Annotated in this window: 55 protein-coding genes, 2 tRNA genes and 1 other RNA gene (1 of these 58 cut by a window edge); 18 read left to right on the plus strand and 40 right to left on the minus strand. The window is 69.2% G+C overall.

Going from position 1 to position 55,083, the window contains the following annotated elements; genetic code table 11:
* The 4 genes from AC3WLZ_RS09560 to AC3WLZ_RS09575 form a co-directional block, all read right to left on the minus strand.
* Window positions 1-631, minus strand: partial view of a fumarylacetoacetate hydrolase family protein gene (locus AC3WLZ_RS09560; RefSeq protein WP_412924740.1) — the 5' portion only. 137 nt of this gene lie to the left of the window's left edge; 631 of the gene's 768 nt are visible here — the first part of the coding sequence; it begins with the start codon at window positions 629-631; its stop codon lies beyond the left edge, outside the window.
* Between the two features lie 149 nt (window positions 632-780).
* Window positions 781-1,887 carry a branched-chain amino acid aminotransferase gene (locus tag AC3WLZ_RS09565; protein ID WP_492469862.1) on the minus strand — a complete coding sequence of 369 codons (1,107 nt, stop codon included), beginning with the start codon at window positions 1,885-1,887 and terminating at the stop codon, window positions 781-783.
* 57 nt (window positions 1,888-1,944) lie between these two features.
* The gene (locus tag AC3WLZ_RS09570; RefSeq protein WP_492469863.1) at window positions 1,945-2,994 is read right to left on the minus strand and encodes a 3-isopropylmalate dehydrogenase; all 1,050 of its coding nucleotides are present in this window, start codon (window positions 2,992-2,994) and stop codon (window positions 1,945-1,947) included.
* 25 nt (window positions 2,995-3,019) lie between these two features.
* Window positions 3,020-4,558, minus strand: coding sequence for an MFS transporter (locus tag AC3WLZ_RS09575; protein WP_492469864.1), 1,539 nt, complete (start codon window positions 4,556-4,558; stop codon window positions 3,020-3,022).
* Between the two features lie 81 nt (window positions 4,559-4,639).
* Between AC3WLZ_RS09575 and AC3WLZ_RS09580 the strand changes: the two genes are divergently transcribed.
* Window positions 4,640-5,182: a TetR family transcriptional regulator gene (locus AC3WLZ_RS09580; protein WP_492469865.1), complete on the plus strand. Its 543-nt coding sequence runs from the start codon at window positions 4,640-4,642 to the stop codon at window positions 5,180-5,182.
* A 327-nt stretch (window positions 5,183-5,509) separates the two neighbouring features.
* Here the strand turns inward: AC3WLZ_RS09580 and serA are convergent, their stop codons facing one another.
* From serA to otsA, 9 genes are all read right to left on the minus strand, one after another.
* Entirely contained in the window at window positions 5,510-7,114 is a 1,605-nt protein-coding gene (gene serA, locus AC3WLZ_RS09585; RefSeq protein ID WP_492469866.1) for a phosphoglycerate dehydrogenase, read from the minus strand.
* 273 nt (window positions 7,115-7,387) lie between these two features.
* Window positions 7,388-7,732, minus strand: coding sequence for a bacitracin resistance protein (locus tag AC3WLZ_RS09590; protein WP_412924746.1), 345 nt, complete (start codon window positions 7,730-7,732; stop codon window positions 7,388-7,390).
* Window positions 7,729-8,271 (minus strand): DNA polymerase III subunit gamma/tau, encoded by a 543-nt coding sequence (locus AC3WLZ_RS09595; RefSeq protein ID WP_492469867.1) that lies wholly within the window; start codon window positions 8,269-8,271, stop codon window positions 7,729-7,731. The genes AC3WLZ_RS09590 and AC3WLZ_RS09595 overlap by 4 nt, the downstream gene beginning before the upstream one ends.
* 98 nt (window positions 8,272-8,369) lie before the next feature.
* Complete coding sequence (gene ilvC / locus AC3WLZ_RS09600) at window positions 8,370-9,395, minus strand: ketol-acid reductoisomerase (RefSeq protein ID WP_412924748.1); 1,026 nt, start codon at window positions 9,393-9,395, stop codon at window positions 8,370-8,372.
* Between the two features lie 67 nt (window positions 9,396-9,462).
* Window positions 9,463-9,972 carry an acetolactate synthase small subunit gene (ilvN, locus tag AC3WLZ_RS09605; RefSeq protein WP_412924749.1) on the minus strand — a complete coding sequence of 170 codons (510 nt, stop codon included), beginning with the start codon at window positions 9,970-9,972 and terminating at the stop codon, window positions 9,463-9,465.
* Between the two features lies 1 nt (window position 9,973).
* Window positions 9,974-11,779 (minus strand): acetolactate synthase large subunit, encoded by a 1,806-nt coding sequence (locus AC3WLZ_RS09610; RefSeq protein ID WP_492469868.1) that lies wholly within the window; start codon window positions 11,777-11,779, stop codon window positions 9,974-9,976.
* A gap of 43 nt (window positions 11,780-11,822) precedes the next feature.
* Window positions 11,823-13,544: a dihydroxy-acid dehydratase gene (gene ilvD, locus AC3WLZ_RS09615; protein WP_412924751.1), complete on the minus strand. Its 1,722-nt coding sequence runs from the start codon at window positions 13,542-13,544 to the stop codon at window positions 11,823-11,825.
* Window positions 13,545-13,553: 9 nt separating this feature from the next.
* A complete protein-coding gene (otsB, locus tag AC3WLZ_RS09620) occupies window positions 13,554-14,333 on the minus strand; it encodes a trehalose-phosphatase (protein WP_492469869.1) in 780 nt (259 codons plus the stop codon).
* Window positions 14,330-15,793 (minus strand): alpha,alpha-trehalose-phosphate synthase (UDP-forming), encoded by a 1,464-nt coding sequence (gene otsA / locus AC3WLZ_RS09625; protein ID WP_492469870.1) that lies wholly within the window; start codon window positions 15,791-15,793, stop codon window positions 14,330-14,332. The genes otsB and otsA overlap by 4 nt, the downstream gene beginning before the upstream one ends.
* Window positions 15,794-16,001: 208 nt before the next feature.
* Here otsA and AC3WLZ_RS09630 point away from each other — a divergent pair, with 208 nt between their 5' ends.
* Complete coding sequence (locus tag AC3WLZ_RS09630; RefSeq protein WP_412924754.1) at window positions 16,002-16,256, plus strand: cytochrome c-type biogenesis protein; 255 nt, start codon at window positions 16,002-16,004, stop codon at window positions 16,254-16,256.
* A 39-nt stretch (window positions 16,257-16,295) separates the two neighbouring features.
* Here the strand turns inward: AC3WLZ_RS09630 and AC3WLZ_RS09635 are convergent, their stop codons facing one another.
* The 3 genes from AC3WLZ_RS09635 to AC3WLZ_RS09645 are packed head-to-tail and all read right to left on the minus strand — an operon-like array spanning window position 16,296 to window position 18,908.
* A complete protein-coding gene (locus tag AC3WLZ_RS09635) occupies window positions 16,296-17,483 on the minus strand; it encodes an acetyl-CoA C-acetyltransferase (protein ID WP_492469871.1) in 1,188 nt (395 codons plus the stop codon).
* Entirely contained in the window at window positions 17,480-18,133 is a 654-nt protein-coding gene (locus tag AC3WLZ_RS09640; protein ID WP_492469872.1) for a 3-oxoacid CoA-transferase subunit B, read from the minus strand. The genes AC3WLZ_RS09635 and AC3WLZ_RS09640 overlap by 4 nt, the downstream gene beginning before the upstream one ends.
* 1 nt (window position 18,134) lies before the next feature.
* Window positions 18,135-18,908 (minus strand): CoA transferase subunit A, encoded by a 774-nt coding sequence (locus AC3WLZ_RS09645; RefSeq protein ID WP_492469873.1) that lies wholly within the window; start codon window positions 18,906-18,908, stop codon window positions 18,135-18,137.
* Window positions 18,909-19,016: 108 nt separating this feature from the next.
* On the opposite strand from AC3WLZ_RS09645, the gene AC3WLZ_RS09650 reads away from it, so the two are divergent.
* The 3 genes from AC3WLZ_RS09650 to AC3WLZ_RS09660 are packed head-to-tail and all read left to right on the plus strand — an operon-like array spanning window position 19,017 to window position 21,505.
* Window positions 19,017-19,814, plus strand: coding sequence for an IclR family transcriptional regulator (locus tag AC3WLZ_RS09650; protein WP_492469874.1), 798 nt, complete (start codon window positions 19,017-19,019; stop codon window positions 19,812-19,814).
* A gap of 39 nt (window positions 19,815-19,853) precedes the next feature.
* Window positions 19,854-20,288 carry a MarR family winged helix-turn-helix transcriptional regulator gene (locus AC3WLZ_RS09655; protein ID WP_412924759.1) on the plus strand — a complete coding sequence of 145 codons (435 nt, stop codon included), beginning with the start codon at window positions 19,854-19,856 and terminating at the stop codon, window positions 20,286-20,288.
* Complete coding sequence (locus AC3WLZ_RS09660; RefSeq protein ID WP_492469875.1) at window positions 20,285-21,505, plus strand: MFS transporter; 1,221 nt, start codon at window positions 20,285-20,287, stop codon at window positions 21,503-21,505. Before AC3WLZ_RS09655 ends, AC3WLZ_RS09660 begins: the two co-directional genes overlap by 4 nt.
* A 41-nt stretch (window positions 21,506-21,546) precedes the next feature.
* Here AC3WLZ_RS09660 and AC3WLZ_RS09665 read toward each other — a convergent pair whose 3' ends face one another.
* From AC3WLZ_RS09665 to AC3WLZ_RS09700, 8 genes are all read right to left on the minus strand, one after another.
* Window positions 21,547-22,125 (minus strand): TIGR00725 family protein, encoded by a 579-nt coding sequence (locus AC3WLZ_RS09665; protein ID WP_492469876.1) that lies wholly within the window; start codon window positions 22,123-22,125, stop codon window positions 21,547-21,549.
* On the minus strand, window positions 22,122-23,090 hold the full coding sequence (locus tag AC3WLZ_RS09670; protein ID WP_492469877.1) for a carbohydrate kinase family protein: 969 nt from the start codon (window positions 23,088-23,090) through the stop codon (window positions 22,122-22,124). Before AC3WLZ_RS09670 ends, AC3WLZ_RS09665 begins: the two co-directional genes overlap by 4 nt.
* A complete protein-coding gene (locus tag AC3WLZ_RS09675; protein WP_492469878.1) occupies window positions 23,087-24,046 on the minus strand; it encodes a nucleoside hydrolase in 960 nt (319 codons plus the stop codon). The genes AC3WLZ_RS09670 and AC3WLZ_RS09675 overlap by 4 nt, the downstream gene beginning before the upstream one ends.
* A gap of 92 nt (window positions 24,047-24,138) precedes the next feature.
* Window positions 24,139-25,323: a hypothetical protein gene (locus AC3WLZ_RS09680; RefSeq protein WP_492469879.1), complete on the minus strand. Its 1,185-nt coding sequence runs from the start codon at window positions 25,321-25,323 to the stop codon at window positions 24,139-24,141.
* Window positions 25,324-25,537: 214 nt separating this feature from the next.
* Window positions 25,538-26,290 carry a GntR family transcriptional regulator gene (locus AC3WLZ_RS09685; RefSeq protein WP_492469880.1) on the minus strand — a complete coding sequence of 251 codons (753 nt, stop codon included), beginning with the start codon at window positions 26,288-26,290 and terminating at the stop codon, window positions 25,538-25,540.
* A gap of 87 nt (window positions 26,291-26,377) precedes the next feature.
* Window positions 26,378-27,247, minus strand: a complete 870-nt coding sequence (locus AC3WLZ_RS09690; RefSeq protein ID WP_492469881.1) for an alpha/beta fold hydrolase — start codon at window positions 27,245-27,247, stop codon at window positions 26,378-26,380.
* On the minus strand, window positions 27,244-27,765 hold the full coding sequence (locus AC3WLZ_RS09695; RefSeq protein ID WP_412924767.1) for an NUDIX hydrolase: 522 nt from the start codon (window positions 27,763-27,765) through the stop codon (window positions 27,244-27,246). The genes AC3WLZ_RS09690 and AC3WLZ_RS09695 overlap by 4 nt, the downstream gene beginning before the upstream one ends.
* Window positions 27,766-27,839: 74 nt before the next feature.
* Window positions 27,840-28,901 (minus strand): YihY/virulence factor BrkB family protein, encoded by a 1,062-nt coding sequence (locus AC3WLZ_RS09700; RefSeq protein ID WP_492469882.1) that lies wholly within the window; start codon window positions 28,899-28,901, stop codon window positions 27,840-27,842.
* A gap of 339 nt (window positions 28,902-29,240) precedes the next feature.
* Here AC3WLZ_RS09700 and AC3WLZ_RS09705 point away from each other — a divergent pair, with 339 nt between their 5' ends.
* Entirely contained in the window at window positions 29,241-29,657 is a 417-nt protein-coding gene (locus AC3WLZ_RS09705; RefSeq protein ID WP_492469883.1) for a hypothetical protein, read from the plus strand.
* 182 nt (window positions 29,658-29,839) lie between these two features.
* Here AC3WLZ_RS09705 and AC3WLZ_RS09710 read toward each other — a convergent pair.
* Window positions 29,840-29,915: transfer RNA gene (locus AC3WLZ_RS09710), tRNA-Lys, on the minus strand.
* Between the two features lie 102 nt (window positions 29,916-30,017).
* Here AC3WLZ_RS09710 and AC3WLZ_RS09715 point away from each other — a divergent pair.
* The gene (locus AC3WLZ_RS09715) at window positions 30,018-30,848 is read left to right on the plus strand and encodes an inositol monophosphatase family protein (RefSeq protein WP_492469884.1); all 831 of its coding nucleotides are present in this window, start codon (window positions 30,018-30,020) and stop codon (window positions 30,846-30,848) included.
* Complete coding sequence (locus AC3WLZ_RS09720; protein ID WP_492469885.1) at window positions 30,845-31,423, plus strand: hypothetical protein; 579 nt, start codon at window positions 30,845-30,847, stop codon at window positions 31,421-31,423. The genes AC3WLZ_RS09715 and AC3WLZ_RS09720 overlap by 4 nt, the downstream gene beginning before the upstream one ends.
* Here AC3WLZ_RS09720 and AC3WLZ_RS09725 read toward each other — a convergent pair.
* Window positions 31,414-31,668: a hypothetical protein gene (locus AC3WLZ_RS09725; protein WP_492469886.1), complete on the minus strand. Its 255-nt coding sequence runs from the start codon at window positions 31,666-31,668 to the stop codon at window positions 31,414-31,416. The two genes, AC3WLZ_RS09720 and AC3WLZ_RS09725, sit on opposite strands and share 10 nt — an antisense overlap.
* Window positions 31,669-31,728: 60 nt before the next feature.
* On the opposite strand from AC3WLZ_RS09725, the gene AC3WLZ_RS09730 reads away from it, so the two are divergent.
* Entirely contained in the window at window positions 31,729-32,268 is a 540-nt protein-coding gene (locus tag AC3WLZ_RS09730) for a YaeQ family protein (protein ID WP_492469887.1), read from the plus strand.
* A gap of 51 nt (window positions 32,269-32,319) precedes the next feature.
* On the opposite strand, the gene ssrA is transcribed toward AC3WLZ_RS09730, so the two are convergent.
* Window positions 32,320-32,690, minus strand: a transfer-messenger RNA (tmRNA) gene (ssrA, locus tag AC3WLZ_RS09735).
* A 130-nt stretch (window positions 32,691-32,820) separates the two neighbouring features.
* Between ssrA and AC3WLZ_RS09740 the strand changes: the two genes are divergently transcribed.
* A complete protein-coding gene (locus AC3WLZ_RS09740; RefSeq protein WP_492469888.1) occupies window positions 32,821-33,468 on the plus strand; it encodes an SIMPL domain-containing protein in 648 nt (215 codons plus the stop codon).
* Window positions 33,469-33,471: 3 nt separating this feature from the next.
* Here AC3WLZ_RS09740 and smpB read toward each other — a convergent pair whose 3' ends face one another.
* From smpB to prfB, 4 genes are all read right to left on the minus strand, one after another.
* Entirely contained in the window at window positions 33,472-33,948 is a 477-nt protein-coding gene (gene smpB / locus AC3WLZ_RS09745; RefSeq protein WP_412924774.1) for an SsrA-binding protein SmpB, read from the minus strand.
* 51 nt (window positions 33,949-33,999) lie between these two features.
* The gene (gene ftsX / locus AC3WLZ_RS09750; RefSeq protein WP_412924775.1) at window positions 34,000-34,917 is read right to left on the minus strand and encodes a permease-like cell division protein FtsX; all 918 of its coding nucleotides are present in this window, start codon (window positions 34,915-34,917) and stop codon (window positions 34,000-34,002) included.
* Window positions 34,914-35,924, minus strand: a complete 1,011-nt coding sequence (ftsE, locus tag AC3WLZ_RS09755) for a cell division ATP-binding protein FtsE (protein ID WP_492469889.1) — start codon at window positions 35,922-35,924, stop codon at window positions 34,914-34,916. The genes ftsX and ftsE overlap by 4 nt, the downstream gene beginning before the upstream one ends.
* A 103-nt stretch (window positions 35,925-36,027) precedes the next feature.
* Window positions 36,028-37,140: a peptide chain release factor 2 gene (gene prfB / locus AC3WLZ_RS09760; RefSeq protein WP_412924777.1), complete on the minus strand. Its 1,113-nt coding sequence runs from the start codon at window positions 37,138-37,140 to the stop codon at window positions 36,028-36,030.
* Window positions 37,141-37,211: 71 nt separating this feature from the next.
* On the opposite strand from prfB, the gene AC3WLZ_RS09765 reads away from it, so the two are divergent.
* Together AC3WLZ_RS09765 and AC3WLZ_RS09770 are read left to right on the plus strand one after the other, a co-directional pair.
* Window positions 37,212-38,435 (plus strand): MFS transporter, encoded by a 1,224-nt coding sequence (locus AC3WLZ_RS09765; protein WP_492470963.1) that lies wholly within the window; start codon window positions 37,212-37,214, stop codon window positions 38,433-38,435.
* Between the two features lie 82 nt (window positions 38,436-38,517).
* The gene (locus AC3WLZ_RS09770; protein ID WP_492469890.1) at window positions 38,518-39,165 is read left to right on the plus strand and encodes a DUF1275 family protein; all 648 of its coding nucleotides are present in this window, start codon (window positions 38,518-38,520) and stop codon (window positions 39,163-39,165) included.
* A 19-nt stretch (window positions 39,166-39,184) separates the two neighbouring features.
* On the opposite strand, the gene AC3WLZ_RS09775 is transcribed toward AC3WLZ_RS09770, so the two are convergent.
* Window positions 39,185-40,198 (minus strand): NADPH:quinone reductase, encoded by a 1,014-nt coding sequence (locus tag AC3WLZ_RS09775; protein ID WP_492470964.1) that lies wholly within the window; start codon window positions 40,196-40,198, stop codon window positions 39,185-39,187.
* A 73-nt stretch (window positions 40,199-40,271) separates the two neighbouring features.
* Between AC3WLZ_RS09775 and AC3WLZ_RS09780 the strand changes: the two genes are divergently transcribed.
* From AC3WLZ_RS09780 to AC3WLZ_RS09790, 3 genes are all read left to right on the plus strand, one after another.
* Window positions 40,272-41,888: an amidohydrolase gene (locus AC3WLZ_RS09780; RefSeq protein WP_492469891.1), complete on the plus strand. Its 1,617-nt coding sequence runs from the start codon at window positions 40,272-40,274 to the stop codon at window positions 41,886-41,888.
* A gap of 51 nt (window positions 41,889-41,939) precedes the next feature.
* A tRNA-Leu gene (locus AC3WLZ_RS09785) sits at window positions 41,940-42,021 on the plus strand.
* 48 nt (window positions 42,022-42,069) lie between these two features.
* Window positions 42,070-42,831 carry a DedA family protein gene (locus tag AC3WLZ_RS09790; RefSeq protein WP_412924780.1) on the plus strand — a complete coding sequence of 254 codons (762 nt, stop codon included), beginning with the start codon at window positions 42,070-42,072 and terminating at the stop codon, window positions 42,829-42,831.
* A gap of 6 nt (window positions 42,832-42,837) precedes the next feature.
* Here the strand turns inward: AC3WLZ_RS09790 and ku are convergent, their stop codons facing one another.
* Window positions 42,838-43,698 (minus strand): non-homologous end joining protein Ku, encoded by an 861-nt coding sequence (gene ku, locus AC3WLZ_RS09795; protein ID WP_412924781.1) that lies wholly within the window; start codon window positions 43,696-43,698, stop codon window positions 42,838-42,840.
* Between the two features lie 233 nt (window positions 43,699-43,931).
* On the opposite strand from ku, the gene AC3WLZ_RS09800 reads away from it, so the two are divergent.
* Window positions 43,932-46,358 carry an ATP-dependent DNA ligase gene (locus AC3WLZ_RS09800; RefSeq protein ID WP_492469892.1) on the plus strand — a complete coding sequence of 809 codons (2,427 nt, stop codon included), beginning with the start codon at window positions 43,932-43,934 and terminating at the stop codon, window positions 46,356-46,358.
* A gap of 3 nt (window positions 46,359-46,361) precedes the next feature.
* Here the strand turns inward: AC3WLZ_RS09800 and AC3WLZ_RS09805 are convergent, their stop codons facing one another.
* The 4 genes from AC3WLZ_RS09805 to murI all read right to left on the minus strand — a co-directional run bounded on the left by AC3WLZ_RS09805 (window position 46,362) and on the right by murI (window position 49,540).
* Window positions 46,362-47,279: a cation diffusion facilitator family transporter gene (locus tag AC3WLZ_RS09805; RefSeq protein WP_492469893.1), complete on the minus strand. Its 918-nt coding sequence runs from the start codon at window positions 47,277-47,279 to the stop codon at window positions 46,362-46,364.
* 83 nt (window positions 47,280-47,362) lie between these two features.
* Entirely contained in the window at window positions 47,363-47,959 is a 597-nt protein-coding gene (rdgB, locus tag AC3WLZ_RS09810) for an RdgB/HAM1 family non-canonical purine NTP pyrophosphatase (protein WP_492469894.1), read from the minus strand.
* 1 nt (window position 47,960) lies between these two features.
* The gene (gene rph, locus AC3WLZ_RS09815) at window positions 47,961-48,686 is read right to left on the minus strand and encodes a ribonuclease PH (RefSeq protein WP_492469895.1); all 726 of its coding nucleotides are present in this window, start codon (window positions 48,684-48,686) and stop codon (window positions 47,961-47,963) included.
* 35 nt (window positions 48,687-48,721) lie between these two features.
* A complete protein-coding gene (gene murI / locus AC3WLZ_RS09820; protein ID WP_492469896.1) occupies window positions 48,722-49,540 on the minus strand; it encodes a glutamate racemase in 819 nt (272 codons plus the stop codon).
* A gap of 188 nt (window positions 49,541-49,728) precedes the next feature.
* On the opposite strand from murI, the gene AC3WLZ_RS09825 reads away from it, so the two are divergent.
* Window positions 49,729-51,051 (plus strand): nicotinate phosphoribosyltransferase, encoded by a 1,323-nt coding sequence (locus tag AC3WLZ_RS09825; RefSeq protein ID WP_412924787.1) that lies wholly within the window; start codon window positions 49,729-49,731, stop codon window positions 51,049-51,051.
* 187 nt (window positions 51,052-51,238) lie between these two features.
* Window positions 51,239-51,742: a hypothetical protein gene (locus tag AC3WLZ_RS09830; protein ID WP_492469897.1), complete on the plus strand. Its 504-nt coding sequence runs from the start codon at window positions 51,239-51,241 to the stop codon at window positions 51,740-51,742.
* 12 nt (window positions 51,743-51,754) lie between these two features.
* On the opposite strand, the gene AC3WLZ_RS09835 is transcribed toward AC3WLZ_RS09830, so the two are convergent.
* The 3 genes from AC3WLZ_RS09835 to AC3WLZ_RS09845 form a co-directional block, all read right to left on the minus strand.
* A complete protein-coding gene (locus AC3WLZ_RS09835) occupies window positions 51,755-52,021 on the minus strand; it encodes a DUF3039 domain-containing protein (protein ID WP_077051737.1) in 267 nt (88 codons plus the stop codon).
* A gap of 72 nt (window positions 52,022-52,093) precedes the next feature.
* Window positions 52,094-53,620, minus strand: coding sequence for a hypothetical protein (locus AC3WLZ_RS09840; RefSeq protein ID WP_492469898.1), 1,527 nt, complete (start codon window positions 53,618-53,620; stop codon window positions 52,094-52,096).
* Between the two features lie 11 nt (window positions 53,621-53,631).
* Window positions 53,632-54,987 carry an ABC transporter ATP-binding protein gene (locus AC3WLZ_RS09845; RefSeq protein ID WP_492469899.1) on the minus strand — a complete coding sequence of 452 codons (1,356 nt, stop codon included), beginning with the start codon at window positions 54,985-54,987 and terminating at the stop codon, window positions 53,632-53,634.
* Window positions 54,988-55,083: the final 96 nt, after the last annotated feature.

A 55,083-nucleotide genomic window follows, 5' to 3' on the forward strand; every position in this document is an offset into this window, starting at 1 on the left:
CGGAGGCGTAGGCGATGAGGTCGGGCACCGAGTGGATCATGTCGGACATCGGGCCGTTCTGCCGAACCTCGCCGTTGACCCGCGTCGTGATGACGGCGGCATCCGTGTCGAGCTCGGTCTCGATGACCGGACCCAGCGGGCAGAACGTGTCGAAGCCCTTCGCGCGGGTCCACTGGCCGTCGCGGCTCTGCAGGTCGCGCGCCGTGACGTCGTTGGCCACGGTGTAACCGAACACGTAATCCATGGCACGCTCGGCCGGCACGTTCTTGGCGACGCGGCCGATCACGACGGCCACCTCACCCTCGTAGTCGGTGCGGTCGCTGAGGGCCGTCGGCCGGACGATGACGTCGTCGGGTCCGATGACCGAGGTGTTGGGCTTGAGGAACATCAAGGGCTCGGCCGGGGCCTCACCGCCCATCTCGGCGGCATGGTCGCGGTAGTTCTTCCCGATGCACACGACCTTCGAGCGCGGAATGACCGGTGCCAGCAACGTGACGTCGGCGAGCGGAATGCGCTCCCCCGTCGTACCGAAGCCCGCGAAGAGCGGATCGCCCTCGAGGACGACCAGCTCTGCGTCGTCGATGATCCCGTAGCGGAGCGTTTCCTGGTAGCTGAACCGAGCGATCTTCACGCCTCCAGCCTATCGGGGGCCTCCGACGCTGCATCCGGTCCTCCGCAGCCCACGCCGCGTCCCGGCACCGACAAACGCCGTTCGTCGCGAAACACGCTGCAACACAGCGTGTTTGGAAACGAACGGCGTTTATCGGTGGGGCGGAGCGCTCAGGCGTCGAGGCGGTACAGCCAGCCGTGCTTGTCTTCGGCACGGCCGTACTGGATGTCGGTCAGCTCCTGGCGCAACTCCAGCGCCAGCGTTCCCGCGGGCTGCTCGTCGATGAAGTCCTTGCCCTTCAACGTGCCGATCGGCGTGACGACAGCTGCGGTCCCGCACGCGAACACCTCGACGATGTCTCCGGATGCCACGCCCTCACGCCACTCGGCGAGGGACACGTTGCGTCCGACCACGTGGTGGCCGCGGTCGCGGGCGAGCTGGAGGAGCGAGTCGCGCGTGATGCCCTCGAGGATCGAGTCGGACTGCGGCGTCACGATCGTGCCGTCCTTGTAGACGAACACGATGTTCATACCGCCGAGCTCCTCGATGTTGCGGTCCTGGTCGAGGAACACGACCTGGTCGCACTCGTTCTCGTACGCCTCGGACTGCGGAAGCAGGCTCGCCGCGTAGTTGCCACCGGTCTTCGCCGCGCCCGTACCCCCCTTGCCGGCGCGGGAATAGTCCTCGCTCAGCCAGATCGACACCGGCTGAACGCCGCCCTTGAAGTACGCACCCGCGGGGCTGGCGATCAGGTAGTACGCGACCTTGTGGGCGGGGCGGACACCGAGGAACGCCTCCTTCGCGAACATGAAGGGCCGCAGATACAGGCTCTGGTCCGCACCGGAGGGAACCCAGGCACCGTCGACGGCGATGAGTTCACGCAGGGACTGAAGGAAGTACGGGACGGGCAGTTCCGGCAGCGCCAGGCGGCGCGCTGAACGCTGCAGGCGTCGACCGTTCTGATCGGGACGGAAGGTGTGGATCGATCCGTCGGCGTGACGGTACGCCTTGATGCCTTCGAAGATCTCCTGGCCGTAGTGCAGCACGGCCGCCGCGGGGTCCAGCGAAATCGGACCGTAGGGCGAGACGCGGGGCCGGTGCCAACCGCCGCGGACCGACCAGCAGATGTCGACCATGTGGTCGGTGAAGGCCCGGCCGAAGCCCGGGTTGGCGAGGACCTCGTCGCGCTGAGCGGGGCTCTTCGCGGCGAGATTGCGGGTGACGGCGAACTCGAGCGGGTCGAGTCCGGTGTCGGGGTCGGTATCGATGGTCGTCATGGTCTCTTTCGCACGGTGTCGGGGGCGCGGGTGGCGGCGCGGGCCGATCGGTCCAGGTTACGCCCGGACTCGTTCAGCGATGGCGTCGCCGATCTGCGCGGTGGTTCGCGTGGCATCCCGGGTCGCGATGTCGTCTTCCACCGCGCGGGTGACGCGGAGGGCTTCGTCGTGCAGCCCGAGGTGATCGAGCAGGAGGGCGACGGAGAGGATCGCGGCCGTGGGATCGGCCTTCTGGGTACCCGCGATGTCGGGCGCCGATCCGTGGACGGGCTCGAACATCGAGGGGAACGCGCCGTCGGGGTTGATGTTGCCCGATGCGGCGAGGCCGATGCCACCGGTGACGGCGCCGGCCAGGTCAGTCAGGATGTCGCCGAAGAGGTTGTCGGTGACGATCACGTCGAAGCGGCTCGGGTTCGTGACCAGGAAGATAGTGGCCGCATCGACGTGCAGATAGTCTACGTCGACCTCGGGATGCTCCGACGCCACGGCGTCGACGATGCGCTTCCACATCCCGCCCGCGTGCACGAGCACGTTGGTCTTGTGCACGAGCGTGAGCTTCTTGCGGCGGCGCTCGGCGAGTTCGAACGCGTACCGGACGACGCGCTCGACACCGTACGCCGTGTTCACCGACGTCTCGTTGGCGACCTCGTGCGGTGTGCCGCGCCGGATCGAGCCGCCGTTGCCGACGTACGGACCCTCGGTGCCCTCGCGGACGACGACGAAGTCGATCTCGCCGGGATTCGCGAGCGGACCCGCCGCCCCCGGGTAGAGCTTCGACGGCCGGAGGTTGACGTAGTGGTCGAGCTCGAACCGCAGCTTCAGCAGCAGACCCCGCTCGATGTTCGCGTCCTTCAGACGCGGGTCGCCGGGCACTCCCCCGACGGCGCCGAGGAGAATCGCGTCGTGCTCGGCGATCGCGGCGAGGTCGACGTCGGTGAGAGTGTCACCTGTCTCGAGGTAACGGCCGGCCCCGAGGGAGAAGGGCGTCTTCTCGAACTCCACACCGGACTCGGCGGTGACCGCGTCGAGAACCTTCACGGCCTCGGCGACGACCTCGGGACCGATGCCGTCACCGGGAATGACGGCCAGTTTCACGACGCGCGACATCGCACTCCTCAGCGCTCAGGGCGCATCACTTCGTCGACGCGCCGCGGGATCCTCCCAGGGTAGTGGCAGCGATGACGGCTGCCACGACGATGAGGCCCGCACCGATCAGCGCGGTGACCACCACACCCGAGTCGAACGCGTGCGCAGCGGCGAGCCGCAGCGATTCGCCGAGGGCGGCGTCATCGAGCGTGTGCGACACCGCAACGGCGCCGGCGAGCGTCTCGCGGGCGGCATCGGCCGCGGCATCCGGCAGCCCGGCGGGCAGCACGAGTTGCGCGCGATAGAACGCGGCCAGGATGCCGCCGAGCACGGCGGTACCGAGCACAGCGCCCACTTCGTACGCCGTCTCGGAGACGGCACTCGCCGCGCCCGCCTTGGCGGGCGGAGCACTGGACAGGATGAGCTCGTTCGAGACGGTCTCCGCCGCGCCGATGCCGATGCCGAGCAACCCGAAGGCGACGATGAGCAGCACGAGGTCGGAGGTCGAGAAGGCGACCAGCACGTAGGCGACGACGGAGAACCCCAGTGCCGCGGGAACGACGCGTCGCGGCGCGAATCGTTGTGCCACCGGAACGACCGCCAGGCCCGCGACGATCATCAGCACGAGGCCGGGCAGCAGCGCGAAACCGGCCACCATCGGCGTGAGCCCGACAACCAGCTGCAGGTGCTGCGCGACGAAGTAGAGGAACCCCACGAGTCCGACGACGCTGAGCAAGTTGACCAGGATCGCACCGGAGAACGTACCCCGACGGAACAGCGTCATGTCGAGCATCGGGCTCGGCAGGGAGCGCTGGCGCCGCACGAACAACCAGCCGAACACGATGCCCGCCGCGAACAGCGCGAGGGTGACCATCGTCGGTCCGTCGACGGCGAGCTTCTTGATGCCGTAGACGATCGGCACCATGGTCGCCAGCGACAGCAGCACGCTCAGCGGGTCGAACCGTCCCGGCGCGGGATCCCGACTCTCGGGCACGAAGAACGGTGCGAGGAGGAGCAGCGGAACGAGCACCGGGACCGCCATGAGGAAGACCGAACCCCAGCTGAAGTGCTCGAGGAGGAATCCGCCGACGATCGGTCCCAGCGCCGCGCCCGCGGAGAATCCCGACGCCCAGACGGCGATGGCGAGTCGGCGTTCGTCGCGGTCACGGAAGATGCTCCGAAGCAGCGACAGCGTCGACGGCATCAGCATGGCGCCGAAGACGCCCATGAGCGCACGACCGGTGATGAGCAGCGCGGCGGTGGGCGCGAACGCCGACAGAGCGGATACCGCGGCGAAGCCCGTCGCGCCGATGAGCAGGAGCCGACGACGGCCGAACCGGTCGCCGAGCGTCCCCATGGTCACCAGGAGACCGGCGAGCACGAGCGGGTACACGTCGATGATCCACAGCTGCTCGATGCTGGAGGGCTGCAACGACAGGGCGATCTCGGGCAGGGCGAAGCTGAGCACCGTGTTGTCGACAGACACCAGCAGCACGGGCAGCATGAGCACCGCCAGCGCGAACCACCCGCGCCAGCCGGCGCGAGGGGCATTGATCTCTTGAGTGGGCAACGACGAGGTGAGCATTCTTCCGAGTTCCGTTTCTAAACCGTCCAGCCGGTATAGTAACAGAATCGTCACACCGCCCGCCACTACGATCGAGAGGCCATGAGTCGACCGCCCCTTGCCCGCGAAGCCGTTCTCGACGCCTTCACGCGCATCCTCGTCGACGAAGGGGAACGCGCCGCCACGATGGATGCCACGGCGCGCGCCGCGGGCGTTTCCAAAGGCGGGCTGCTGTATCACTTCAACTCGAAGAGCGCCCTTGAGGAAGCACTCGTCACGCGGCTCGAGACGCTCGCCCAGCAGGACGTCGACGAGATCGAGAAATCCTCCGAGGGAGTGGTGGCCGCGCATCTGCGGTCTTCGCAGAACACCGGTTCGCCCCTCGACGTGACGATCCTCGCGGTCTCCCGCCTGGCCCAGAACGGCAGCGACGCGGCCTCCGCGAGCCTGCGCCGGGTGCGTGAGCTGTGGGAAGACAGCCTCCGCCCCCACACCCGTGACGAAACGGCGCTCCAGATGGTGCTTCTCGTCAGTGACGGCCTCTACTTCAACGCCGTGCTCGACCTCAACGCCCTGCCGGGCCCCGCGCTCGAGGGCGCCGACCTCGACGCCCTCATCTCGGCCGTCGTCGCCGCGACCACCTGACGTCCGCGCGAGGTGGAGCGAGCGGGCGCGGAGTCTTTGGATGCCGTGAGCGCGACGCCCCACAGGATGAAGACCGCGCCGATCGTCGCCAGAATTCCCCACCATTCGGCACGCAGCGCGCCGGCGATTCCCACGATCAGGAGTGCCCCCGCGGCCGCGACCAGCGCGAACCGCGCGATCATGAAGGACGTCATGTGTCGATGGTGGCTCCACCGGGGATCGGCGTTCTCCTGAACCGACCGATTCCACCAGCCGCGGTGCGTTCTTCACCCCGAGGAACGACGAAGGGGGCCGCTTTCGCGACCCCCTCCCCCGAACTGTCGAACCTCAGCTCTCGACGATCTCGATCTGTCGGAACAGATCCGCGTTCACGGCTTCGCGCATCGCGTCGAGGATCTCGTCGGGCACGGGCGAGTCGACGGTGAGGACCGAGAGCGCACGGCCCGTGGCATCCGGTCGGGCGACCTGGAGGCCGGCGATGTTGATGCCCGCCTCGCCGAGCTTCTGACCGTAGATCGCGACGATTCCGGGGCGGTCGGCGTAGCGCATCACGATGTGGTGCGTCTCGATCGGCACCTCGATCTCGTAGCCGTTGATTCCGACGACCTTGGGCACCATGCGGGTGCCCGCGAGCGTACCCGCGACCTCGAGGGTCGAGCCGTCGGCCAGGGTGCCGCGGAGGATCGTGATGTTGCGGTAGAGCGGGCTGTCGGACTCGACGATCAGGCGCGTCTCGACGCCACGCTGCTCGGCGAAGAACGGCGCGTTCACGTACGACACCGTCTCGCTCACGATGCGGCTGAAGATGCCCTTGAGCGCGGCGAGACGGTAGACGCTCACGTCGTACTCGGCGAGCTCGCCACGCACCTCGATGTCGAGACTCGAGAGCGCGCTGTCGGCGAGGCCGCTGAAGAACTGGCCGAGCATCTCGACGAGCGCGATGCCGGGGCGCACGAACGGGTCGATCGCGCCGCCGGCGACGTTCACGGCATCCGGGACGAGATCGCCCTCGAGCGCGAGCTTCACCGAACGCGCAACCGAGACGCCCGCCTTCTCTTGCGCTTCTTCGGTGCTGGCACCGAGGTGCGGGGTGACGACGACGTTCGGGAGGTCGAGCAGCTTCCGGGCCGGGCCGTCCTCGGCCGGAGGCTCGGTCGAGAAGACGTCGAGGCCGGCACCGGCGATCTCGCCGGCGGTGAGCGCGTCGTACAGCGCGTCCTCGTCGATGAGCCCGCCGCGCGCGACGTTGATGACGTACGCGGACTTCTTCATGCGGCGAAGCTGCGCCTCACCGATCATCCCGGTGGTCTCGGGGGTCTTGGGCATGTGGATGGTGACGAAGTCGCTCTGATCGAGCAGCTCGTCGAGCGAGACCAGCTGCACGCCCAGCTGCTGCGCGCGCGTCGCCGTGACGTAGGGGTCGTAAGCAATGACGCGCATGTCGAACGCCTGGAGGCGCGCCGCGATGAGCGCGCCGATGCGGCCGAGGCCGATGATGCCGATCGTCTTCTCGAACAGCTCGGTGCCCGTGAACGAGCTGCGCTTCCACAGGCCCTGCGCGAGCGAGGCGTGCGCCGCCGGGATACGGCGAGCGAGGCTCAGGACGTGTCCGACGGTCAACTCGGCGGCCGAGATGATGTTCGATGTCGGGGCGTTGACGACCATGACTCCGGCCGCCGTCGCCGACTTGATGTCGACGTTGTCGAGCCCGACGCCGGCGCGGGCGACGACCTTCAGGACCGGCGCGGCCGCGATGGCCTCGGCGTCGATCTTGGTGGCCGAGCGCACGAGCACCGCGTGCGCGTCGGCAAGGGCCGAGAGCAGCGCGGGGCGGTCGGTCCCGTCGACGTTGCGCACGTCGAAGTCGGGGCCGAGCGCGTCGATCGTGGCGGGAGAGAGTTCTTCGGCGATGAGCACGACGGGCTTCGTCACGGATGAGTCCTTCGAAACGGTGCACGGGACCGGCGCGCACCGGCGCACATCGCCGACGCAAGCCGGGCGCGCGACCCGTGCGGGCCGTCTGCCAGCCTAGCGCGGTGCTCGATGCTCGCCGGACCGTGTGACGGCGTTCCCCAGACCCTCGCGAGACTTCATGTGCCTGACAAAGACACGGAAGGATTCCGCGCGCTCGTCAGCCCGATGCGGTTTCGCGGAACCTTGCAGCCGGGGCGCCGGGGCGGTGAGACGCCGGAGAGCGAGTAGCGGTCAGCCGCCGTACAGCCCGTAGGAGGTCGTCCCGTAGCCGACGACAGCGAGCCAGAAGGCCGCGGAGAGAGTCAGCCCCGCGAGCAGCGCCAGCGAGAACTCCCCCGCCTTGCGCCGCGCGCCGATGCCGAACGCGACGCCGAAAGCGACGAGCGGGAACACGATCGGCAGGATGTAGACGAACCATCCGAGGCCGTTGAGCCCGAGCGCGCCGGTCGCCTGCTGGATGAGGAGCGCGACCGAACTCCACACGACGAAGGCGTAGAAGAGGCCGAAGATCCCGGCGATCGTGACGACGATCCACGTGGGCAGACGCCGCCGGGAAACGCGGGTGTCCGTACTCATGCGAGAGCTCCCAACGACAGGAACGGCCACGGCACGAGCAGCAGGATGCCGAGGATCAGCAGCAAGAACCTTTGCCACGTGCGCCACCCGCGGGTGAGGGCGAGCACCGCGACGAACCAGACCAGCGGTGCGAGCGCCGCCGCGATCGTGAGGGCGAGCACCGTCACATCGGGGATCGGCAGCCCGAGACCGCGCAATTTCAATCCGGCGACGAGCCAGCCGATCGCGAAAAGGACGAAGGTCGCGGCCACCATCCCGATGCCGACGAGGCCCACGTTGCCGAGCGGCGCCGAGTGCGCGGCATCCGCTTCGGGTGTGTCGACGGTCGCCTCGGACTCGGACTCGGGATACCGGGCGGCCGGCGTCTCGCGCGAGGTCGTGGGCTGCAGCGGCTCGGCGACGGGCGTCGGCTGAAGGGGCTCGGGGTCGAGCGGCTCGGCCTCGGCGACGCGCTCCGGGGCGCGCTTCTCGCCCACGTCGAGCGTCGGGTCGTCGTCACCGTCCCAGGAGAGGGCGTCGTCGTCGCGCGGAGTGCTCACGTGTCCACGGTAGCGCCGGCCCGAGACGACGCGGTCGCGCCCCGCCGAAACGGCGAACGCCCCGGAACCACGATGGGCCCGGGGCGTTCGGAAGAGGATCAGCGCGCGGCCGAGCCCTCGACGTAGTCGCTGTCCTGCTGCTTCCACGCGAACAGGCCGCGCAGCTCCTTGCCGGTGGCCTCGATCGGGTGGCCCTGCTCCTTCTCGCGGAGCGCGAGGAACTCGGGGGCACCGTTGTCCTGGTCGGCGATGAAGCGCTCGGCGAACGCGCCCGACTGGATGTCGGCGAGAACGGCCTTCATGTTCTCCTTGACCTCGGGCGAGATCACGCGGGGGCCGGAGACGTAGTCACCGTACTCGGCCGTGTCGGAGATCGACCAGCGCTGCTTGGCGATGCCGCCCTCCCACATCAGGTCGACGATGAGCTTCAGCTCGTGCAGCACCTCGAAGTACGCGATCTCGGGCTGGTAGCCAGCCTCGGTGAGCGTCTCGAAGCCGTACTGCACCAGGTGGCTCATGCCACCGCAGAGCACCGACTGCTCGCCGAACAGGTCGGTCTCGGTCTCTTCGGTGAAGGTCGTCTTGATGACGCCGGCGCGGGTGCCGCCGATGGCCTTGGCGTACGACAGCGCGGTGTCCCAGGCCGAGCCCGAGGCGTCGCGCTCGACCGCGATGATGTCCGGGATGCCACGGCCCGCGACGTACTCGCGACGGACGGTGTGACCGGGGGCCTTGGGGGCGACGAGGATGACGTCAACGCCCTCGGGTGCGTCGATGTAGCCGAAGCGGATGTTGAAGCCGTGCGCGAAGGCGAGCGTCTTGCCCTCGGTGAGCTTGTCCTTGATGGAGTCGGCGTAGATCGAGCGCTGGTGCTGGTCGGGCGCCAGGATCATGATCAGGTCGGCCCACTCGGTCGCGTCGGTGACGTTCTTGACCTCGAAGCCGTCTTCCTGCGCCTTCGCGGCCGACTTGGAACCGTCCTTGAGCGCGATGACGACCTCGACGCCCGAGTCGCGGAGGTTCTGCGCGTGCGCGTGACCCTGCGAGCCGTAGCCGACGATCGCAACCTTCTTGCCCTGGATGATCGACAGGTCGGCGTCGTCGTCGTAGAAGATCTCTGCCATGGGGATGCTTTCTCCTTGAATACAGGTCCCGCGACGCAGGACCGGGGGTGTGTGGAAGTGGTGGGGTTCAGCCGCGCAGGACGCGCTCGGTGATGCTCTTGCCGCCGCGGCCGACGGCGAGCAGGCCCGACTGCGCGAGCTCCTTCACGCCGAACGGCTCGATGGCCTTGAGGAATGCACTGACCTTGCCCGAGTCGCCGGTGATCTCGATCACGAGGGCGTCGGGCGCGTAGTCGACGACCGACGCGCGGAAGAGATTCACGACCTCGAGCACGTGGGAGCGGCTGGCGTTGTCGGCGCGCACCTTCACGAGCACGTGCTCACGCTGCACCGAGCTGCTCGGGTCGAGCTCGACGATCTTGATGACGTTGATGAGCTTGTTCAGCTGCTTGGTCACCTGTTCGAGGGGCAGACCCTCGACGTCGACGACCACCGTGATGCGGGACAGCCCCGGCACCTCGGTGACCCCCACCGCGAGCGACTCGATGTTGAAGCCGCGGCGGGCGAAGAGACCGGCGACGCGGGTCAGCAGACCCGGCTTGTCCTCCACGAGGAGGCTCAGAACGTGCCTCGACATGTCAGTCCTCCTGCTCGGCGAAGGCGGGCGAGTGATCGCGGGCGTACTGGACGTAGCTGTTGCTCACGCCCTGCGGAACCATCGGCCACACCATGGCATCCGCGCTCACGACGAAGTCGATCACGACGGGCCGGTCGTTCGTGTCGAGCGCGAGCTGGATCGCCGCGTCGATCTCCTCTTCCTTCTCGACCCGGATCGCGAGGCAGCCGTAGGCCTCGGCGAGCTTGACGAAGTCGGGGATGCGACGCGTCCCGTGCCCCGTGTTCAGGTCGGTGTTCGAGTGACGGCCGTCGAAGAACAGCGTCTGCCACTGGCGCACCATGCCGAGCGAGGAGTTGTTGATGATCGCGACCTTGATCGGGATGTCGTTGATGACGCAGGTCGCGAGTTCCTGGTTGGTCATCTGGAAGCAGCCGTCGCCGTCGATCGCCCACACCACGCGGTCAGGCTCGGCCACCTTGGCGCCCATCGCCGCGGGGACCGAGTAACCCATCGTGCCGGCGCCGCCGGAGTTGAGCCACGCGTTGGGGCGCTCGTACTTGATGAACTGCGCCGCCCACATCTGGTGCTGGCCGACGCCCGCGGCGTAGATCGCCTCGGGTCCGGTCATCTCACCGATCCGCTGGATCACCTGCTGCGGCGACAGCAGACCGTCGGTGGTCGGCGTGTAACCGAGGGGGAACTCCTCCCGCAGACCGTTGAGGAAGGTCCACCACTCCGAGTAGTCGACCTCGGTCTCGGATGCCGCTTGGCGGAAGGCGGCATCCAGGTCGACGAGCACCTCTTTGAGGTCGCCCACGATCGGGACGTCCGCGGCGCGGATCTTGGAGATCTCGGCGGGGTCGATGTCGACGTGCACGACCTGCGCGTTGGGGGCGAAGAGCGAGGCCTTGCCCGTCACACGGTCGTCGAAGCGGGCACCGAGCGACACGATGAGGTCGCTGTCCTGCAGCGCGAGGACCGCAGGCACCGTCCCGTGCATGCCGGGCATGCCCAGGTGCTGGTCGTGCGAGTCGGGGAACGCCCCGCGCGCCATGAGGGTGGTCACCAACGGTGCGCCGGTCGCTTCGGCGAACGTCTTCAGTTCCGCGGACGCCTTCGCGCGGATGACTCCGCCGCCGACGTACAGCACGGGCTTCTTCGCGTGGGCGATCAGCTGGGCCGCGGCCTGGATCTGCTTGCCGTGCGCCTTCGTGACGGGACGGTAGCCGGGCAGGTCGATCTTCGGCGGCCAGATGAACGGCGCCGAGTTCTGCTGCGCGTCCTTGGTGATGTCCACCAGCACCGGGCCGGGGCGGCCCGTCGAGGCGATCTCGAACGCCGCCGCGATCGCACCGGGGATGTCCTCGGCGGTTTTCACCAGGAAGGAGTGCTTCGTGATCGGCATCGTGATGCCGACGATGTCGGCCTCCTGGAAGGCATCCGTTCCCATGAGGGTCGAGAAGACCTGACCGGTGATGCACACCAGCGGCACCGAGTCCATGTAGGCGTCGGCGATGGCGGTGACGAGGTTCGTGGCGCCGGGGCCCGACGTCGCGATCGCGACACCGGTGCGGCCCGAGGCCGCGGCGTAGCCCTCGGCCGCGTGGCCGGCGCCCTGCTCGTGGCGGACGAGGATGTGGCGGACGTTCTCGTCATCCATGAGCGGGTCGTAGACGGGCATGATCGCCCCGCCCGGCAGACCGAACACGTCGGTGACGCCGAGCAGGTCGAGCGAACGGACGACCGCCTGGGCGCCCGTGAGCACGGGCGCCGGAGCGGTGCGAGCGGGGGGCCGGGGAACGGCCGTGGCGGATTCGGCGGACATGGTGGTACCTCGGAACCAGTGGGGGGTGAAAGGGAGACGGCCGTCAGCCCGTGACGGCGCCTTCCGCAGCGGAGTGCACGAGCTTGGAGTACTTGGCCAGAACGCCACGGGTATAGCGCGGGGGAAGTGGCTCCCAGCCGTCGCGGCGGGAACCCAGCTCGGCGTCATCGACGATCAAGTCGAGAGTGCGAGCGGCGATATCGACCCGTATCAGATCACCATCGCGCACGAAGGCGATCGGACCTGCGTCCACCGCTTCGGGAGCTATGTGGCCGATGCAGAGGCCGGTTGTGCCGCCTGAGAATCGACCGTCCGTCAAGAGTAGTACATCTTTTCCGAGCCCCGCGCCCTTGATGGCGGCGGTGATCGCGAGCATCTCGCGCATGCCGGGGCCACCCTTGGGACCCTCGTAGCGGATGACGACGACGTCGCCGGCGTGGATCTCGCCCGCCTCGAGCGCATCCATGGCGGCGCGCTCGCGCTCGAACACCCGCGCGGGACCCTCGAACACGTTGCCGTCGAAGCCGGCGGACTTCACGACCGCACCTTCCGGCGCCATGGAGCCGTGCAGGATCGTGATGCCGCCCGTCGCGTGGATCGGGTCGTCGAAGCGGTGGATGACCTTGCCGTCCACGGGGTCGGGATCGAGATCGCGGAGGTTCTCGGCGAGCGTCTTGCCCGTGACGGTAAGGGCGTCCCCGTGCAGCAGGCCCTCGTCGAGCATCGCCTTCAGGATCACCGGGATGCCACCGTGGCGGTCGACGTCGTTCATGACGTACTGCCCGAACGGCTTCATGTCGGCCACGTGCGGCGTCTTGTCGCCGATGCGGTTGAAGTCGTGGAGCGTGAGGTCCACCTCCGCCTCGCGCGCGATGGCGAGGAGGTGCAGGACGACGTTCGTCGAGCCGCCGAGCGCCATCGCGAGGGCGATCGCGTTCTCGAACGCCTCCTTGGTCAGGATGTCGCGGGTCGTGATGCCCTGACGCAGCAGGTTCACGACGGCCTCGCCCGAGCGGTGGGCGAAGTAGTCGCGGCGCCGATCGGCGGAGGGCGGGGCGGCCGAGCCGGGGAGGCTGAGCCCCAGGGCCTCGGCGACCGAGGCCATCGTGTTGGCGGTGTACATACCGCCGCACGCACCCTCGCCGGGAGCGAACGCGCACTCGATGCGCTTGAGGTCGGCCTCGCTCATGCGACCGGCGAGGCACGCACCGACACCCTCGAAGGAGTCGATGATCGTGATCTCCTTCTCGGTGCCGTCCGAGAGCTTCACCCATCCGGGGGCGATCGAGCCGGCGTAGAGGAAGACGCTGGACAGGTCGAGACGGGCGGATGCCATGAGCATGCCCGGGATCGACTTATCGCAGCCGGCCAGCAGGACCGAGCCGTCGAGGCGCTCGGCCATCATGACCGTCTCGACGGAGTCGGCGATGACCTCGCGCGAGACGAGCGAGAAGTGCATGCCTTCGTGGCCCATCGAAATGCCGTCCGAGACGGAGATGGTGCCGAACTGCAGCGGATAGCCGCCGCCGGAGTGCACGCCTTCCTTGGCGCCCTGGGCGAGGCGATCCAGGCTCAGGTTGCAGGGCGTGATCTCGTTCCAGCTGGACGCGATGCCGATCTGGGGCTTGTCCCAGTCGTCATCGCCCATGCCAACGCCGCGGAGCATTCCTCGCGACGTGGTGGCTTCGATGCCATCGGTGATGACCCGGCTGCGGGGCTTGATGTCGATCTCGCCGGCGGGGGTGAAATTCTGCGGTGCGGGCATCCTCGCAGTCTATTGCGCGCGGGAGACGCGCTGATGCGCGACAACCTCCAAGACATCGACCAATCCGTCGATGTCGGCGACCTTGAGCGCCGCGGCCGTGTCACCGGTGCCGACGTGGATGCCGAGGTCCCCGGCGCCGAGCGTGCGGAGCGCGTCCTCGTCGGTGACGTCGTCGCCCGCGAAGATCACCGCCGTCGCGCCCGCGCGCTCCCGGAGGTGCTGCACCGCGGAGTCCTTCCCCTCGTGGCGGAACGCGAACTCGAGGATGTCGTGACCGGTGCGACGCCGCCACTCCGGTGCGTCCGCCGCGACCAGCTGATCGGCGACCGCGCGTGCTTCGCGGGCGGTGTCGGCATCCGCCGTCCGGGTGTGCACGCCGACGCCGAACTCCTTCGGCTCGATCCAGACACCGGTCAAGTGGGCGACACCCTCCGTGATCGCGCTCTGAAGCCGATCGCGCAGCGCGAGGTCAGCCGCGTCGTCGGGCGTGGACTCCCCGCCGGCTCCGGGTACCCAGAACTGCGCGCCGTGCGACGCCGCGATCCACACCGGCGAGGCGTCGTCGTGCTCGGCGATCTCGCGCAGGTGCCCGAGCGATCGGCCGGAGACGAGGGCGACCACCGTGTCGGGCAGTGCGGCGAGGGCGTCGACGGCCGAGCGTGCCCGAGGCGTCATCCGCGCGGTCATGGGGTCATCCACGAGCGGCGCGAGCGTCCCGTCGAAGTCGATGGCCACCAGGAGCACGGGGGTTGTCGAGACGGCCTCGATGGCCGCGTCGGCGGCGGTCATGAGTCATCCCGTCGCTCGTCCACCGACGCCTGCACCTCGGCGTTCGCGCTGGCGCTGGAGGCGCGGTCGTGGAACGCGGACAGCGCGTCGAGGAACTCCCTCGACCAGTCTTCGACGTCGTGGTCGCGCACGCGTTTGCGCAGTGCTCGCATCCGCCGCCCCTGCTCGGCCGCGGGCATGTCGATCGCGCGGATGATCGTGTCCTTCAGGCCGTCGATGTCGTGCGGGTTGATGAGCAGCGCACTGCCCATCTCATCGGCGGCACCGGCGAATTCACTGAGGACGAGGACCCCGCGGTTGTCGATGCGACTTGCGACGTATTCCTTCGCGACGAGGTTCATGCCGTCCCGCAGCGCGGTAACCAGCATGACGTCGGCCGCGAGGAACAGCGCGACCATCTCCTCCCGCGGGTACGACTGGTGCAGGTAGCGGATCGCGGTGTGGGTTGTGCTGTCGTAGTCGCCGTTGATGCGCCCGACCGTCATCTCGATCTCGTCGCGCAGCTGCACGTACGCGTCGACGCGCTCGCGGCTCGGGCTCGCCACCTGGACGAGAGTGGCATCCTCCACCGTCGCCCGACCGTCCTCGAGGAGCTCGCCCCACGCCTTGAGACGGTGGCGGATGCCCTTGGTGTAGTCGAGACGGTCCACGCCGAGCAGGATCTTCCGCGGGTTGCCGAGACCCTCGCGGATCTCTCGCGCGCGCTGCTGGATGTCGGGACGCTGCGCGAGCTCGATGTACGAGTCGGCGTCGATGGAGATGGGGAACGCCTTCGCGAGAGCTACGCGAGTGCCGCCCTGCCCGTCCGGGACCGAGATCCCGCTGGCCTTGGTCTCGTACCGCAACTGGCGGCGCACGGCACGCGCGAAGTTGCCGGCGTCCGCCACGCGCTGGAACCCGATCACGTCGGCGCCGAGGAGTCCCTCCAGCACCTGCTTGCGCCAGGGCAACTGCGCGTAGAGGCCATACGCGGGGAACGGGATGTGGTGGAAGTACCCGATCGTGAGGTCGGGACGCAGCTCGCGCAGCATCTTCGGCACGAGCTGCAGTTGGTAGTCCTGCACCCACACGATCGCCTTGTCGGCGGACACGGCGGCAGCCGCCTCGGCGAACCGGCGGTTCACCCGGACGTACGCGTCCCACCAGGCGCGCTTGTACGTCGGCTCCGCGATCACGTCGTGGTAGAGCGGCCAGATCGTGTCGTTCGAGAAACCCTCGTAGTACTGCTGCACGTCCGCCGCGGACAGCTCGACCGGCACGAGGTGGGTGCCCTCGAAATCGAAGGGCTCGAGACTCACGTCGGGCTGACCCGCCCATCCCACCCAGGCACCCTCGGCGCGTCGCATGACCGGTTCGAGCGCGGTCACGAGACCACCCGGCGAGCGACGCCATCCCTCCCCGTCGGGGGTGCGATCCACCGGTAGACGATTGGCGACGACGACGAAATCGGCCTGGGACACAGGTCCTCCTCGGTAGCTTCACCCCAGGCTAACAGTGGGGTGAACGCGTGCCGCGGGGGCGCCGGAATGCGATAAACGCCCATTCTGATGAGACACGGTGCGACACAGCATGTCTCGGAACGGAGAGCGCTTATCGAGGCGGGGGCGGCGGGGCAGGGGGATGTCAAGGCGGCGCGACGTGGCCGGTGCGGCTCGCTAGGTTGGGGGCATGCGCCAGTACATCTTCGGAACCGGTCTCCTCAGCGCCATCACCGGCGGTATCACGCTGCTGCGCGGACTGCGCAACGACGAGCCCTTCACGTGGCGCACGGCCCTGGCCTGGCTGAGCTGGGGCATCACCCTCGCCCTCGCGGTCGGCGCCGTCGTCGACACCCGGCGCGCGCGCCGTGGTCGTAACGTCGCCGGAGACTCCCCGGTCGCGCGCAAGCAGCAGAAGCTCCTCAAGAAGCGCCTGTCCCGCTGACACGGGAGGGGATGCCGAACCCCGGGGCCCGGCATCCGCTCAGCGCGTGAGGATCAGCGCGTCGCCCTGGCCGCCCCCGCCGCACAGGGCGACAGCTGCCGTACCGCTCCCTCGGCGGACGAGTTCGTGAACGGCGTGGACGACGAGTCTGTTGCCGGAGGCTCCGATGGGGTGGCCGATCGCGATGCCGCCGCCGTGCGGGTTGACCACGTCGTCCGAGAGCCCGAGCTCGGTCTGCGACCGGGCGACCACGGCACCGAACGCCTCGTTGATCTCGACGTGGTCGAGGTCGGACACCGAGATCCCCTGCTTCTCGAGAGCGCGGGCGATCGCGTGCGCCGGCTGAGCGTGCAGCGAGTTGTCCGGCCCGGCGACCTGACCCGAGGCGCCGACGACCGCGAGAACGTCCCAGCCGTGCTCGTCCGCGACGGCCCGGGTCGTGAGGACGACAGCCGACGCCCCGTCGGAGATCGGCGAGGCGTTCCCCGCGGTGATCGTCCCTCCCTCGGCGAAGGCCGGACGCAGCTTTCCGAGGATCTCCGTCGTCGTCTCGGGACGGATGCCTTCGTCGGCGACGACGACCACGGGGTCGCCCTTGCGTTGCGGGATCGCCACCGGGACGATCTCGGCCTCGAAGACCCCTGCCTCCTGTGCCGCCGCCGCACGCTGGTGGGATCGGGCGGCGACGGCATCCTGCGTCTCGCGCGTTACCTCGTACCGTTCGTTCGCGCGCTCCGTCGACGCGCCCATGCTCTCGCGGTCGTACGCGTCAGTGAGGCCGTCGTGCGCCATGTGGTCGAGCACCTCGATCGAGCCGTAGGCGTAGCCCTCGCGCGAGTTCATGAGGAGGTGCGGTGCGCGGGTCATCGACTCCATGCCGGCCGCCACCACGACCGTCGCGTCGCCGAGTCGCAGCATGCGCGACGCGTCGATGATGGCCGTGAGTCCGGAGAGGCACACCTTGTTGATGGTCGCTGCGTGCACGTCCCAGCCGATGCCCGCCGCGATCGCCGCCTGGCGTGCGGCGTTCTGTCCCGCACCGGCCTGCAGCACCTGGCCCACCAGCACGGCATCCACGGTCTCGGCGGAAATGCCGCCGCGCTCGAGGGCGCCCGAGATGGCAGCCGCGCCGAGCTGCACCGCGGTGAGCGGCGCGAGCTGTCCCTTGAGGCGCCCCTGGGGCGTGCGGGCGGCGGCGACGATGACGACGTCGGTGGCGGAGGTCATGCGATCTGCTCCTCGGGGATGCGGACGGTGAGCGGAGGTTCGGTCGCGGCGATGACGTCGTCGACCGAGACGCCCGGGGCGACCTCGACGAGAACGAGTCCGTCGGAAGTGACATCGATCACGGCGAGGTCGGTGATGATCCGGTCGACGACCCCGCGGCCCGTGAGCGGCAGCGAACAGGCATTGACGATCTTTGGTGAACCGTCGCGCGCGACGTGCTCCATCAGGACGATGACGCGGGCGGCTCCGTGCACGAGGTCCATGGCACCGCCGGGTCCCTTGACCATCTTGCCCGGGATCATCCAGTTCGCCAGATCACCGGAGGCGGATACCTGCATGGCGCCGAGGATCGCGGCGTCGATCTTGCCGCCGCGGATCATGCCGAAGCTCGTCGCCGAGTCGAAGAACGCCGCGCCCGGCAGGGTCGTCACGGTCTCCTTGCCGGCGTTGATGAGGTCGGCGTCGACGGCATGCTCCGTCGGATAGGGCCCGACACCCAGGATGCCGTTCTCGGACTGCAGCACGACGGTGACGCCGTCGGGCACATGGTTGGGCACGAGGGTCGGGAGACCGATGCCGAGGTTGACGTACGAGCCGTCGGCGAGTTCGCGGGCCGCGCGAGCAGCCATCTCGATGCGGGTGAGGGCCATGTCAGCGGGCTCCTTCGGTGACGGTGCGCTTTTCGATGCGCTTCTCGATGTCGGGACCGACCTCGACGAGGCGGTGGACGAAGACGCCGGGGAGATGCACGTCGTCGGGATCGATCTCGCCGGGCTCGACGAGGTGCTCGACCTGCGCGATGCACACCCGGCCGGCCATCGCGGCGAGCGGGTTGAAGCTGCGCGCGGCCTTGCGGAAGACGAGGTTGCCGTGGCGATCGCCCTTCCACGCATGGACGAGGGAGAAGTCGGTCGTGATCGCCTCCTCGAGCACGAACTCGCGCGGCCGGCCGTCCACGTCGAACGTTCGGACGTCCTTGGCGGGGGATGCCACGGCAACACCGCCCGAGCCGTCGTAGCGCTGCGGCAGACCGCCCTCGGCGACCTGCGTTCCGACGCCCGTCTGCGTGTAGAACGCCGCGATGCCCGACCCACCGGCACGCAGCTTCTCGGCGAGGGTTCCCTGCGGTGTGAGCTCGAGCTCGAGCTCGCCGGAGAGGAACTGCCGCTCGAACTCCTTGTTCTCCCCCACGTAGGACGACGTCATCTTGCGGATCCGACCCGCGCCGAGCAGGATGCCGAGCCCCCAATCGTCCACGCCGCAGTTGTTCGAGACAACAGAGAGGTCGCGTGTGCCCTGTGCGAGCAGGGCCTCGATGAGGGCGATGGGGTTTCCGGAGAGGCCGAAGCCGCCGACCGCGAGGGACGCTCCGTCGGGGATGTCGGCGACAGCATCGCTCGCCGAGGGCCAGGTCTTGTCGATCACGCGGACTCCTTCGTGCAGGGATCGGTGATCTCATCCTGCGCCCGGCACCGGCCGGCGGCTCCCCTTGCTTCTTGCGATGTGGATGCCCGCCCGCGTAGCGTCCACATCGTGGACACATCGCCGACCCGCCCCTCGCGCAGCACCGTCCCCGGCACCCAGGCCATCGCCCGAGCCGCCCACCTGCTTCGCCTGGTGACGGCCGCGGGCACCGAGGGGGCATCAGTCGGGGATCTCGCGCGACAGGCCGACCTCACCCGACCCACCGCGCACCGACTCCTGTCCGCATTGCGGCAGGAAGGCCTCGTGGATCGCGATGAGGCGAGCGGTCGGTGGCTGCCCGGACCGGAGCTGTACCTGATGGGGACGATCGCGGCATCCCGGTTCGATGTCACGACGCTCGCTCGCGACATCGTGCGCTCGCTGGCGGTCCGCACCGAGGAGAGCGCATTCCTCTCCGTGCGTCGCGGCGACGAGACGGTGTGCCTCGTCCGCGAGGACGGCAGCTTTCCGATCCGCTCATTCGTGCTGTCGGAGGGAGTGCGTTTTCCCCTGGGGGTGGCATCCGCGGGTCTGGCGATCCTGGCCTTCCTCCCACCGGATGAGGTGGATGCCTATCTCGAACGGCACGACGACCTCGCTCAGCAATGGGGGACGAGCCACTCCCCCGCTCGCCTGCGCACCCGCGTGGCGGACACGAAGGCGCGCGGCTACGCGGTTAATCCCGGGCTCATCGTCGAGGGCAGCTGGGGCCTCGGCGCCGCGGTGTTCACGCGCACCGGTGAACCGCAGTGGGCGCTCAGCCTCACGGGGGTCGAGTTCCGCTTCGCCGGCGACCGGTTGGCGGACCTCGGTCGCATCCTGCTGGCCCACGCACATCAGCTGTCGACCCGCATCGCCGGTCGCTGATGCATACCTACGTTATATAACAGGGGTATACTCGGGGGAATGACCCGCGACGATGATCTCCAGAGACTGATCCTCGCGGTGCACGCCCTGACGCGTACCGCGGCCATCGACACCAAGAACGACGCCCCCGCTGCCCAATGGCGCACGCTCACGCTGCTGCGTGACCACGGACCTCAGCGCCTCGGCGACCTCGCCACCCTCAGCCGCGTCTCACAGCCCGGAATGACCCGGCTCGTGCACCAGATGGAGGATGCCGGCCTCGTGGCCCGTGGCATCCACCCGGACGACTCGCGCGTGAGCGTCGTGTCCGCCACCGACGAGGGACTGCGAGAGCTCGACCGGTGGTTGGAGGTGCTGAGCGCCGCCCTCACCCCGCACGTCGCCCACCTGACGGATGCCGAGTGGGATGCCGTCCGTGTGAGCGCTGACGCGCTCGGTGCCCGAGTCCGCCCCCAGCCGGAGCTCGCCCGATGAGCGCGGCACCGAGCATCTGGAAACAGCCCGCCCAGGTCTGGGCCGTCGCGTTCGCCTGCGTCGTGGCCTTCATGGGCATCGGCCTGGTCGATCCGATCCTTCCCGCGATCGCGGAGTCGCTTCAGGCCAGCCCGGTCGAGACCGAGCTCCTCTTCACGAGCTACCTCGTGGTCACCGGCCTCGCGATGCTCGTCACGAGCTGGATCTCGAGCCGCATCGGCGCGAAGGCGACGCTCCTCGTCGGGCTCTCCCTGATCGTGGTCTTCGCGCTGTTCTGCGCTCTCAGCGGCAGCGTCGACGCCGTCATCGGCTTCCGCGCGGGCTGGGGCCTCGGCAATGCGCTGTTCATCTCGACCGCGCTCGCAACCATCGTCGGCGCGGCATCGGGCGGCAGCTCCGCGGCGATCGTGCTGTACGAAGCGGCCTTGGGCCTCGGCATCGCGGTGGGACCGCTGCTCGGCGGCATCCTGGGCGAGGCGAGCTGGCGCGGACCCTTCTTCGGCGTCGTCGTGCTCATGGCGATCGCGTTCGTCGCGGTGGCGGTGCTGCTGCGCGGACCCTCCCCCGCCCGCACGCCGATCCCGTTCAGTGCGCCATTCAAGGCGCTGGGACGCCCGGCGCTGGCGATCCTGGCCGCGACCGCGCTGTTCTACAACATCGGGTTCTTCACACTGCTGGCGTTCTCGCCGTTCCCGCTGGGCTTCGGCGCGATGGGCATCGGTCTGACGTTCTTCGGCTGGGGCGTCGCTCTCGCGATCACCAGCGTGTGGGTCGCTCCCCTCCTGTTGCGCCGGATGCGGCTGACCTCGGTCCTGCTTCTCGCGCTGCCGCTGCTCGCGGTCGACCTGCTGGTCGCCGCTTTCGTGGTCGGGTCGCCCGCGGGGCTCGTCACCTGCATCATCGTCGGCGGTCTTGTGCTCGGCGTCGTCAACACCGCGCTCACCGAGGCCGTGATGGAGGCGACCGACCTGCCGCGCTCGGTCGCATCATCGGCGTACTCGGCGGTCCGCTTCCTCGGCGGCGCCGTCGCTCCGCCGCTCGCCGCGTTCCTGTGGCACGCCGCAGGTGCCGGTGTGCCGTACATCATGGCCACGGTCTCCGTCGTGATCGCCGCCGCCTGCGTGCTGTTCGGCCGCCGCGCGCTCGCGCACATCGACGCCGCACACCCGACCGCGGCCGACGAGGGCGCTGCCGTTCTGGTGGGCGACGCGGCCTGAGCCGCCATTGAGCGAACGCGGCGCCCGGGCGTCGGCCCGCGTCAGTCGGCGGCGGGCCCCGAATGCACGGCGAGGCTCGTGAAGCGGCGCGGCTCGTCCGCGCGGCGTAAAGCCTCGGCGACGGCATCCTCGGGCGTCGGCCCGAAGCTCACGGCGACCGTCCGCCGCTCGTCGAGCCAACGCTCCTCGAGGAGGACTGAACGGATGCGATCGGCCCAGCCCCCGGTCCCGGCGACGGCGACCACGGGGGTGCCGAAGTCGTAGGCGATGGTGAGCTCGTTCAGCGTGCCCGCTCCCCCGCCGATCATGACCACGGCGTCGCAGACCCGCGGCGTGAGCAGGTTGCGGATCGTGCCCATGCCCGTCGGGAACGCGATGTCGACGAACGCGCTCGCGCGCGAACGGTCCGCCTCGGGCAGGAACCCGATGGTCAGCCCATCGGCCTCCCGCGTGCCGCGCGACGCTGCGGCCATGACTCCCGTCGTTCCGCCGCTGACGAGCACTGCCCCGGCGCGCGCGACGGCCGCGCCGACGCGTGCCGCGACGTCGAGGATGTCGACCACGCTTCCCGGCGCGGTGTCCCCCGCGCTTCCGATGACGCCGATGACGCGTCTCCTCATGTTTCCTCCACTCCGGCCGCGATGAATCGGCGGCGCACGTCGACGTCATCCGGCGCGATGTGCGCCAGGTCCAAGGGCGTGCGCGCGGCGGTGGCGAACGATGCCGCGGCGGCGCCGGCGACGACGGCGGAGAGCAGGTCGCCCGTTTCGGCCATCGCGGAGGCGCACGCGCCGCCGAACACGTCTCCGGCCCCCGTCGGGTCGAAGGCATCCGGATCCCGGAACACCGGCACTCGCCATCGTCCCTCGCGGGTCGAGACGACGGCGCCACGCGACCCGCACTTCAGCACGACCGTTTCCGCACCCCAGTCATGAAACATCGACGGCAGGTCGCGCTCCTCGACGTCCGGCAGGAACACGGCGGCATCCGATGTGCTGGGGAGGAAGACGTCGACCGACGGGAGGACGTCCATGAGCGCGGCGCTGCCGGCGCGCGCCAGCTCGCTCCGGTCCGGGCAGTCCAGCAGGAGGTATCCGTTGCCGCGGGCGGCGTCCACGCTCTCCCGCAGGCGGGAGGTGGGCAGCAGGCCCAGGTACCAGGCTTCCGCCGATAGCGATGAGAGATCCCCCACCGACGGCAGCGTCGCGTGCAGGATTTCCGGCTGACCGGTGTTGTCGAGGAATCGATCGCGCTCGCCGGGCGGCAGATCCTCGAGCGCTCGAGGGTCGGCCGGGTGCGACCGGGACTCGTCGGCATCGTACGAGAAGCTCACGCGGAGACTCGGGACGTCGGATCGCCGTCGGATGCCGTCGATCCGGACACCGCAGTCCCGCAGACGCTCGAGGGCGCCCGCGGGATAGTCCGCGCCCACCACGGTGTGAACCGCAGCCGCTCCTGCGGCGAGGACGACACCCATCGCCGCCCAGAAGGCGTTTCCGCCGGGTCGGTCGACCTCGAAGGAGCCATCGGCGAAGCGCACGGCATCCAGGCTGAAACCGCCGATGACACGGGTGAGCGGGCTCATCCTGCCCCGGCCGGGTGCTCGAAGGCGGTTCGGACGAACTCTTCGACGAGCGAGCGGCGAGGCTGCATCGCGATGCGTACCGTCGGGCGGGCGGATGCCACGGGGGCGGGTCGCCGGTCGACACAGGTCATTCCGCGGGTGAGGGTTCCCTCCACCTCGACCTGGACGGCAGCCTCGAGGTAGTCGGCGGCGAGCGGGTCGAGGGCCAGCACGGCGGCGGTCGGGTCGTGCAACGGGAACCCGACGACGCCCAGGTCGCGGGCGTTGAAGTCGAGATACTGCGGGAGCATCGCCCGCACCAGGTCGGTCGACGGCGAGGACGGCGCACCGTTGATGCGTCGCATCTCGACGTCGGTGGTGCGGCACGACATCGTGATGTCCAGCGGCACGAGGATGAGGTTCCGTGCAGCACAGAAGACGCGTTCAGCGGCCTCGGGATCGTGGCGGATGTTGGCCTCCGCGTGCGGCGTCATGTTTCCGGGGACCGCGACCGCTCCACCCATCACGACGATCGCGCGCAGGAGGGTGTCCAGATGCGGTTCGAGCTCGAAAGCCCGACCGACGTTCGACAGGGGCCCCGTCGCCAACAGCACGAGCTCTCCCGGACGCTCCCGCGCGAGCCGCACGATCTGTTCCGCGGCGGACTCGTCGACGATCCTGCCGGGCGGTTCGTCGATGGATGCCATCCCACCGATGCCGTCGTCACCGTGGACCTCGGCGGCATAGTGGACGTCCTGCTTCCAAGGTCCCGTCTCACCACGCGCCACCGGAACCGCCCCCAGCCCCATCACGTGGAGGAGCTGGCGGGCGTTGCGCGCCGCCTGGACCGCGGAGGTGTTGCCGTGCACCGTTCCCACGGCGACGATCTCGGCGCGCCCCGAACCGACGAGGTACAGCAGCGCCATCGAATCGTCGATGCCGACGTCCATATCGAGGATGAGGGGAACGGGCGTCACGGTCGACATTCGTCGGTCTGCTCTCTCGTAGACGGTGCGGGGAGTCTGACGGCGACGGTGAGGGGGAAGGGCCCCCTCACCGCCGCTCGACCTCACTCGCTGGTGATCGAGGTGTCGATGAACTCGCTGTCGAAGATGTCATCCGCCGTGAGCCCGGGCTTGATCGTGACACCCGTGGCGCCGAGGAGCGACGTGATCTGCTCGAAGCTGCTCTCCGCGCGGCCGGGCGCAAAGGCCCCGATGGGAACGGACGGGTCGGTCCCGGCCATGAGGTGCATGTCCTTGAGAACATCCGCGCCCGCCTCGGCGACACCGGCCGAGTACACCCAGCCCGTGTCGTACTCCTCCGTCAGTTTCACGATGAGGGCGTTGGTCGGTGCCGGGTCGGCGAGGTATGCCAGAGTCGAGCGCTGCAGGATCGGCACGAGCTTGGTGAGGCACGGCGAGAGCTCCTCGAGGTCGGCCGCACGGACCGAGAGGGCATCCGGATACACGTCGTATCCGGCATCCTTCACCAGCTGGAACTCCACGGGCTTGTCCCACTGGGCGATCTCGTGCTCGTAGATGTAGGGCTCAGACGTGGCGAAGCCGTTCTGGGCGATGCTCGGGTCGCTGACGAACCGCGCCGGGCTGCCGTCGTACGAGTCGGACAGCTGGGAGTGCTTCAGGACGCCCTTCGCCACGAGCGCCTGAGCATAGAGGCCTCCCTTGGGGACGACGACCGTCGCATCCGTCTTGCCGATGTCCGCGATCGACGTCCAGTCCGGGTGGGTCTCGGGGTCCCACATGATGATCTGGGGGCTCTGCTGCCGGGTGGCGAACACACCGATCGCCGGCTGGTCGACGGCGCCGGCCACGCGGTCTTCGGTCGGGATGCTACCGAGGGTGATCGAGGTGTCCTGGTACATCTGCGAGATCACGGGCTGGTAGCCGATCGCGGAGCCGCCGGAGCGCACCTCGATCTGGACACCGGTGCTCTTGCCGCCATCGACGAGCGTGCCCGTGACGCTCTTCTTGTTGGTGTCGATCACGGCATCGGGTCCGACGAGTCCGTAGAACGGGCCGTGGTCGACCTCCGGCTCCCACGTCGCCTGCACGACGACGGTCGCGGGACACACGTCGGTCAAGATGCTGGCCTCATCCGCGAGCGGGATGGCCGGGGCGCTTGCGGCGGGAGCGGCGCCGGAGGCGCAGCCCGACAGCGCGGCCCCCGCGACGGCGAGAGCGGTGAGAGCGAGAAGCGGGCGGGGAAGGCGGTGCGCGGAACCTGGAATCACGGGAGAGCCTTTCGGGTAGGCGCCGAGGATCGATGTCGCGTTCGGCTGTGCGAGCCGCGTCTGCGGTCGAGACCGAGTGTTCCACTTGTAGGACAAGTTGGCGATAGTTCTCAGACAAGTTTACGAACGTGGAACGCGCGCGAAATGCGCGGCCGGAAAACGCAGATCGGCCCGCACGCGCGCGGGCCGGGGCGCCGGGTAGACGGCCGCGGGCTCAGCCGCGGGTGACGCGCCGCACCAGGACGTTGCGCAGATGCGCCGGTGCCGGCGTCTGCACCTCACGGCACCAATACGCCACCTCGCGAGCGGGGCCGAGACCGCAGTAGGTGAGGACGAGAGCGGACGCGGATGCTTCCAGACTCAGGGCCTCGCGCTCGTCACCGGCGAGCATCGCGGAGCCCAACCACACCGTCTCCCACGCCACGGCCACGCCGTTGAGGCGCTCGGCCAGGTCGAACACGGGCATCGACGGATCGAGATCCGGCTGCCACTCCGCGGTGGAACGTCCGTCGGTGACCGGGATGACGTCGTCGGCCATCACGTAAGGGTGCCCGTCCGCGCTCCACACCTTCCGTGTGCGCAGCACGCGCGTGCCGATCGGCAGGTCGTGGAACTGCTCCGGACCGTGGGGTGAGCGCTCGACGACGTCGTAGGCGGCGGACAGGACGCGGACGGACGGTTCGTATCCGGCACGTGCAATGGCATCCAGGTGGTCACGTTGCTGATCGACGCGCGTCCCCAGCTGGAAAAGATGCGAGTGGATTACCGTGCGCGCACCGTGCGACCGGTAGATGTATCCGCGCTCCTCGAGCCGGATCAGTGCCTCGCGGACCGAGGTGCGGCTGGCTCCGGTCTGCGCGGCCAACTGCGGCTCGGAGGGCATCGGGCGACCTTCTCGGTCGACGCCCTTCCAGATCTCGATGAGGACGTCGACGAGATGCTCGGGATCGGAGCGCTCTCTCGCCATCCACGAATCCTCACCGCTACGGAGCCAGATCCGCCCAGCCTAACCGGCGCCGGCACGAACCATCCCGGTCGCGAAGGCTCGGCGCCGTCAGCTCGGCGTGCGGGCGGCGTTCACGACGGCGCGTGCGCCCGCGTCGGACATCACGATCGAGTAATGGTCGGTGTCGGGTACTCGGCGGACATCCTTCAGTGAGGGGAAGGCTTCGCGCACGACGGTGAGGTCGGGATAGAGCGGTGGCACCTCGCCGCGGAGGCCGCGCTCGGCGGCGAGCAGCATCGTGGGTCGCGGCATCCGTTCGAGAGCGCGGGCGATGTCGACGCCGGTGTTCTGATCGATCGAGTCGGCCTCGACGGTCGCGAACGTCGTCGCCGGGCGGAGCTTCGGCTCCTCGCCGATGAGGTCGTACGAGAAGTAGGTGTCGAGCAGGGGGTCTTCCCGTCCGGTGAACGCCGGGTGCTCCCGCCAGAAGTCGCGATACGCCGCGCGGTCGGCGAATCGCATGTCCAGGCGCGCCGCGGTCGGTCCGAGCACGTGCCGAACCGCTTCGCGGGGCGGCATCCCCTCGGGCAGGTCCAGCGGCAGTCCGCCGTCGACCAGAATCACGCGGTCGACGCGATCCGGATGCCGATCCGCGAACACCGCCGAGACGAAAGCGCCCATTGAGTGCCCGACGACGACCGCCCGGTCGATGCCGGTGGCATCCAGGACGAGCGCGAGGTCGTCGGCGTGCCTCGCCATCCCCACCGGCCCCTCGACGTCCGCACTGCGGCCCCGGCCGCGCAGGTCGGGGGCCACCAGCCGCACATCGGCCGCTTCGCGAGCCACCCACGACCATGCGAGGTGCGACGCCGTGACGCCGTGCACGAGCAGCCACGGCAGGCCCCCGGCATCCGGATGCCACTCCCCCAGATGAAGCGTCCCTCCCGGGACCGAAACCGCGTGCGTGCGGTCGGTCACCGCTCGCCTCGGACCGCGACCTCGAGCTCTTCCCACAGCTGCACGAACCGGGCGTTCCACGGCGTGGCGAACGCACCCGCCTGCCACCGCCGACGCACCTCGTCGAGCGTGACCCACTCAGCCTCGAGCACCTCGTCGGGGTCGACCACGACATCCGGCTCGCCCTCGACATGCACGGTCCACAGGTCAAAGAGCGCGCGTTCCTCGACGACGCGTCCCACGAGCACGAGATCGTCCGGAAGGACGGAAATGCCGACCTCTTCGTCGAGCTCTCGGATGGCGCCCCGACGACTCGATTCCCCGCGCAGCGCGCTCCCGGCGGGAAACTCCCACGCCAGCGGGTAGTCCTTGCCTTCGGCGCGTCGACTCACCAGCACCCGACCCGTGGATGCCACCACGCATACGGATGCCACGATGTGGAACGACCCGGCGGGCACAGGCCCGTCACCCCGTCGGTGGAGGGTTCCGGTGGGCGTTCCCTGGACGTCGGTGACGTCCCACATCTCGTCGTCTGCCATGCCGCCATCCTCCCGCGCTGACCCCGCGGACGCGAGGGTCAACGCGCAGCGTCCGGGTCTCACCGGCGCGTCGCTCACTTCTCGGGGTCGTGATCCTCGCGAATGCGCCGACCCTCGGCGACATCCGCCGTCTCCTTCGCGTCCGCCTTCTTGATGGTGCGATCGTCCCGCGGCGGCAGCTGGATGTCCGCCTCGGCGGCGATACCGGCCTCGAGCTGCCGCGCGCGCTCCATCTCGGCGTCGAACTCGGCGCCAAACAGGAGCGCGAGGTTCGCGATCCAGAGCCACAACAAGAAGATGACGATGCCCGCGAGCGATCCGTACGTGCGGTCGTAGTTCGAGAAGTTGCCGACGTAGAGACCGAAGACGAAGGTGGCAAGGGCGAGCACGATGATGGCGGTGAGCGCGCCGATGCTGATCCAGCGGAACTTCGGCTGCTTCGCGTTCGGGGTCGCGTAGTACAGGATCGCCACCATCAGCACGACGATGACGGCCAGGACCGGCCACTTGAGGATGGACCACAGCGTCTGGGCGATGTCGCCAACGCCGAGGGCATCACCGACGGCGGTGGCGACCGGACCCGACACCACGAGGATCGTCGCCGCAATGAACAGCAGCACGATGCCGATCACCGTGACCAACAGCTGCATCGGCTTGAGCTTCCAGAACGGTCGACCTTCGTTGATCTCGTAGATGCGGTTCATCGCACGGCTGAAGGCGCTGACGTACCCGGATGCCGACCACACGGCGAGCACGATCCCGGTGATCAGCGCGAAGCCCGCCGCGGGCGAAGAGGCGATCTGCTCGATCGGCCCGCGGATGGTGTCCGCCGTCTCGCCAGGGGCCGCCTGCTCGATGATCCCGAGAATGGCGTCGGCAGCTGCCGTGCCCTGCCCGAAGACACCGAGCAACGAGAAGAGTGCGATGAGCGCCGGAAAGACCGACAGGACCGAGAAGTAGGTCAGGGCCGCCGCCATATCGATGCACCCGTCGGACCGGAACTCGCGCAGAGTCTTGCGCAGGACGTACTTCCAGGAGCGCTTGTCGAGGTCGTCGGGCGAGTCGGGCTTGGCCGGGTGTTCGGGTGCGGGAGCCCCACCCTTCGAGGTGAAGTGATTCGTGGTGTCGGAACTCATCGCCACAGTGGAGCCGGACAACGGCGGGGAAGAAACACCCTTGCGAAACGCCGGGCCGATGTGCGGCGGGCGGCGACAAGGGCAACCCCTGCGGCTCGAACCTACGACCCATCGAATGATGCAATACGCCCACCGAGATAGCCGGCAGCACGGCGGAGGCCGCTCGTCGCGCCATATTGAGCTGACATATCCCCCTGAGAGAATGACCCTGGGGGAACATGGCATAAGAGCGGGGGGCGACTATCTGATGCGGATCAGCAAGACAGTCTTGATGTTGGGTGCAGCGTTATCTGCATCCATCCTGATCGCGTCGTGCATCGACCCGCCAGGGTGCCAGTGATGAGAAAGATCCTCGCCGCAGCACCATTCGTGACAATCGCCGCCGTACTCACATCATGCTCGCTCGCGAGCGACCTAGATCCAACCCATGCGCCCGACAAGAACCTCGCAAGCCAGGCCGAGATCGCCACTTACGAGCGTTCGCGAGATTGGGGCAGCGGCGCTGGGGAAGCTCGCGGAGTGCTCGCGGAGATAGATGGATGCGTGCGCCTGGACAACTCGAGGGTCCCTGTCTTCCCGTCCGATCAGGCTACTTGGGACGGGGAAACTCTCACGTTCGGCGAGGATCAGTATCGAGTCGGCGACACCATCACGTTCGCCGGCAACGAGATTGGCGATCCGAGCGAGCTAGAAGCAGAGATTCCAGCGGGCTGCTCTGCGGGCCCATTCTGGATCGTCGGACCGCACCGTGAATAGGACACAAACGCGCCGATCACCGAGCGTGAAGCGGATTGCCGGACGGTTCCTTCGTTCGGCACGGCAAACGCTGACTAAACGCACCTCACGCCGCTCGAGACGCCGGACCGCCCAGCGTTGCTCGGCCCGAAATCGGCGGAAGGCCCAGTCACTGCTTTTACACAGTGACCGGGCCTTCCTTGTGGTGCACCCCCTGGGACTCGAACCCAGAACCCACTGATTAAGAGTCAGTTGCTCTGCCGATTGAGCTAGAGGTGCGTTCCGTTGGCCCGAAAACAGCGTTCCGAACCGAGGGATTACGTTACCAGGCGTGACAGGAGCTGACCAAATCGGCCCAGGCTCGCCGTCTATCCTGGACGGGTGTCTCCCATCGATGAGCCGCTCTCGTCCGCCGCGCCTGAGTCGTTGAGCGATGACCTCGCGCTCGCGCTCCGACTCGCCGATGCGGCAGACGCTGTCGCGATGGCACGCTTCGACGCCTCCGACCTGCAAATCGACACGAAGCCCGACCGCACCCACGTCACCGAGGCAGACCTGGCCACCGAGCGGGCGATCCGGGTGATTCTGGATGCCGAGCGCCCCGACGACGCGATCCTGGGCGAGGAATACGGCACCTCGGGCGACACCGCACGCCGGTGGGTGATCGACCCGATCGACGGGACGCACAACTACATGCGCGGCATCCCGGTCTGGGCGACGCTCATCGCCCTCACCGTCGACGGCGTACCACAGGTCGGCGTCGTCAGCCAGCCCGCGCTCGCCCGGCGCTGGTGGGCCGCAACAGGACAGGGCGCATGGACGAACGGCCAGGACGGCGAGCCCCGTCGCATCCATGTCTCCGGCGTCGACGACATCGCGCACGCGAGCATCAGCTTCCAGAGCATCGAGCAGTGGGACGACGTCGACCTCGTCCCGACCCTCGAGCGTCTCGCGCGCGCCGTGTGGCGTGACCGCGGATACGGCGACGCCCTCCCCTACATGTGGCTGGCGGAAGGGCGCCTCGAGCTGGTGGCCGAGTTCGGCGTGAAGGAGTACGACATCGCGGCCATCGCACCGATCGTCCGCGAAGCCGGTGGTGCCTTCTCGGCGTTCGACGGTTCTGACCGCCTCGACGCGGAGTCGTCGCTCGCGACGAACGGCGTGCTCCACGACGCGTTCCTCGCCCTTCTTCACGAGGAGGACACGCCGTGACACGACGCATCCTCGCCGCCGCGTCCGCCGCGCTCCTGACCGCCATCGCGCTCACCGCGTGCGCCCCGAACACCGCACCGCAGGCGGCACCCTCCGCGGCGCCGACGGATGCCGCCCCCGCAGCGACCGCCGAGCCCTCGCCGAGCGACGACACGGATGCCAGCGCCGACCCCACATGCGAGACGATCATCCTCTCGTCGACCGCGGCGGACTTCACCAGCATCGGATGGAAGCCGCAGCAGGAGCCCTTCCGGGTCGGCGCGACCGAGGTGCCCGGAGGCATCCTGTGCAAGTGGAGCGATGGTTCGGCGACCGCCTCGAGCGTGCAGATGTTCGGATGGGCGCCCATCGACGGCACCGCCGCCGACAAGGCCGAAACCGACCTCCTCTCTTCGGGATGGAAGCGCGAGGAGGGCAGCAACGGCCAGGTGTACGTGACCGAGAACCCGGACTGGCTCGCCGGACGCGGCGCCGACGGCTACGGCATCACGTACCTCTTCGGCGACGGATGGGTGACCGTCGCCGACACGAAGCAGAGCCTCGTGCTGATCGACTGGCCCCCGTCTCAGCGGTAGGGATTCTCCGCGTCGAGAGCACCGGATGCCGCGTGCCCCTGGTCCCACGCGTCGCCCCGCGCTTCGCGCTCGCGCCAGAGCGCGTCGGTCTGCAGCACGCGCTGCGCCAGTGCGACCCAGTCGCTCCACCCGGCGGAGGGCACCGACTCACCGTCCGACGCGACGGCACGCCACCTCGAGGAGTCGGCATCCGGTTCCAGCTGAAAGGGTCCGACATCGATTCGGTGCGCGCGGGGATCGGGCATGCTCCGACGGTAGGTCTCCCGCGCGGCGCCGGGCAAGCCGGTCGCGTAGGCTCGGTCGTCGTGGCTATCGGCGCGACCATTCACACGTTCACGGTGCAGCTCTCGGACGTCGATCGCGGCGTGTACGACGAGCTGCAGCTGCGCGTCGCCCGGCATCCGTCCGAGACCGACCCGTACATGCTCACGCGCGTCCTGGCCTACTGCCTCGAGTACGAAGAGGGCATCACGTTCAGCGAGGGCGTTTCGGCCACCGACGAACCGGCCGTGATGGTCCGCGATCTGACGGGTGCGCTCGTCGCGTGGATCGAGGTCGGAGCACCGGATGCCGCCCGCCTCCACACCGGCAGCATGAAGGCCGAGCGCGTCGCGATCTACACGCACCGCGACCCCGAGAAGGTCGCCGCGCCGTGGGCGGGCAAGCGGATCCACCGGGCCGAGGATGTACTGCTGCACTCGTTCGACGCCGGTTTCGTGGAGCGGATGGCGGCGGCGATCGAACGTCGCAACACCGCCACGCTGACGCGCACCGAGGGTCGCTTGTACCTCGAGCTCAACGACGCCTCGGCCGAGAGCGACGTGCACACGCGCGCGGCGGCATAGAAAAACCCTCGTCCGCGAAGTGCGGGCGAGGGTTTCTCCGGTGACGATGGTTCGTGGAGCTGGGGGGAATCGAACCCCCGTCCAACGCTGGGTCTCCGCGTTTTCTCCGGGCGCAGTCTGTGCAGACGTTCTGCTCGGCCCCGACCTTTGTCACAGACACCTAAGTCGACAGGCCCAGTCCGGGAAAAGTCCCGCGTGACGTCCGGACGCCGTCACGCAGCAAGACCCCTAAATGACGCCAAGATCCGTGGCGGGGTCACACACGGCTTGACGGACTATCGGGCTCGCTTAGGCAGCGAGGGCGAAGTCAGTGCGCTTAGCATTGGCACTTATTGTTTTGCAGGGAGCGTTTACGAGATAACCCCACATCCTCGGCCCGCTTTCTCGCGGGTTCGCAGGCGCTGTCGAAACCGATCAGCCCCGGGAACTCCGTGAAGGAGCGACCATCGTCACACTGTTGACTTACCAATCGGATGCCGAGACACCCGAGCATCACAGTCTACAACGCGGCAACACTCAGCGCATTCCCGAACGCTCGCATAGGCTCGCCGCATGAGCCAGGTCACCATCACCGTCCGAGGCGAGAGCGAGAGGCGCGTGCGCGCCGAAGAGGCGGCGGTGCGCGTCACCGTGGCCACCGACGGGCCGGCACGCGGTCCCGTGGTCGAACGCGCGCAGGAGCGGGCGGCATCCGTGCAGGACGGTCTGGTCGCGCACCTGCGCTCGGGCGAGGTCTCCGAGTGGTCGAGCGCACGGGTTTCGGTCTGGTCGGACCGACCGTGGAACAGCGAGGGCGTGCAACTGCCGCTGGTGCACCACGCGAGCGTGGAGCTGTCAGCGACCTTCACCGACGCGGGCGCGCTGTCCTGGTGGCTCGGCGAGGTCGCCGAGTCCGACGACGTCCAGGTCACGGCCGTCGATTGGCGCCTCGCGCGTGAAACGCGTGTGAGCGTGGAACGGAAGGTCGCCGCGTCGGCGGTCCAGGTCGCCGTGGAGCGCGCCGCCGCGTACGCCGAGGCGCTGGGCCTGGCATCCGTCACCGCGGTGGAGATCGCGGACGCGGGCCTCCTGGAATCGCGACCGGATGCCGCGGCCCCGCGCATGATGTTCGCGAAGGCCGACTCGAGCCCCTCGTTCAGCCTGCAGCCGCCCGAGCTCGTCGTCAGCGCGACCGTCGAGGGACGCTTCGTCGCCGAGTAAGGCTCAGTCGCCGAGGCGGTTCCGGGTGCGCATGGCCCGTTCCGCCTCGCGCTTGTCTTCGCGCTCGCGGATGGTCTGCCGCTTCTCGAACTCGCGCTTGCCCTTCGCGACCGCGATCTCGACCTTCGCGCGACCGTCGAGGAAGTAGAGCCGCAACGGGACGAGGGTGTACCCACCGGCCGCGACCGCGTGCGAGAGCTTGATGATCTCGTCCTTGTGCAGCAGGAGCTTGCGCGTGCGCTTGGCCGAATGATTGGTCCAGTGCCCCTGCGAATACTCGGGAATGTGGACCGCGTCGAGGTAGGCCTGACCGCCGTCGATGTAGGCGTACCCATCGGTGAGGTTGGCGCGCCCCTGACGGAGCGATTTCACCTCGGTGCCCGTGAGCACCAGACCGGCTTCGTACGTCTTCTCGATGGCGTAATCGTGACGCGCCTTCTTGTTCGACGCGATGAGCTTCTCACCCTGCTCACGAGGCATGGTGCCACCTCCTCATGATCTCGGGCACACAGAGCCCCTCAGTCTACGCGATCAGGCACGCAGCCAGCGGCGTATCGCGAAGCTCGCGCTCAAGGCGGCCAACAGCACACCGATCACGATGATCACCGGGATCACGATCGCGACGTCAGAGAACCCGACCCACGACGTGATGAAGCTGATGCGGTCGCGCAGATACTGGTTCACCCCGACACCGACGATCGCCCACACCGCGACGCTCGCGAGTGCCGAGCCGATGAGGGCCGCCAGCACGCCTTCCAGAACGAACGGGGTCTGGATGAACCGATTGGACGCCCCCACCAGTCGCATGATCCCCAGTTCGCGCCGTCGGGCGAACGCCGACAGACGGATCGTCGTGGCGATCAACAGGACGGCGGCGACGAGCATCAACCCCGCGATGCCGACGGCGACATAGGTCGCCACAGTCAGTGTCTGGAACAGCGGTTCCAGATACTGCATCTGGTCGGTGACCTCTTCCACGCCGGCCTGATTGCTGAACGCCTCGGAGATGACATCCGATTGGCTCTGATCGACGAGATTGATGTTGAAGGTCGCGTTGAACTGTTCGGCCGTGACCACGCCGGCGATGTCTTCGGGCAGCTGCGACTTGGCATCCTCGAACACCTGCTCGCTCGTGGAGAAGGTGTAGTTGCGGATGAGCGGCGCGAGCGCGGGCCCGTCGAGCGTCGCCGTGACCTGGTCGATCTGCTCCTGGGTCGCCGCCGTGCCCGCGGTGCAGGACGGGGCATCCGACACGGTGGCGCACATGAACACGGCCACCTGCGCACGATCAGCCCAGTACGACTGCATCTTGCCGATCTGCATCTGCATGAGCATCGCCGCGCCGACGAAGGTCAGCGACACGAACGTGACCAGGATCACCGAGATGACCATCGAGGCATTGCGGCGGAGACCGCTGAACGCCTCCGAGAGGATGAGACCGAGCCTCATGAGGTGGGCCCCACTTCGTCGTCGCGGTCGTTCTTGTCGGCGAGGCCGAGGCGGTCGGCGAGTCCCAGCGCGTCGACGTCCGGCGTGGTCACCGGCACCGAGCGCGTGTTCGTCGTCGGCTCGCTCGAAGCCGCGGATGACGAAGCGTCCTCGGCGACCCGCTCCGCCTGCTCCGCCACCGCGCGAGCGGCGTCGGCGAGGTTCAATGGCTCGACGGCACCCGTGATGTGCGCGACCTCGCGTTGCACCTCGAGCACCGCGGTGAGGGCCGCGACCGCGGCGGCACCCTTCTCGACCTCGGGCGCCAGTCGCGGGAGTCCGGACGTGTCGCCGTAGCCCCCGCGTCGTTCATCGCGGACCATCTCGCCGTTGCTCAGCTCGATCACGCGACGCTGCATCTGGTCGACGAAGCCGGCCTCATGCGTGGCCATCACGACCGTGGTGCCACCGGCGTTGATGCGGGCCAGCAGCTGCATGATGTCGATCGACGTGCCGGGGTCGAGGTTTCCCGTCGGCTCGTCGGCCAGCAGCACCTGGGGACGATTCACCAGGGCGCGGGCGATCGCCACGCGCTGCTGCTCACCGCCGGAGAGCTCGTGCGGCAGGCGCTTCTCTTTCCCGTCGAGCCCGACCAGCGCGAGCACTTCCGGAACCGCCTGCTGGATGAACCCGCGGGAGGCACCCGTGACCTGCAGAGTGAACGCGACGTTCTGGTGAACGGTCTTGTTGGGCAGCAGACGGAAGTCCTGGAACACCGACCCGATATGGCGCCGGAAGTACGGAACCTTCCGATTCGAGAGTGTGCGCAGGTCGCGTCCGAGGACGACGACCCTCCCCTCGCTCGGCGTCTCCGCCCGGAGGATCAACTGCAAGCACGACGACTTGCCGGAGCCCGAGGCCCCGACGAGGAAGACGAACTCTCCGCGCTGCACCTCGAAATCCACAGCGTTCAACGCTGGTCTCGTGGTGCCGCGATACCGCTTGGTGACGTTCTCGAACCGGATCATGGCTCGACGAGCCTAAGCGCGCGATTTGTCCAACCCGAGAGGACGCGCCGGGGGACGAAACCGGGAGGATCCTATGGATGCCGCGGGCTGCGGCATCCATTGATCAGTCGTCGTCGTCCTTGCGCTTGCGCCAGCGGATGCCGGCAGCGATCAGACCGTCGAGGTCGCCGTCGAACACGACGGCGGGGTTGCCGACCTCGTACCCGGTGCGCAGGTCTTTCACGAGCTGCTGCCCGTAGAGGAAGTACGACCGCATCTGGTCGCCCCAGCTCGCCGTGATGGTTCCGGCAAGCTCTTTCTTCTTCGCGGCTTCCTCTTCGCGCTTGAGCAGCAGTAGGCGCGTCTGGAGGACGCGCATGGCCGCGGCGCGGTTCTGGATCTGCGACTTCTCGTTCTGCATCGAGACGACGAGGCCCGTCGGGATGTGCGTGATGCGCACGGCGGAGTCGGTGGTGTTGACCGACTGACCGCCGGGGCCCGAGGACCGGAAGACGTCGACGCGGATGTCACCTTCGGGCACCTCGACCTCGACGGCCTCCTCCATGACGGGAATGACCTCGACGGCGGCGAAGCTCGTCTGGCGCTTGTCGGCACCGCCGAAGGGGCTGATCCGCGCGAGGCGGTGCGTGCCGGCCTCGACCGACAGCGTGCCGTACGCGTAGGGCACGTCGATCTCGAACGTCGCGGACTTGATGCCCGCGCCCTCGGCGTACGAGGTGTCCATGACCTTCACGGGGTACTTGTGACGCTCGGCCCAGCGCAGGTACATGCGCAGAAGCATCTCGGCGAAGTCGGTGGCGTCGTCGCCACCCGCGCCGGAGCGGATCGTGACGACCGCCGAGCGGGCGTCGTACTCTCCGTCGAGGAGCGTCTGCACCTCGAGCTGGCCGATGACCTCGCGAAGCGACGCGAGCTCTTTGCGGGACTCCTCGGCCGAGTCCTCGTCATCCATCTCGATCGCGAGACCCACGAGCACCTCGAGGTCGTCGAGACGCTGCTCGATTTCGGTGATGCGCTTGAGCTCTGCCTGCCGGTGGCTGAGCCGACTGGTCACCTTCTGCGCGTTGTCGACGTCGTCCCACAGGTCGGGGGCGCCGGCCTCTTCGCTCAGGCGTTCGATGTCAGCGGTGAGTGCGTCGACGTCGACCACGGCCTGGATATCGGCGAAGGTCGAGCGCAGCGCCTGGATGTCGGCGGTCAAATCGAGTTCGAGCATTTGCGATCAAGCCTATCGTGGAGTCGGTGACAGCCGACTCTCCCCGGAACGTGCTGGTGCGCTTCGCGCCCATGATCTACGGCCCCACCCTCCTCTTCGCTCTCGGTGAGGGTGCTGTGATCCCGCTGATCCCCGTGATCGCGAATCGTCTGGGCGCCGACGTCGCCCTCGCCGCCCTGATCGCGTCGGCCCTCGTCGTCGGCCAGCTGTGCGGGAACATTCCGGCGGGATGGGCGGTCGCGCGATTCGGCGAGCGGATCACGATGGGCGTGGCCGGGATCGTCATCCTGGGCGGGCTCGTCGGCGTCGTCTTCGCGAATTCCTTGGCGGTGTTCGCGGCGGCGGTGTTCCTCATCGGTTTCTGCGCGGCATCCTTCGCTCTCGCGCGTCACTCGTTCATGACGACGCGGGTGCCGTTGCACTTCCGGGCGCGAGCACTGTCGCTCCTGGGCGGGACGTTCCGGCTCGGCATGTTCGTGGGGCCGTTCATCTCCGCGGCGCTCCTCGGCATCTTCGGCGACGAGTCCGCATCGATCGCGTTCTTCGCCGTGTGCCAGGTCGCGACGATCCTCCTCGTGTTCCTCGGTCCGGACCCCGAGCGAGAGATCGCCCCACCCGCCGTGGCATCCGCGGCAGATCCGGATGCCGAAGACACCGGCGAGCCCGTCACAGGCTCCATCCCCGCGGTGGAGCGGGCCGGCGTGCTGCGGACGATGTGGCGCCACCGCGACGTGCTGTCGCGGCTCGGCCTCGCGGCCGCGTCCCTGTCGGCGGTGCGTTCGGCACGGCAGGTCGTGCTGCCGCTCTGGGGTGTGTCCTTGGGTCTGGATGCCTCGACCATCGCGGTCGTCGTCGGCGTCTCGGGTGCGATCGATTTCGCCCTCTTCTACGCGAGCGGACAGGTCATGGATCGGTTCGGCCGCCTGTGGGCGGCCCTTCCCGCGATGGTCCTCATGGGCGCGGGATTCTTCGCGCTGTCGGTGACCCACGAGCTCGACAGCGCATCGATGTGGTACGCGATGTTCGCGGCCGTGCTGGGCGTGGGCAACGGCCTGTCCAGCGGCATCCTGCTGACGTTGGGCGCCGATATCGCGCCGCCGACCGAGCCGGCCGCGTTCCTCGGTTCGTGGCGCACGCTCACTGACGGCGGTGGCGCGATCGCCCCGGTGATCGTCTCGGCGCTGACGGCCGCGATCTCTCTCCCGGTCGCCGTCGCGGCCATGGGGGTGGTCGCCGTCGCCGGGGCCGTCGGCTTCGTGCGGTGGGTACCGCGATACGTCCCGCGCACCCGGTGACGCCGTCGCGCCGATTTGCCGCCCGGGTCGCCCACGGCCCACGATGAACCCACACCCGAACAGTCGTCGAGGAGAGGGTCACGTGAAGGATGTCGATCGCGGTGCGCTCACGATCTCGGCCGTCCTCGCCGGTGTCGCCGGCTACGTGGATGCCATCGGCTTCCTCGACACCGGCGGACTGTTCGTCTCGTTCATGAGCGGCAACTCCACGCAGGCCGCCGTCGACGTGCTTGGTCCGGGTGCCTCGGTGACGTTGGCCTCCGCGGGCATCATCGCCGCCTTCGTCGCCGGTGTCGCAGCCGGCGGGGTGATCACCGCCCTGCGAGCCCGACCTCGCGGGTGGATCGTCGGGGGCTCGACCGCGGCCGTCGCCGCCACGGCCGCGCTCGCTCTCGACGGCGACTCCACCCTGTGGCGCGTCGCACTGCTCGCGGCCGCGATGGGGGCTCTCAACACGCTGTTCCTCGCCGACGGCCGCGCGCGCGTGGCCATCACCTACTCCACGGGCACGCTCGTGAGCCTCGGACTGTCCATCGCGTCGGCCGTGACCGGCGGATCGCGCCACGCGTGGCAACGTCCGCTGCTCCTGTGGTCATCCCTCGTCTGCGGCGCCGTCGTGGGAGCCCTCGCGCACGGGTGGGGCAGTCCCCTCGCCCTCGCGATCGCGGCTGCCACGCTGGCCCTCGTGACCGCGTTCCTGGCGACGCGACGTTCTACCGAAACGGTCTGACCCCCGGTCAGCGTCCGGGTCACACCCGGATGAGCACCTTTCCCGTCGCGCCATTCTCGACCGCGTCGTGGGCGGCGGCGGTCTCGTCCAAGGCGAACCACGTCAGCGGGAGACCCGCCTCCTCCCCCACTGGGAGCGCGCCGTCCGCCACCGCGGCCGACACGTCCTCGGCCGCGGCCAGGAGCGCATCGTCACCGACGGTGTACAGGAGCAGCCCCTGCCACCGCACGTTCTTGGCGAAGCTCTCCCGCACTGCGGCGGTGAACGCGTCGCCGCCGTTGTCGGCGTAGTACCCGACCGAACCGTGATTGGCGATGACCTCGACGTCGAGGCCGGCGTTCTCCGCGATCGCGACCTCGACGACGTGATCGATCCCGTCGGGCGCGATCTCGCGGATGCGATCGGCGAGGCCGGGCTCGGTGTAGCGCAGCACGTGCGGTGCTCCCGCGGCGCGTGCCAGCGTCTCCTTCTCGGCGCTGCTGACGGTGGCGATCACCGTGGCTCCCGCCCACACGGCGAGCTGGATGGCGGCGTGACCCACGGCACCGGCGCCGCCCTGCACGAGGACCGCACGCCCCGCCAGCGCACCGGGCGCGAGCCGAGCGGGACCGAACTCGTGCACCGTCAGCGCGCGGTGCGCGGTCATCGCGGGAACGCCGAGACTGGCTCCCAGCTCGAACGACGCCCCGTCGGCGAGGGGCACCGCGCGCGAGGCCGGAATTACCGCGTACTCGGCCGCGGTGCCGAACGCGCGCTGGTGCGCCGCGAGGTAGACCCACACGCGGTCGCCCACGGCGAGACCGTCGACGCCGTCGCCGATGGCATCCACCGTCCCGGCGCCGTCCTGATTCGGGGTGACCTCGTCGGCGACGAGCGGGCGGCCGACCGAGGCGCGGGCCTTCCAGTCCGTGGGGTTCACTCCCGACACCGCGATGCGCACGCGCACCTCGCCGGGGCCGGGTTCGGGGATCTCGCGCGCGACGAGCGAAAGGACGGAGGACTCACCGGGGGTGCTGTAGACGATCGCCTTCATACCGAGGTCCAAAGCACGGAGAGCGTCTGGCATTCCCCCGGCGTGTCACGCCGAGGGTCGGCAGACTGTGGTCATGGGCTCTCTCGTGATCGCCAACGGCGTCCCGTTCCTCCCCGACGCACGGATACCGGGTCGCACGGCCATCGGCATCCGCGACGGCGTCATCGCCGCCATCGGGGAGATCGCTGACGTCCGCGCGGAGGTCGGGCCCGGCGCCGAGGAACTCGACGCCGGCGGCGGGCTCGTCACGCCGGGGTTCGTCGACGCGCACGTCCACCTGGGCGTCGGCGCGGTCGATGCGCTGCGCTGCGATCTCGCCGGGGCCGCATCGATCGACGAGATCGACACCCGTATCCGCGCCTTCGCGGCGGAACACACGGACGCCTGGGTCGTCGGCGGCGGCTGGGACCCGACCCTCTTCCCTGCCGCAGGCCCCCGCGCCGACCACCTCGATGCGCTCGTCGGCGACCGACCGGCGCTCCTCCTGGACGCCGATCATCACGCGGCGTGGGCGAACACCGCGGCGCTCGAACGGGCGGGTCTCGACGTGCACACTCCCGACCCGGAGGACGGCCGCATCGAACGCGACGCCGCAGGTCGTCCGAGCGGCACTCTTCGGGACGGAGCAGCGCAGCTCGTCGCCCGGCTGCTCCCCCAGCCCCGGACGGAGGATGTCGCCCGTGGCATCCTGCGTCTGTCGCGCGACCTGCTCGCCGCGGGGATCACGGGATGGCAGGAAGCGGCGCTCGGCGCGTACGGCGGATTCCCCGACTTCACCGACGCGTACCTGCGGCTGCTGACGACCGGCGGCCTAGAAGGTCGGGCGACCGGTGCGCAGTGGGTGCCGCGCGATCTCACCGAGGAGGGCATCGACGCGTTCGTCGCCGCCACCGTCGAGCGTGCCGCGCGACTGACCGCCGCCGGGCTGCCCAGCGCGACCGCGAAGCTCATGCTCGACGGCATCGTGGAGACGCGCACCGCGCACCTCCTCGAGCCCTATTGCGGGGTCGACGACCGCGGTCGCGGGTACTTCTCCCCGGCACTCACGACACGCCTGGTCGCGGCGCTCAACGCGGCCGGCATCGCCGTGCACGTGCACGCGATCGGCGACGCGGCCGTGCGCGACGCCCTCGATGCCTTCGCCGCCGTGCCCACCGCCGAACGCCGCGCGGTGCGCAACCACATCGCGCACATTCAGCTCATCCACGCCGACGACGTACCCCGCTTCGCCGCCCTCGGCGTCACGGCGAACGCGCAACCGTTCTGGGCGTGCGCGACCGCCCTCGCCCGGCAGAGCACGCTCCCGCTCATCGGTCCCGACCGCGGCGACGAGCTCTACGTCTTCGGCTCGCTCTCCCGCAGCGGAGCGGACCTGGCGATGGGCTCGGACTGGCCGGTTTCCACGTTCGACCCGTGGCAGGGCATCCATGTCGCGGTCACCCGCCGCCCACCGGGAGAGGCGGATGCCGAATCCCTCGGCCCCGGGGAGTCGCTCCCCCTCGCGGTCGCGATCGACGCCTACACCCGCGGCTCGGCCATGCTCCTCGGCGTGGGAAGCGGTGTGCTCCGCGTCGGGGAGCGCGCCGACCTCGCGATCGCGAACCGCGACCCCTTCACGGGCCCCGAGGATGCCATCCACGAGACCCGCACCGCGGCGACCGTTCTCGGCGGGACCGTCGTCAGCTCTTGACGGCCTCTTCACATGGAGCGGCGCACGCCCGGCCCTAGAATGAGGGCACTCGCGGGAGTGGTGAAACCGGCAGACACGCAGGATTTAGGTTCCTGTGCCTTCGGGCGTGGGGGTTCAAGTCCCCCCTTCCGCACGGATATCCCTTCCACGACACCGTTTCTCCTGACCCGACGGGACCGATGTGATCCACTCCGCAGGCCTGCTCCCCTGGCTGGACCCGGCCGCCATCATCACCAACTCCCAGCCCTGGGCGCTCTTGGTGGTGTGCTTCATCATCTTCGCCGAGACGGGTCTGCTGATCGGCTTCCTTCTGCCCGGCGACACGCTGCTCATCATGGCCGGGCTGCTGTCGCATTCGACTCCCGCGGCGCCCAACGGCGTCTTCGGCATCAACGCCTGGTGGGTCGCACTCGCCATCGGTGTCGCGGCCTTCATCGGCGGCGAGGTCGGGTACTTCATCGGCCACAAAGCCGGGCCGTCGATCTTCGAACGCAAAGAGTCCGGGATCTTCAGCCGCAAGAACGTCGAGCGCACCAACGCCTTCTTCGAGCGGTTCGGCGGGATCACCGTCATCCTCGCCCGCTTCGTGCCCGTCGTCCGCACGTTCGCCCCCATCGCGGCCGGTGTCGGCCACATGCCGTGGCGCAAGTACACGCTCTACAACCTCATCGGAGCGATCCTGTGGGGCATCGGTCTGACGATGCTGGGCTACGCGGTCGGCTACATCCCCTTCGTGCGCGACATCGTCACCGAGTACATCGACGTGATCCTGCTCGCCGCCGTCGCGGGCACCGCGATCTTCATCGCCATCCACTACTTCCGCGAGCGTGCCGCAGCCAAGCGTGACGCAGCGGCCGGGCACGGCACGGTGTCGGAGGCCGAGTCCGAAGCCCTCGTGCTCGACCCGAAGACGCTCGAAGACGGCGACCACCCCGCGCGGTGAGCGCGGCTAGGACGCTTTCGACGCCTTCTTCTTCGGCTCCGCCTTCTTCTTGGCGGGCTCGTCGGTCTTCCCCGATCGAGCCGCGCGGCTGCGCTCCACGCTGGCCCGCAGCGCCTCCATCAGGTCGATGACCTCGCCGCCGTCGTCTTCGGCATCCTGTTCTCCGAAGGTCGCAGCGGTATCGATCGCGTCGCCCTGTTCGAGCTTCGCGTCGATGAGCGTGCGCAGTTCGCGCTGATACTCGTCGCCGAACTCCTCCGCATCGAAGTCCTTCGAGAAGCTCTCCACGAGGGATGCCGACATCTCGAGCTCCTTCGCCGAGATGCGCACGTCCTCGTCGAGAGCCGGGAACTCCGCGGCGCGCACCTCGTCGGCCCAGAGCAAGGTCTGCAGCACGAGCACGTCGCCGCGGGTGCGCAAGGCCGCAAGGCGCGTCTTCTGGCGGAGGGAGAACCTCACGATCGCGGTGCGGTCGGTCTGCTCGAGCGTCTTCCGCAGCAGCACGTACGCCTTCGGCGAGGAGGAATCCGGCTCGAGGTAGTAGGCCTTGTCGAGCGTGAGCAGATCGACCTGGTCGCTCGGCACGAACTCGACCACCTCGATCTCGCGGCTGCGCTCGCTCGGGAGCGACGCGAGGTCGTCCTTGGTCAGCACGACGGTCTGTTCGCCGTCGTCGTACGCCCGGTCGATGTCCTGGTAGGGCACGACCTCGCCGTCGACCTCGCAGATGCGTTGGTACCGGATGCGCCCACCATCCTTGTTGTGCACCTGGTGCAGCGGCACGTCGTGATCCTCGGTGGCCGAGTACACCTTGACGGGCACGTTGACCAGGCCGAAGGTCAGCGCGCCTTTCCAGATCGATCGCATGAGTCCAGTGAACACCCCCGGCACCCCGGATGCCGAGACCCTTGCGCGGTCCCTTCGTGGGTCCTCCCCTCTCCTGCCACCCCGGCGCCGCAGACCAAACTCCTGAGAAACGGGGGCACCGCGCTCCACCGGACGGCGTACTGCACCTCACAGCCGCGAAAGTCAGGAGGTTCGCCCGGGCGCTGGGCGCAACCCGGCGGCATCCGCCCCCTCCGCCGCTCTACGCTGGGGCGATGGCGGAGCAGACGGTGCGGATCGACGGTCGCCGTCTGCGCCTGTCGAACCTCGACAAGGTGCTGTACCCGGAGACGGGGACCACCAAGGGCGAGGTCATCGACTACTACAGCCGCATCGCTCCCCGGCTGCTCCCCCACGTCCACGGTCGGCCGGTGACTCGCAAGCGGTGGCCCGACGGTGTGGGGACGGCGGCGGACCCCGGCGAGCCGTTCTTCGCGAAGGCGCTGGAACCCGGCGCGCCGGCGTGGGTGCCGCGGCATCCGATCGATCATTCCTCGGGGGCGAAGGACTACCCCCTGGTCGAGGACGTGCCGACCTTGATCTACCTCGCGCAGGTCGCGAGCCTGGAGCTCCACGTGCCGCAGTGGCGCTTCGACGTGGACGGAACCCGGCTGGACCCCGACCGTCTGGTGCTCGACCTCGATCCCGGTCCCGGCGTGGGTCTGGCCGAGTGCGCCGAGGTCGCACGGTGGGCGCGCGCAATCCTGCTCGACATCGGCCTCGACCCCCTGCCGGTCACCAGTGGCAGCAAGGGCATCCACCTGTACGCGCACCTCGAGGGCCGTCAATCCAGCGATGCCGTGAGCGCGGTCGCGAAAGAGCTGGCGCGCGCGATCGAAGCGGATCATCCCGACCTCGTCGTGAGCCAGATGTCGAAGGCCGCGCGCCCGGGCAAGGTGTTCATCGACTGGAGTCAGAACAACGGCTCGAAGACGACGATCGCGCCGTACTCGTTGCGCGGCCGCGCCGAACCCACGGTCGCCGCGCCGCGGACATGGGCGGAGCTCGACGACCCGGGCCTCCGGCACCTGCTGTTCCACGAAGTGCTCGACCGCTCGGGCGACCCGCTTGCCGCGATCGACTCCGTCGACGGACCGCTCCGTGCCTACATCGCCAAGCGCACCGCCGGGCGCACACCCGAACCGGTGCCCGACGCTCCGCACGCGGAGTCCGCGGGCGACGGGCTCCCCCGGTTCGTCATCCAGGAGCACCACGCCTCGCGTCTGCACTGGGATCTGCGGCTCGAACGCAACGGCGTTCTCGTGAGCTGGGCCGTGCCGAAGGGCGTGCCGGCCACCTCGGGCAAGAACAGCCTCGCGGTCATGACCGAGGATCACCCGATGCAGTACCTCGACTTCGCGGGAGAGATCCCTCGTGGACAGTACGGCGCCGGCACCATGACCGTCTGGGACACGGGCACCTACGAGCTCGAGAAGTGGCGCGACGACGAGGTCATCGCGACCCTGACCGGACGCACCGACGGACCGCTCGGCCGCGTCCGCGTCGCGCTCATCCGCACCCAGGGGTCGGGCGAGAAGTCGCAGTGGCTGCTGCACCGCATGAAGACGGATGCTGACGGCCGCCCGCAGAGCGACGGAGACGTCGTCGTGCCGCTTCCGGATGCCGCGCCCTCCGCGGCCGCCGCCCCCGCCAAGACCACTCCTCCCACGCCCGCAGATCTGCGTCCCATGCTCGCCACCTCCTCGACGGCAGGGCTGGCGCGGGCCTCCGCCGATCGCTGGGGCGCGCCGTGGGTGGAGATGAAGTGGGACGGAATCCGAGGCATCGGTGTCTGGGATGGGAGCCGTCTGCGGCTGCGGTCGCGCAACGGCAACGACCTCACCGCCGCCTACCCCGAGCTGACCTCGGTCGACCTGGGTCTCGGCTCCGCCCCGGCGGTGATCGACGGCGAGATCGTCGCGCTCGACCCGCAGGGACGCCCGAGCTTCCCGCTCCTGCAGAAGCGCATGAACCTCGTGCAGACCCGGGAGATTGCGAGCGAGGCCGCCCGAACCCCCGTGCAGCTCTATCTTTTCGACGTCCTGGAGGCCGACGGCCGCGATCTCACCGCGCTGCCCCTCACCGAACGCCGCGCCTCCCTCGAGCATCTCGCGCGGACGGCGACAGCCGTCGTCGTCGTCCCGCCGGTGTTCGACGACGTCGACGCGGCGCTGGCCGCCAGCGGACGATTCGGTCTCGAAGGCATCGTCGTCAAAGACCCCGGCTCCCCCTATCGCCGCGGTCAACGGTCCGACCGGTGGCTCAAGGTCAAGCACTCCCGCACGCAGGAGATCGTGGTCGGCGGCATCCGTCCCGGCAAGGGCAACCGCTCGGGCACGATCGGGTCGCTGCTGGTCGGCGTCCCCACCGCGGACGGACTGCAGTACGCCGGGCGCGTCGGTTCCGGCTTCGGCGAACAGACGCTCGCGCGTCTCTCGGGACTGCTGGAGCCGCTCCGGACGGATGCCGATCCCTTCGTCGGGGTGCCGGCCGCGGACGCCCGCGACGCCCTCTGGGTCAGACCCGAGCTGGTGGGAGAAGTGGAGTTCGCGGAGTTCACCCCCGGCGGCATCCTGCGTCAGGCGAGATGGCGCGGGCTGCGGCCCGACAAGAGCCCGGCCGAGATCGTGCGCGAGGACTGAGCGCTACGCGTGCTGCGCGTCGTGCTCGACGTGACCGGCGGGTTCGAGCTGGAACGTGGAGTGCTCGACGTCGAAGTGGTCGGCGAGACAGTGCTGCAGCGACCCCAGGATGCGCGCGGCGCGACCGTCCGTCAGGGCCGCCTCTTCGACCACGACGTGAGCGCTGAAGACCGGCGCCCCCCGCGTCAGCTGCCACACGTGCACATCGTGGACGTCGACGACTCCGTCGGCTTCCCGCAGGTGACGCCGGATCTCGGCCACCTGCACACCCGTCGGCGCGGACTCGGTGAGCACGGCCATGACCTCGCGCAGGAGACCGATCGCTCGCGGCACGATCATCACCGCGATGAACAGCGAGGCGATCGCATCCGCCTGGACGAAGCCGGTCGTGACGATCACGATCGCCGCGACGATGACCGCGGCCGAGCCGATGAGGTCGCCGAGAACCTCGAGATACGCGCCCCGGACATTGATACTGCGCTTCTGCGCCCGGCCGAGCAGCCACATCGAGACGGCGTTCGCGAGCAGGCCCACGACCGCCACGACGAGCATGAGCCCACCCTGCACTTCGGTCTCACCCGGCGAGAGCAGCCGCTGCACCGCCTCGAACGCGACCCACAGGCTCAGCACGATGAGCACGATGCCGTTCACGAGCGCCCCGAGCACCTCCGCACGCTGGTACCCGAACGTTCGCCGATCATCCGCGGGCCGCGCGGCGATGGCCGTTGCGATCAGAGCGACGACGAGCGCTGCAGCGTCGGTGAACATGTGCGCGGCGTCGGCCAGGAGCGCGAGCGATCCGGTGAGGATCGCCCCGACGACCTGCACGACCATCACCGTCGCGGTGAGGCTCAGCGCGATCGCGAGCAAACGTCGGTTCCCGGCATCGCGGATGCCGCCGGCGGGTGCGTGATCGTGCATGGATCCAGGCTAGAGCCGCGTCCCGGTGGGCGGAGGCGTTTTCGCCTAGTCGGGAATGAGAGCGGTTTTCGCTCTCGGCGGCGTCAGAGCGTCTGAAGGAGCGGCACGAGGCTGCGGAATGCCCGTGCCCGGTGAGAATGCGCGTTCTTCTCGTCAGCCGACCACTCGCCGACCGTGCGCTCGGCCCCCGCGGGCTGACCGTCGGGCACGAAGATCGGGTCGTATCCGAAACCACCGGGTCCAGCCGGCGCCGTCGCGAGGCGTCCCGGCCACCGCCCCTCGACGGTGTCCTCGGTCCCATCCGGACGGACGAGCGCGATCACGGAAACGAACTGCGCCGTGCGGTGCGGATCGGCCACGTCAGAGAGCTGATCGAGAAGCAGCTCCAGGTTGACCGTCGCATCCTTCTTGTGGCCGGCCCAGTAGGCGGAGAACACTCCGGGCGAACCGCCGAGCACGTCGACGGCGACCCCGGAGTCGTCCGCCAGGGCCGGAAGCCCCGTGTGGGCGGCGGCGGCGCGGGCCTTGATGAGCGCGTTGGCGGCGAAGGTCACGCCGTCCTCGACGGGCTCGGGTCCGTCGTAGCCCACGACCTCGAGGTCGGGTCGGGTGGCCGCGACGATCGCCTGGAACTCTTCGACCTTGTGCGGGTTGTGCGTGGCGAGAACGATGCGCGCCATGTCAGCCGTTCAGCGCCGCGGTCTGCAGGTCGCGCAGCTGCGCGCAGCCATTGACGCCCAGCTCGAGCAGCTGGTCGAGCTCGCGCTTGTCGAACGGCGCGCCCTCGGCTGTTCCCTGCACCTCGACGAACAGCCCGCGGCCGGTGACGACGACGTTCATGTCGGTCTCGGCCCGCACGTCCTCGACGTAGGCGAGATCCAGCATCGGCGTCCCGTCGATGATCCCGACCGACACGGCCGACACCGAGTCGACGAGCACCTCGGAGCGCTGCGCGATGAACTTCTTCTCGCGGCCCCAGGCGATGGCATCCGCGAGGGCGACGTACGCACCCGTGATCGCCGCGGTGCGGGTGCCGCCGTCGGCCTGCAGGACGTCGCAGTCGATCACGATCGTGTTCTCGCCGAGCGCTTTGGTGTCGACGACCGCGCGGAGGGCGCGGCCGATCAGGCGCGAGATCTCGTGGGTGCGCCCGCCGACCTTGCCCTTGATGCTCTCGCGGTCGTTGCGGCTGTTCGTGGCGCGCGGCAGCATCGCGTACTCGGCCGTGACCCACCCCTTGCCCTTGCCGGTGAGCCACCGCGGCACGCCGTTGGTGAACGACGCCGTGCACAGCACCTTCGTGCCGCCGAACGTGATGAGCGCCGAACCCTCGGCGTGCGCCGACCACCCCCGCTCGATTGTCACGGGGCGCAGCTGGTCGTCGGTACGGCCGTCTTTACGGGTCATGTGGTCCTCCAGGGAACGGGAACGGATGCCACGCGTCAGCGCGGCAGGTCGATGGCGCCGGTCTGGACCAGCTGAACATCGCGGATCTCGCGACCCATCAGACGGTGGGCCAGACGGACGAACTCGTCGGCAGAGGCGCCGGTGGCCTCGTAGCGGTGGGTGGGAACGGCATCCGGACCCGCGAGCAGATCACCCGAGACCAGCTGGCGGTACACGTCCTTCGCGGTCTCGCTGTCGCTGGAGACCAGGCTCACCTCGGGCCCCATCACGTAGCTGATGGCACCTTCGAGGAACGGGTAGTGCGTGCACCCGAGGACGAGCGTGTCGACCCCTGCCCGGCGCAGGGGCGCGAGGTACTGCTCGGCCACGGTGAGCACCTCGGGCGAGTCGGTGACACCCGCCTCGACGAACTCGACGAACCGCGGCGCTGCCTCGGCGAAGACCGTGAGGCGTTCGTTGACCTCGAGCATGTCCTGGTACGCGCGCGATCCGATCGTCCCGACCGTGCCGATCACACCGATACGACCGTTGCGCGTGGTCGACATCGCCGTGCGGACGGCGGGTCCGATCACCTCGACCACCGGGACGTCGTAGCGCTCGCGCGCGTCGCGGAGCATGGCTGCGGATGCCGTGTTGCAGGCGATCACGAGCATCTTCACGCCCTGCTCGACGAGGGTGTCGAGCACCTCGAGCGCGTACCGCCGGACGTCGGCGATCGGCTTCGGTCCGTAGGGGGAACGAGCGGTGTCGCCGATGTACAGGATCGACTCCCGCGGCAGCTGCGCCGAGACCGCGCGGGCGACGGTGAGACCACCGACCCCCGAGTCGAAGATGCCGATCGGCGCGTCGTTCATAGGCATCCAGCCTACCCATCGGGCGGCACCCGGCCTCGGTGCGCCCGCCGTTCGTGGGCCAAACTCCTGCGAATGCCTGCACGAAGCCGGCTTCGACGCCTGCGGCCCCGCCGATGGGTCGAGAACTCAGGAGTTTCGCCCGGTACCTCGGGGCGCTGCCGCAACCGGCCGCGGCATAGGCTGGCGCCATGACCCGCAGTACGGCCCTGCACACCGATCGCTACGAACTCACGATGCTCGACGCGGGGCTCCGCGACGGGACCGCGCACCGGCGTTGCGTCTTCGAAGTCTTCGGTCGACGCCTCTCCGGCGGGCGGCGGTTCGGCGTCGTCGCGGGCACGGGACGCCTGCTCGACGCCATCCGCGACTTCCGCTTCGGCGACGACGAACTGCGGTTCCTCCGCGACAACCGGATCGTGGATGCCACCACCCTCGACTTCCTCGAGGGGTACCGCTTCACGGGGTCGATCACCGGCTACCGCGAAGGTGAGATCTATTTCCCCGGCTCGCCGCTCCTCACGATCGAGGGCACGTTCGCCGAGGCCGTCGTGCTGGAGACCCTGGCCCTGAGCGTGCTGAACTTCGATTCCGCGGTCGCCACGGCTGCCGCCCGCATGAGCGTGGCCGCGGGTGATCGTCCGCTCGCGGAGATGGGCTCGCGCCGCGCCGGGGAGGAATCGGCGGTGGCGGCAGCGCGGGCCGCATACATCGCGGGGTTCTCCGCGACCAGCAATCTGGAGGCGGGTCGCCGGTGGGGGGTCCCAACGATGGGCACCGCGGCGCACGCGTGGACCCTGCTGCACGACAGCGAGGAAGACGCCTTCCGGTCGCAGATCGAGGCGCTCGGCACGGACACGACCCTCCTGATCGACACCTACGACATCGCCGAAGGCGTTCGCACCGCCATCCGGGTGGCCGGTACCGACCTCGGAGGAGTTCGGATCGACTCGGGCGACCTCCCGATCGTCGCGGGAGAGGTCCGGTCGCTCCTCGATGAACTGGGGGCCACGAGCACGCGGATTACCGTGACCAGCGATCTGGACGAATACGCCATCGCGGCGTTGGCCGCCTCACCCGTCGACAGCTACGGCGTGGGGACATCGGTCGTCACCGGCTCCGGTGCCCCGACGGCCGGGCTCGTGTTCAAGCTCGTCGCCCGCGCCGACAGCGACGGCTCATGGGTTCCCGTGGCGAAGGCGTCGGCCCAGAAAGCGTCGCACGGCGGTCGGAAGGCGGCCTTCCGTACCCTCGACGCCGGGACCGCCACATCCGAGCTCATCGTCGTCAGCGACGGTTTCGAGGAACTCGCCACCGCCGCGGAGCACCCGGACGCCCGTGCGCTCCAGGTTCCGCTGATGGTGGACGGCGAACCGGATGCCGCTGCGCTCGGACCGCACGGCGTGTCGACCGCGCGCGCCCACCACGCGCGCGTGCGTGAGGAACTGCCCGTTCGGGCCCTGGCACTCAGCCGATCGGAACCGGCGCTGCCGACCGACTACGCGCAGGCCTGAACGCGGCAACGGTGGGCCTTCGGCCCCGACGGTCCGAGACCCGACGGATGAGACCACGGGCATCGGCGGGTGAGCGTCGGTCGCGAGCAAGGGTGCCGCGCCTACTCGGTACGCAACGTAGGAATCTCGCCCCGTCGTGCGCGTTGCGCGGGCCGCGGAGCGAGAAGCGCACCGAACGGAGAGTTCCATGACCGACGATGCCCAGCCGGAGCGGCGCGCCACCGCGTCTCGCCGCGCCATCCTCAGCACCGTGGCCTGGACCGCACCCGCGATCGCTTCGACCTTCGTGCCGGCCGTGGCACAGTCCGGGCGAACCGTCCCGGTGTCGAAAGTCCGGATCGGGCCCGACTATTCCGTGATCAACGAGTCGCAATACGACCCCGCCACGAACTCGAACCGCGGGCCCATCGTGATCTACGTGACGGCTCTCTACGACCAGAACCTCGTGTGGTGGCCGACGCCCGACCCGAGCATCGTTGTCGTCCCCTACATCGTTCGGGTATCGGGACCGCTCGGTCCGAGCTCGCTGAGCGGCTCGCTCATGATCACGCTGGGCGGGTACGCACAGGACGTGCGGTGGTATCCCGGCAAGACACAGTTCCCCGTGCCTCCCGGCGAATACACGTTCACTTTGACGATCTACGGCAATGACGGCTCGACGTCGTCGACGACGCGCATCACGATCAGCTGAAGCGGGCCGCCGTCAGCCGTTCAGGGATTCGTAGATCTCTTTGCACTGCGGGCACACGGGGAACTTCTCGGGGTCGCGCCCCGGAGTCCACTTCTTGCCGCACAGCGCGCGCACCGGCTTGCCGGTCAGCGCGGACTCGAGAATCTTGTCTTTCTTGACGTAGTGCGAGAACCGCTCGTGGTCACCGGGCTCGATGTTCTCCTCGCGGATGAGCTCTTCGAGCTCGCGATCCAGGGTCGCGAGACCCCCGCTGTCCGGTCGGTCGAGAGGCGTGCTCATGATGTGCCAGTGTAGCCGCGGACCGCAGGAAGAGGACAGATCGGCGAAACCACCGGACCCGACGCCGGTGCGTCACGTGGCCTCGGCGAACTCCATCAGGCGGGTTCCGCGTCGCTCGAACTGCACGGCCCCGATACCGACACCCGCCACGAAGACGGCCGCACCGATCCCCAAGCCCGTCCACAGGGCGAGGAGTGCGTCAGCCGTGTCGGAGGCCACCGCCTGCCACGCGAACCAGATGGCCGGGGCCGCGCACAGCAGCGCACCGACCATCACAAGCCCCTGCGCCACCACACCGCCGGACCCGGTGCGCTGAGGTTGCTGGAATGGACTGTCGCCGGGTCGGGACACCGCGTAGGGGGCGATCACGGAGGCGACGCTCGAAAGCCCCAGTCCGGAAAGAAGCAGTGCGGCGCAGACACCCACCAGCGCGGGAGCGAAGGCCCAGCGACCGTGGATGGCGATGGCGAGCGGAACGGTGACGGCAAGAAGCGGCAGGGCGATGAGGAGCACGGGGACGAGACGACCCAGGCGGTCGGGCAGCCCGCGCACCCCGCTGGCGATATGCATCCACAGGGCCGTGGAGTCGTATGCGAGGTCGTTGTGCGGCAACCACCCCAGGAACAGGGCCATGATCGGCGCGGGGAGCAGGACGGCGAGCTCCACCGGAACGCCGGCGACGATCAGAGGGAGTGTCGAGACCACCGCGGCGATCGGGACGACCACGACGTTCACCACGTAGCGTCGATCGCGAAACCAGTAGGACAGGCTGCGGGCGGCGACGGCGCCGCCGGGGGTACCGGGAAGCAACGCGAACCATCCCAGGCCGGCGCGTTCACGAACGGTCACCGGGCGAGGCGTCGTCGTCAGGAGCACCCGCACGAGCGCGAACCATGCCGCGGCGAGAAGCAGGACGGTCACGACCGCGACGACGATGCTGCCGGTGGCGGCACTGGCCGACGGTGCCAGGGCGATGCTCCACGCCGCCCCGACGGGCGTCCAGGCCAGCACCTCGGCGGCGGAGACGAGCTGCGGGGGAACGGCGCCACGCCACTCGAGCGATCCGAGGAAGATTCCCACGGGAACGACGACGACGAGCACCGCGACGAGGTAGACGCCGAGGAGTTCGCGCGACTGCCGGGGGCGGCGCACGAGCGTGCCGAGCGCCATGCTCACCCGGGCCAGCAGCACACACGTCGCGAGTCCGAGCACGACGGAGACGATGCTCGCGCCGACGGCAGCACCATGAGCCGTCCACACGACCGCCAGACTGATCGAGAGCACGAGAACGACGCAGACGGGCACGCTGAGGAAACCAGCGAGCAGGAGCGCCGCCGCGAGAGGGCGGGGCTCGGGGCCGACCACCCCGAATCGTCTGGGGTCGAGCGGATCGACCGATGCGGTGACAGGAGGCGCGACGGCGAAGCCGAGCGTCACCGCGGACCCCGCGAGCACCGTCACCACGGCCGTCGTCAGTCGACCGGAGTCGGCCAGCGCGAGAACGTTCACGGCGGCGAACACCGTGACCGACACGAGGACGAAGACGCCGACGGACCGACGGAGGACATGATCGCGGTCACCCCGGAGGGCGCCGATCATCATCGCGAGCCTCAGGCGGAGAACGTGTGCAACCACTCCAGGCCCTCCACGTCGCCGAGTCCCCCGGAGAGTTCCAGGAACCGCTGTTCGAGTGTCGACTCGCCTCGAACTTCGTCGACGGTCCCCTCGGCCAGGACCTGTCCCGACACGATCACCGCGACCCGCGAACAGACCCGCTCGACGAGCTCCATCCCGTGGCTGGAGAGGATCACGGTTCCACCGTGTTCGACGTAGGCGCGCAGGATGTCGAGGATCACGGCGCTGGAGACGGGATCGACGGCCTCGAACGGCTCGTCGAGCACCAGAAGTCGCGGTGAGTGGATCATCGCGCCTGCCAGCATGACCTTCTTCGTCATCCCCGCCGAGTAATCGGACACGGGACGACCAAGGGCGTCGACGAGATCGAAAGCGCGCGCGAGATCCGCGGCACGGCTCTCGACCACCGGTGACGGGAGCCCGCGCAGCGCGCCGTAGTACGACAGCAGCTGCCGACCCGTCAGGCGATCGAAGGTTCGGAGGCGATCCGGCAGCACGCCGATCATCTTCTTGGCCGCACGCGACTTGCGGGACGCGTCGAGACCGTTGATCTCCACCGTGCCCCCGTCGGAACGCAAGAGCCCCGCGATGATCGACAGCGTCGTGGTCTTCCCGGCACCGTTCGGCCCGACGAGCCCGTAGAAAGAGCCTGCGGGGACGGTGAGGTCGACACCGTCGACGGCGCGGAGTTCGCCGAAGTTCTTGGTGATGTTGCGCAGGCGCAGGGCGGGCACGTCCGACGCCGTCGTCGGCGCTGCCTCCTCATGCGAATCGGTGGTCTTCGGGGCGGCTCCGGGCTCCCCCGTGTCGACGATCGCATCCTCCAGCGCCTCGTCGACCGTGAGTTCGGCGGGAGCGGTGGCCTCGACCGGCGCGTCGGCCATCTCGCGTCCCGCGGGCTCCGCCGCTGCCTCTCCGGCGCTTCCGTCGTCGCCGTCCGCAGATTCTCCAGGCATGGCCCGCTCCGCGTCGGGCTCGACGACGACAGGATCTGCCCCCGCGGTGCTCTCGGCGGACTCGTCCCGGGGAGGCTCTGCGGTGTCGAGAACCGTGACACCTGTCTTCGGATCGTCAGCGGTCGGCTCCTCGGCAGCCACTGCCTCCGGAACGGGCGCCTCGGCTTCGGGCTCGTCGGCGGTCGGCTCTTCCGCGACAGGCTCGTCGGAAGCCGGCTCCATGGCAACCGGCACGTCCGCGACTGTCTCCGCGGCAACCGGCTCGTCCACGACCGGCTGCTCCAAAACCGGCGCGTCGGGGACCGGCTCTTCGGCGACCAGGACGTCATCCGCCGATTCCGTGACAACCGACACATCGACGTCGGGCTCATCCACTGAGGCCGACTCGGGCTCCGCGGTTCTCGGCTCCTCGACCGCAACGTCGGCCGGAGTCGGATCGACCGCGGGAACTCCGGCGTCGACCGCGGGAGC

This window comes from Microbacterium sp. FW305-3-2-15-F-LB2 (assembly GCF_058787255.1).

Excerpts from the sequence above, each read along its gene's own strand:
- AC3WLZ_RS09565 (WP_492469862.1), bottom strand. The coding sequence starts at position 1,887 with ATGACGACCATCGATACCGACCCCGACACCGGACTCGACCCGCTCGAG.
- AC3WLZ_RS09570 (WP_492469863.1), bottom strand. The coding sequence starts at position 2,994 with ATGTCGCGCGTCGTGAAACTGGCCGTCATTCCCGGTGACGGCATCGGT.
- AC3WLZ_RS09575 (WP_492469864.1), bottom strand. The coding sequence starts at position 4,558 with ATGCTCACCTCGTCGTTGCCCACTCAAGAGATCAATGCCCCTCGCGCC.
- AC3WLZ_RS09580 (WP_492469865.1), top strand. The coding sequence starts at position 4,640 with ATGAGTCGACCGCCCCTTGCCCGCGAAGCCGTTCTCGACGCCTTCACG.
- AC3WLZ_RS09590 (WP_412924746.1), bottom strand. The coding sequence starts at position 7,732 with ATGAGTACGGACACCCGCGTTTCCCGGCGGCGTCTGCCCACGTGGATC.
- ilvC (WP_412924748.1), bottom strand. The coding sequence starts at position 9,395 with ATGGCAGAGATCTTCTACGACGACGACGCCGACCTGTCGATCATCCAG.
- ilvN (WP_412924749.1), bottom strand. The coding sequence starts at position 9,972 with ATGTCGAGGCACGTTCTGAGCCTCCTCGTGGAGGACAAGCCGGGTCTG.
- AC3WLZ_RS09610 (WP_492469868.1), bottom strand. The coding sequence starts at position 11,779 with ATGTCCGCCGAATCCGCCACGGCCGTTCCCCGGCCCCCCGCTCGCACC.
- ilvD (WP_412924751.1), bottom strand. The coding sequence starts at position 13,544 with ATGCCCGCACCGCAGAATTTCACCCCCGCCGGCGAGATCGACATCAAG.
- otsB (WP_492469869.1), bottom strand. The coding sequence starts at position 14,333 with ATGACCGCCGCCGACGCGGCCATCGAGGCCGTCTCGACAACCCCCGTG.
- AC3WLZ_RS09630 (WP_412924754.1), top strand. The coding sequence starts at position 16,002 with ATGCGCCAGTACATCTTCGGAACCGGTCTCCTCAGCGCCATCACCGGC.
- AC3WLZ_RS09635 (WP_492469871.1), bottom strand. The coding sequence starts at position 17,483 with ATGACCTCCGCCACCGACGTCGTCATCGTCGCCGCCGCCCGCACGCCC.
- AC3WLZ_RS09640 (WP_492469872.1), bottom strand. The coding sequence starts at position 18,133 with ATGGCCCTCACCCGCATCGAGATGGCTGCTCGCGCGGCCCGCGAACTC.
- AC3WLZ_RS09655 (WP_412924759.1), top strand. The coding sequence starts at position 19,854 with ATGACCCGCGACGATGATCTCCAGAGACTGATCCTCGCGGTGCACGCC.
- AC3WLZ_RS09660 (WP_492469875.1), top strand. The coding sequence starts at position 20,285 with ATGAGCGCGGCACCGAGCATCTGGAAACAGCCCGCCCAGGTCTGGGCC.
- AC3WLZ_RS09665 (WP_492469876.1), bottom strand. The coding sequence starts at position 22,125 with ATGAGGAGACGCGTCATCGGCGTCATCGGAAGCGCGGGGGACACCGCG.
- AC3WLZ_RS09670 (WP_492469877.1), bottom strand. The coding sequence starts at position 23,090 with ATGAGCCCGCTCACCCGTGTCATCGGCGGTTTCAGCCTGGATGCCGTG.
- AC3WLZ_RS09685 (WP_492469880.1), bottom strand. The coding sequence starts at position 26,290 with ATGGCGAGAGAGCGCTCCGATCCCGAGCATCTCGTCGACGTCCTCATC.
- AC3WLZ_RS09695 (WP_412924767.1), bottom strand. The coding sequence starts at position 27,765 with ATGGCAGACGACGAGATGTGGGACGTCACCGACGTCCAGGGAACGCCC.
- AC3WLZ_RS09700 (WP_492469882.1), bottom strand. The coding sequence starts at position 28,901 with ATGAGTTCCGACACCACGAATCACTTCACCTCGAAGGGTGGGGCTCCC.
- AC3WLZ_RS09705 (WP_492469883.1), top strand. The coding sequence starts at position 29,241 with ATGAGAAAGATCCTCGCCGCAGCACCATTCGTGACAATCGCCGCCGTA.
- AC3WLZ_RS09725 (WP_492469886.1), bottom strand. The coding sequence starts at position 31,668 with ATGCCCGATCCCCGCGCGCACCGAATCGATGTCGGACCCTTTCAGCTG.
- AC3WLZ_RS09740 (WP_492469888.1), top strand. The coding sequence starts at position 32,821 with ATGAGCCAGGTCACCATCACCGTCCGAGGCGAGAGCGAGAGGCGCGTG.
- smpB (WP_412924774.1), bottom strand. The coding sequence starts at position 33,948 with ATGCCTCGTGAGCAGGGTGAGAAGCTCATCGCGTCGAACAAGAAGGCG.
- ftsX (WP_412924775.1), bottom strand. The coding sequence starts at position 34,917 with ATGAGGCTCGGTCTCATCCTCTCGGAGGCGTTCAGCGGTCTCCGCCGC.
- ftsE (WP_492469889.1), bottom strand. The coding sequence starts at position 35,924 with ATGATCCGGTTCGAGAACGTCACCAAGCGGTATCGCGGCACCACGAGA.
- prfB (WP_412924777.1), bottom strand. The coding sequence starts at position 37,140 with ATGCTCGAACTCGATTTGACCGCCGACATCCAGGCGCTGCGCTCGACC.
- AC3WLZ_RS09765 (WP_492470963.1), top strand. The coding sequence starts at position 37,212 with ATGATCTACGGCCCCACCCTCCTCTTCGCTCTCGGTGAGGGTGCTGTG.
- AC3WLZ_RS09775 (WP_492470964.1), bottom strand. The coding sequence starts at position 40,198 with ATGAAGGCGATCGTCTACAGCACCCCCGGTGAGTCCTCCGTCCTTTCG.
- AC3WLZ_RS09780 (WP_492469891.1), top strand. The coding sequence starts at position 40,272 with ATGGGCTCTCTCGTGATCGCCAACGGCGTCCCGTTCCTCCCCGACGCA.
- ku (WP_412924781.1), bottom strand. The coding sequence starts at position 43,698 with ATGCGATCGATCTGGAAAGGCGCGCTGACCTTCGGCCTGGTCAACGTG.
- AC3WLZ_RS09800 (WP_492469892.1), top strand. The coding sequence starts at position 43,932 with ATGGCGGAGCAGACGGTGCGGATCGACGGTCGCCGTCTGCGCCTGTCG.
- AC3WLZ_RS09805 (WP_492469893.1), bottom strand. The coding sequence starts at position 47,279 with ATGCACGATCACGCACCCGCCGGCGGCATCCGCGATGCCGGGAACCGA.
- rdgB (WP_492469894.1), bottom strand. The coding sequence starts at position 47,959 with ATGGCGCGCATCGTTCTCGCCACGCACAACCCGCACAAGGTCGAAGAG.
- rph (WP_492469895.1), bottom strand. The coding sequence starts at position 48,686 with ATGACCCGTAAAGACGGCCGTACCGACGACCAGCTGCGCCCCGTGACA.
- murI (WP_492469896.1), bottom strand. The coding sequence starts at position 49,540 with ATGAACGACGCGCCGATCGGCATCTTCGACTCGGGGGTCGGTGGTCTC.
- AC3WLZ_RS09825 (WP_412924787.1), top strand. The coding sequence starts at position 49,729 with ATGACCCGCAGTACGGCCCTGCACACCGATCGCTACGAACTCACGATG.
- AC3WLZ_RS09830 (WP_492469897.1), top strand. The coding sequence starts at position 51,239 with ATGACCGACGATGCCCAGCCGGAGCGGCGCGCCACCGCGTCTCGCCGC.
- AC3WLZ_RS09835 (WP_077051737.1), bottom strand. The coding sequence starts at position 52,021 with ATGAGCACGCCTCTCGACCGACCGGACAGCGGGGGTCTCGCGACCCTG.
- AC3WLZ_RS09840 (WP_492469898.1), bottom strand. The coding sequence starts at position 53,620 with ATGATCGGCGCCCTCCGGGGTGACCGCGATCATGTCCTCCGTCGGTCC.